Below are 51,261 nucleotides of genomic sequence, written 5' to 3' on the forward strand. Positions count from 1 at the left end.
GGCCTACATCCTGACGAAGGAAGAGGGTGGCCGTCATACGCCGTTCTTCACGAACTACCGTCCGCAGTTCTACTTCCGCACGACGGACGTGACGGGCATCGTGACGCTTCCGGAAGGCACGGAAATGGTCATGCCGGGCGACAACGTGACGGTTGACGTCGAGCTGATCGTTCCGATCGCGATGGAAGAGAAGCTGCGCTTCGCCATCCGCGAAGGCGGCCGCACCGTCGGCGCCGGCATCGTTGCTTCGATCGTCGAGTAAGACTTAAGGCCTCAGGCCGCTGAAATAGGAAGGGCAGGGGTCAACCCTGCCCCTCCGGTCTTTGATAATTTAGCGGACTGGCCTTTCGGCATTGTGTTTTCGTGTGCGTTCCGTTATGGAACCGCCAGAATCAAAAAACGCGCTTTCCCAAGAGAATCGCGCGGATAACGAACTAAGGAAAAGTCGTATGAACGGCCAGAACATCCGCATCCGCCTCAAGGCGTTTGACCACCGGATCCTTGATGCCTCCACGCGTGAAATCGTGTCGACGGCAAAGCGTACCGGCGCAAGCGTCCGCGGCCCCGTTCCTCTCCCGACCCGTATTGAAAAGTTCACGGTCAACCGTTCGCCCCACGTTGACAAGAAGAGCCGTGAACAGTTCGAGATGCGCACCCACAAGCGCCTGCTCGACATCGTAGATCCGACGCCGCAGACCGTCGACGCTCTCATGAAGCTCGACCTTGCGGCCGGTGTAGACGTAGAGATCAAACTCTAAGTCCGGCGCAAGCCGAAATAACAAGGAAGGTACGTGGCATTAAGCCGACGTCTTCTGAAAACGGGAAACCCGACGGCCTTCGAGCCCGAGTGGAATCCTTAAACCAAGAGGCATGACGGGACGTCACGATCCCGCCAGGACTTCTAAGAGGATTGAACCATGCGTTCAGGTGTGATTGCACAGAAAGTAGGGATGACTCGCGTCTATAACGACGCAGGTGAGCACATCCCGGTAACAGTATTGCGACTGGACAACGTCCAGGTCGTTGCCCAGCGTACGCAGGAAAAGAACGGCTACACGGCTGTTCAGCTCGGCGCCGGCTCTTCCAAGGTGAAGAACACGGCAAAGGCGCTGCGCGGCCAGTTTTCCGCCGCAAGCGTCGAGCCGAAGGCCAAGCTCGTCGAGTTCCGCGTTTCGGAAGACAACCTCATCGAGATCGGCGCGGAACTGACCGCCAGCCACTTCGTCGCCGGCCAGCTCGTCGACGTTACCGGCACCACGATCGGTAAGGGCTTTGCCGGTGCCATGAAGCGCCACAACTTCGGCGGTCTTCGTGCAACGCACGGCGTTTCCGTTTCGCACCGTTCGCACGGTTCGACGGGTAACAACCAGGATCCGGGCAAGGTCTGGAAGGGCAAGCGCATGGCCGGCCACATGGGCCAGACGCGCGTCACCACCCAGAACCTCGAAGTCGTCTCCACCGACGAAGAGCGCGGTCTCATCCTCGTCAAGGGCGCAGTCCCGGGCTCCAAGGGCGCCTGGATCGTCGTTCGTGACGCCGTCAAGTCCGGCACCCCGGCAGACGCTCCGCGTCCGGCCGCCGTGCGCGCCGCAGCCAAGTAAGGGAGCCTGATCATGGATCTCAAAGTCACGACCCTCGAAGGGAAGGACGCCGGCAAGGTCTCCCTCTCCGACGCGATCTTCGGCCTCGAGCCGCGCGAAGACATCATTGCCCGCGTCGTCCGCTGGCAGCTCGCCAAGAAGCAGCAGGGCACGCACCAGTCGCTGACCCGCGGCGAAGTCGCTCGCACCGGCTCCAAGATGTACAAGCAGAAGGGTACGGGCCGCGCTCGTCACCATTCGGCTCGCGCTCCGCAGTTCCGCGGCGGTGCCAAGGCTCACGGCCCGGTATCCCGCAGCCACGCCCACGACCTGCCCAAGCAGGTTCGCGCGCTCGGCCTGCGTCACGCCCTCTCGGCCAAGATCAAGGCCGACGACGTCATCATCATCGACGATCTCGTCGCCTCGGAAGCAAAGACGAAGGCTCTGGCCGGCGCATTCGCTTCGCTCGGCCTCACCAACGCCCTCTTCATCGGCGGTGCGGAACTTGACGGCAACTTCAAGCTCGCAGCACGCAACATCCCGAACGTGGATGTCCTGCCGATCCAGGGTATCAATGTTTACGACATCCTGCGCCGCGGCAAGCTCGTGCTCTCCAAGGCTGCTGTAGAAGCCCTCGAGGAGCGGTTCAAATGACGGATCTTCGCCACTACGATGTGATCGTCTCGCCGGCGATCACCGAAAAGTCGACGCTGGTATCCGAAAACAACCAGATCGTCTTCAACGTTGCCAAGCGCGCTTCCAAGCCTGAGATCAAGGCTGCGGTCGAAGCACTCTTCGGCGTCAAGGTCACGGCTGTGAACACGCTCGTCCGCAAGGGCAAGGTAAAGCGTTTCCGCGGCTTCGCCGGCCGGCAGGGAGATGTCAAGAAGGCTATCGTCACGCTCGCTGACGGTCAGTCCATCGACGTCTCCACCGGGCTCTGATCGGGCAGTCGGCTAAAAGGGAAACAAGAAAATGGCATTGAAACACTTCAATCCGACCACTCCGAGCCAGCGCCAGCTGGTCATCGTCGACCGGTCGGGCCTTTACAAGGGCAAGCCCGTCAAGGCTCTGACCGAAGGTCTTTCCAAGAGCGGCGGCCGTAACAACCTCGGCCGCATCACCGCCCGCTTCATCGGCGGCGGTCACAAGCGCACCTACCGTCTCATCGACTTCAAGCGTCGCAAGTTCGACGTCGAGGGCACGGTCGAGCGCCTGGAATACGACCCGAACCGCACGGCGTTCATCGCTCTGGTGAGCTATCCCGACGGCGAGCAGGCCTATATCCTGGCCCCGCAGCGCCTGGCAGCCGGCGACAAGGTCATCGCGTCCGACAAGGCCGTTGACGTCAAGCCCGGCAACACCATGCCGCTGCAGTACATCCCGGTCGGCTCGATCGTTCACAACGTCGAGATGAAGCCGGGCAAGGGCGGCCAGATCGCCCGCTCCGCCGGCACGTTCGTCCAGCTCGTCGGCCGCGACCAGGGCATGGCGATCCTTCGCCTGAACTCGGGCGAACAGCGCCTGGTTCACTCGTCCTGCCTCGCAACGATCGGCGCCGTATCCAACCCGGACCACGGCAACATCAACGACGGCAAGGCCGGTCGTACCCGCTGGCGCGGCAAGACCCCGCATAACCGCGGCGTCGTCATGAACCCGGTCGACCACCCGCACGGCGGTGGTGAAGGCCGCACCTCCGGTGGCCGCCATCCGGTATCCCCGTGGGGCAAGCCGACCAAGGGCAAGCGTACCCGTTCGAACAAGTCCACGGACAAGTTCATCATGCGCTCGCGCCACTTGAAGAAGAAGTAAGAGAGGTAGTCAGGAATGGCTCGTTCAGTATGGAAAGGCCCGTTTGTTGACGGCTATCTTCTCAAGAAGGCTGAGAAGGTTCGTGAAGGCGGTCGCAGCGAAGTAATCAAGATCTGGAGCCGTCGCTCCACGATCCTGCCGCAGTTCGTAGGTCTCACCTTCGGCGTCTACAACGGCAGCAAGCACATCCCGGTGGCCGTCAACGAAGACATGGTCGGCCACAAGTTTGGTGAATTCGCTCCGACCCGGACCTACTACGGTCACGGCGCGGACAAGAAGGCGAAGAGGAAGTAACGATGGGTAAGGCTAAAGCCGAACGTCGGCTGAAGGATAACGAGGCGCAGGCTATCGCGCGCACGATCCGCGTCAGCCCCCAGAAGCTCAACCTGCTTGCTGCGCTCATCCGCGGCAAGAAGGTGGACCGCGCTCTCGCCGAGCTCGAGTTCTCGCGCAAGCGCAGCGCCGAGACGGTCAAGAAGACTCTCGAGTCCGCGATCGCCAACGCAGAAAACAACCACGACCTCGACGTCGACAGTCTGATCGTCGCTGAGGCCTATGTCGGCAAGTCGATCGTCATGAAGCGCTTCGCCGCTCGTGGCCGCGGCCGTGCATCGCGGATCGAGAAGCCTTTCTCGCATCTGACGATCGTCGTCCGTGAAGTCGAAGCCAAAGGGGAGGCCGCATAATGGGCCAGAAGATTAATCCGATCGGTTTCCGCCTCGGCATCAACCGTACCTGGGACAGCCGTTGGTTCGCCGACAACGCCGAATACGGCCAGCTGCTCCACGAAGACCTGAAGATCCGCAAGTTCGTACAGGACGAGCTGAAGCAGGCCGGTATCGCCAAGGTCGTCATCGAGCGCCCGCACAAGAAGTGCCGCGTCACGATCCACTCGGCTCGCCCGGGTCTGATCATCGGCAAGAAGGGCGCTGACATCGAGAAGCTCCGCAAGAAGCTTTCCGAAATGACGAATTCCGAAACGCACCTCAACATCGTTGAAGTGCGCAAGCCGGAAGTCGACGCCACGCTGGTCGCTCAGTCGATCGCCCAGCAGCTCGAGCGCCGCGTGGCCTTCCGCCGTGCGATGAAGCGCGCCGTCCAGTCGGCCATGCGTCTTGGCGCCGAAGGCATCAAGATCACCTGCGCCGGCCGTCTCGGCGGTGCGGAAATCGCCCGTACGGAATGGTACCGCGAAGGTCGCGTTCCGCTTCACACGCTGCGTGCAGACATCGACTACGGTACGGCTGAAGCCGAAACCGCATTCGGCATCTGCGGCATCAAGGTCTGGATCTTCAAGGGTGAAATCCTTGAGCACGATCCGATGGCCTCTGAGCGTCGCGCCAGCGAAAGTGACAGCCAGGGTCCCGCAAGCCGTGAACGCGGCGACCGCGGCGACCGTCGTCGTGAAAACGCGTAACAGTCGCGTTTGGCAGCCAATATCGGAGAAGTAAAAAAATGTTGCAGCCAAAGCGTACCAAGTACCGCAAGCAGTTCAAGGGCCGCATCAAGGGTGTCGCCAAGGGCGGCTCCGAGCTCGCCTTCGGCGAGTTCGGCTTGAAGGCTCAGGAACCGAACCGCGTGAACGCTCGCGAGATCGAAGCGGCCCGCCGCGCGATCACACGTTACATGAAGCGTGCCGGCCGTGTGTGGATCCGCGTGTTCCCCGACACCCCGGTCACCGCGAAGCCCACGGAAGTCCGCATGGGTAAGGGTAAGGGTTCGGTCGAATACTGGGCAGCCAAGGTCAAGCCCGGCCGTATGATGTTCGAGATCGACGGCGTTTCCGAGGAAATCGCGCGTGAAGCGCTTCGCCTCGGCTCGGCCAAGCTCTCGGTCAAGACGCGCTTCGTACAGCGCATTGCAGAGTAAGGAGCGAGAGCGATGAAAGCCGCAGACGTCCGGGCGCTCAGCGCCGACCAGCTCAACGATGAGCTTGCCAAGCTGAAGAAGGAGCAGTTCAACCTGCGCTTCCAGAAGGCCACCGGCCAGCTTGAAAAGACCTCGCGTATCAACGAAGTCCGCAAGGACATCGCGCGCGTCAAGACCATTGCCCGCCAGAAGGCGGCAGAAGCCAAGGCCTAAGGACCAGAAAAATATGCCGAAACGCATTCTGCAGGGCACCGTAGTCAGCGACAAGAACGACAAGACCGTTGTCGTTCGCGTCGAGCGCCGCTTTGCCCACCCGCTGCTTCAGAAGACCGTTCGCCGGTCGAAGAAGTACAAGGCGCATGACGAGAACAACCAGTACAAGATCGGCGATGTCGTATCCATCCAGGAATGCGCGCCGATTTCCAAGGACAAGCGCTGGACCGTCGTCTCGGTCCACGCTTAAAACATCGGATTTCGCGCCAGGCACTTGCTTCTGGCGCGAAAATCTGTATGAAGCAGCGCAAGGACGCTCGGAATCGCGAGCGTTCTTTTGCTTTGAGCGCAGGGAAGGTCCGTCGGCTCGCCGAAGGGGAAACCACCTTGGCAACACACCATCCCGCGCGAAAACATGAATTTTCATAAGCTGGAACAGGGGGCTAACACCCAACCGGTCCGGTAAAACAAGAAGGCGACCTGACATGATTCAGATGCAGACTAACCTCGACGTCGCGGATAATTCCGGCGCACGTCGTGTCATGTGCATCAAGGTGCTGGGCGGCTCCAAGCGCAAGTACGCTTCGGTCGGCGACATTATCGTCGTCTCGATCAAGGAAGCGATCCCGCGCGGCCGCGTGAAGAAGGGTGACGTGATGAAGGCGGTTGTCGTGCGCACCGCCAAGGACATCCGCCGTCCCGATGGCAGCGTGATTCGTTTCGACAACAACGCAGCCGTCCTGATCGACAACAAGAAAGAGCCCATCGGCACCCGTATCTTCGGACCGGTTCCGCGCGAGCTGCGCGCCAAGAACCACATGAAGATCATCTCGCTGGCTCCGGAAGTACTCTAAGGAGCGATGGCTATGCAGAAGATTCGTAAGGGCGACAAGGTCGTCGTGCTCACCGGCAAGGACAAGGGTCGTACCGGTGAAGTCGTTCAGGTCATGCCGAAGGAAGACCGTGCGGTCGTCAAGGGTATCAACCTGGTGAAGCGTCACCAGCGCCAGACCCAGACCCAGGAAGCCGGCATCATCACCAAGGAAGCTCCGATCCACCTGTCGAACATCGCGATCGCCGATCCCAAGGACGGCAAGCCGACCCGCGTCGGTTTCAAGGTCGAAGGCGACAAGAAGGTTCGTGTAGCAAAGCGTTCGGGAGTGTCGATCGATGGCTGACACCAAGTATGAGCCGCGGCTCAAGAAGGAATATGTCGAGCGCATCCGCAAGGCGATGAGGGAGCAGTTCTCCTACGCCAACGAGATGCAGATTCCGAAGGTCGACAAGATCGTCATCAACATGGGCGTAGGCGAAGCCACGGCGGACTCCAAGAAGCCCACCGTTGCCGCAGCCGACCTCGCAGCGATCGCCGGCCAGAAGCCGGTCATCACGCGCGCCCGCAACTCCATCGCGGGCTTCAAGGTCCGTGAAGGCATGCCGATCGGCGCCAAGGTCACCCTTCGCGGCGCCCGCATGTATGAATTTCTGGATCGCCTCGTGAACATCGCGCTGCCCCGCGTACGCGACTTCCGTGGTCTGAACCCGAAGTCCTTCGATGGCCGTGGCAACTTCGCCATGGGTATCAAGGAGCACATTGTGTTCCCTGAGATCAACTACGACAAGGTTGATCAGATGTGGGGCATGGACATCATCGTTTGCACGACGGCACCGACGGACGACGAAGCACGGGCTCTTCTGAAAGAGTTCAACTTCCCGTTCCGCGCCTGACCGTAACGACAAGCGTAAAGAAGGATAACTGTTATGGCTAAAACCAGCGCAGTAGAAAAGAATAACCGTCGCCGCAAGCTTGTCGCCAGCCAGGCTTCCAAGCGCGCCGCTCTCAAGGCGGTCATCATGAACCAGTCTCTTCCGATCGAAGAGCGCTTCAAGGCAACCCTGAAGCTTGCCGAAATGCCGCGCAATGGCTCCAAGACCCGCATTCGCAACCGTTGCGAAGTCACGGGCCGTCCGCGCGCTTTCTATCGCAAACTCAAGATGTCGCGTATTGCGCTTCGCGAACTGGGCAATCTCGGCAAGGTGCCGGGCATCGTCAAGTCGAGCTGGTAAGGAGACGGGTACATGGCAATGACTGATCCCCTGGGCGATATGCTCACCCGTATCCGCAACGGCGCCGCACGCCGCAAGTCGAGCGTTTCCACGCCGGCTTCCAAGCTGCGCGCTCGCGTTCTGGATGTTCTTCAGGCTGAAGGCTACATCCGCGGATACTCCGAAGTCGACTTCGGCAACGGCAAGGCCGAGCTGAACATCGAACTCAAGTACTACGAAGGCGCATCGGTGATCCGCAAGATCGATCGCGTCTCCAAGCCGGGCCGCCGGGTCTATGTCTCGGTAAAGTCCATTCCGCAGGTCGCGAACGGCCTCGGCATCACCATCCTTTCGACCCCGAAGGGCGTGATGGCCGATCACCAGGCACGCGAACAGAACGTTGGTGGCGAGATTCTTTGCTCCGTCTTCTAAGACAGGGCAGGGATCTCCATAACGAACAGACAGGATAAAACAATGTCTCGTATCGGTAAGAAGCCCGTTCCGGTTCCCGCTGGTGTCACCGCGACCGTCGACGGTCAGAAGGTTACCGCCAAGGGCCCGAAGGGCGAACTGTTCTTCGTCGCCAATGACGAAGTTTCGGTCAAGCTCGAAGACAACGCCGTTGTCGTCCAGCCGGTCAACGATAGCAAGGATGCGCGTTCGAAGTGGGGCATGTCCCGCACGATGATCGAAGGCATCTTCAAGGGCGTCAAGGACGGTTACGAGCGCAAGCTCGAAATCAACGGCGTCGGCTACCGCGCCTCCATGCAGGGCAAGAACCTGCAGCTGGCCCTCGGTTTCAGCCACGACGTCGTCTACCAGACGCCGGAAGGCATCACGATCGCTGTTCCGAAGCCGACCGAAATCATCGTCACCGGCATCAGCAAGCAGCAGGTCGGCCAGGTCGCTGCGGAAATCCGCGAATACCGTGGCCCCGAACCCTACAAGGGCAAGGGCGTCAAGTATGCGGAAGAACGCATCGTCCGCAAGGAAGGCAAGAAGAAGTAAGGATCACGCGAAATGGCTAGCACTAAAGAAGCTCTCGTGCGCCGCGCCAACCGCGTGCGCCGTTCCATCAAGGCGGTCGCCAACGGCCGTCCGCGCCTGTCGGTTCATCGCTCGTCGAAGAACATCTACGTACAGGTCATCGACGACGTGGCCGGCAAGACCCTTGCCGCCGCTTCGACGCTCGACACCGATCTGCGCTCGTCGCTGAAGACGGGCGCCGACACGGCAGCAGCCGCTGCCGTCGGCAAGCTCATTGCCGAGCGCGCAGTCAAGGCCGGCGTCAAGGACGTCGTCTTCGACCGTGGCGCCTTCCTCTATCACGGCCGCGTCAAGGCTCTTGCCGACGCAGCCCGTGAAGGTGGTCTGAACTTCTGATCCTCGGTCGGGCGCTCCGGCGCCCGCCGACCAGCTCAGGGTATCTGTCGCTTCCATTCCTGAAATGGAGGCGACTTTCGTCAATCTGCCGATTGCACCCGGAAAAGAAAAAGGAAAAGGACAATGGCACAGGAAAAGCGCGGTCGCGATGACCGCCAGAACCGCGAAGAGCGCGACAGCGAGTTTGTCGACAAGCTCGTCGCGATCAACCGCGTCGCGAAGGTCGTCAAGGGCGGCCGTCGTTTCGGTTTCGCAGCTCTCGTCGTCGTCGGCGACCAGAAGGGCCGCGTCGGCTTCGGCCACGGCAAGGCTCGTGAAGTTCCCGAAGCGATCCGCAAGGCCACCGAAGCCGCCAAGCGCGACCTCATCTTCGTCCCGCTGCGCTCCGGCCGCACGCTGCACCACGACGTGCACGGCCGCCACGGCGCCGGCAAGGTTCTGCTTCGTTCGGCCAAGGCCGGTACCGGTATCATCGCCGGTGGCCCGATGCGCGCCGTCTTCGAAACGCTCGGCGTTCATGACGTCGTCGCCAAGTCGACCGGTTCCTCGAACCCGTACAACATGATCCGTGCGACGTTCGACGCTCTCAAGAGCCAGATGCACCCGAAGGACATCGCAGCTCAGCGCGGCATGAAGTACGCCACGCTGCAGGCTCGTCGTCAGTCCGCCGGCGTTGCTGCCGAAGAATAAGGAGCACTGATCCATGGCTAAGAAAGAAACCGCCAAGAAGACGGTGACTGTCGAGCAGATCGGCAGCCCCATCCGCCGTCCGGCCGTACAGCGCGCAACGCTCGTCGGCCTGGGCCTCAACAAGATGCACCGGGTCCGCACGCTGGAAGACACCCCGTCTGTCCGCGGCATGATCCGTGCCGTCCAGCACCTCGTTCGCGTCGTCGACGAGAAGTGAGGGAGTAGAGATCATGAAGCTTAACGAAATCAAGGACAACGAAGGTTCCTCGAAGGGCCGCAAGCGCCTCGGTCGCGGTATCGGCTCCGGCAAGGGCAAGACCGGTGGTCGCGGTGTCAAGGGTCAGAAGGCTCGTTCGGGCGTCGCCATCAACGGCTTCGAAGGCGGTCAGATGCCCATCTACCGTCGCCTGCCGAAGCGCGGCTTCAACAACATCTTCGCATCCGACTTCGTCATCGTTTCCCTGGACCGCGTCCAGAAGGCGATCGATGCCGGCAAGCTCGATGCCAAGGCGACCGTTGACGCAGCCGCTCTCAAGGCTGCCGGCGTCATCCGCCGCGAAAAGGACGGCGTGCGCATCCTCGCCGACGGCGAACTGAAGGCCAAGGTCGCCTTCGAGGTCGCCGGCGCCTCCAAGCCTGCGGTCGAGAAGATCGAAAAGGCCGGAGGCTCGGTGAAGCTGCTGGCCGCAGCAGCGGAAGCCGCGGAATAATTCGACAAAATAGTCGCCCGGTGTGCTTCACACCGGGCGATTTTGCTCCCATATGTGAGCCTCACAACGACCGTCGGGATTCTCGTCCCCATCGTTATCCGGAATAAAAGCCAGGGTGAGGCCGGGATTGCTTGACAATCCGCGTTTCAACCGGTTTAGGCTCCATCCGCCCGCTTCGCTGCAACGGCGCAGGCAGGCACGACGAATTTCAGCATTGGCGATCGGTCCGGGGAGGGCCGGGCGCGAATGCCAACGGATCAGCCAATCCGGACCTGGCCGGGCGTTACCGCCGCCGGATCGGCTTCGCGGAGAAATGCATGGCTTCGGCAGCGGAACAACTTGCCTCTAACCTCAACTTCTCGACTTTCGCCAAGGCGGAAGACCTGAAGAAGCGCCTCTGGTTCACGCTGGGCGCGCTGATCGTCTATCGGCTCGGCACGCATATTCCCCTGCCGGGCCTCAACGCCGAAGCCTTCGCGCAGGCCTTCCGCGGCCAGTCGGGCGGCATTCTCGGCCTCTTCAACATGTTTTCCGGCGGCGCCGTCGAGCGCATGGCGATCTTCGCGCTCGGCATCATGCCGTACATTTCCGCGTCGATCATCGTGCAGCTCATGACCTCGGTCGTTCCCTCGCTGGAGCAGCTGAAGAAGGAAGGCGAGCAGGGCCGCAAGATCATCAACCAGTACACCCGCTACGGCACAGTGCTGCTCGGCACGCTGCAGGCCTACGGCATCGCGGTGGGCCTTGAGAGCGGGGCAGGGCTGGTCAACGATCCAGGCTGGTTCTTCCGCATATCCACCGTCATCTCGCTGCTCGGCGGCACCATGTTCCTGATGTGGCTCGGTGAGCAGATCACCTCGCGCGGCATCGGCAACGGCATCTCGCTGATTATCTTCGCCGGCATCGTGGCGGCCCTGCCGCGCGCCCTCGGCAACACGCTGGAACTCGGCCGCACCGGCCAGCTTTCCATCGGCGTCGTGCTTGCGGTCGTCGTCATGGCGGTCTGCGTCATCGCGCTCATCGTCTTCGTCGAACGCGCCCAGCGCCGCCTGCTGATCCAGTATCCGAAACGCCAGGTCGGCAACCGCATGTTCCAGGGCGATACCTCGCACCTGCCGCTGAAGCTGAACACCTCGGGCGTCATCCCGGCGATCTTCGCCTCCTCGCTGCTGCTGCTGCCGGCAACGGTCGCGGGCTTCTCGAATACGGCTGCGATGCCGAACTGGGCGACGACGATCATCGCCTCGCTCGGCCACGGCAAGCCGCTCTACATGGTGCTCTACGCCGCCATGATCGCCTTTTTCGCCTTCTTCTACACGGCCATTGTCTTCAATCCGAAGGACACGGCCGACAATCTGAAGAAGCACGGCGGCTTCATTCCGGGCATCCGTCCGGGCGAGCGCACCGCCGAATATATCGACTACGTGCTGACCCGCATCACGGTCGTCGGCGCCATTTACCTGATGTTCGTTTGTATCCTTCCCGAAATCCTGATCGCGCAGACCGGGGTGCCATTCTACCTTGGTGGTACGTCGCTTTTGATTGTTGTCAGCGTGACCCTGGATACTGTAGCACAGATACAGGGCCACCTGATCGCCCAGCAGTATGAGGGGCTGATCAAGAAGTCGAAGCTGCGTGGAGGAAAGAGGGGACGATGAGACTGATTTTTCTGGGACCGCCCGGCGCTGGCAAGGGGACTCAAGCCAAGCTCCTGACGGAAAGGCACGGCATTCCGCAGCTTTCCACGGGTGACATGCTGCGCGCGGCCGTTGCCGCCGGAACGGATGTCGGCAAGCGTGCCAAGGCCGTCATGGATGCCGGCCAGCTCGTTTCCGACGCGATCGTCAACGAGATCGTTTCCGACCGCATCGATTCGCCGGACTGTGCCAGGGGCTTCATCCTCGACGGCTATCCGCGTACGGTTCCCCAGGCGGAAGCCCTCGACGGGATTCTTGCCGGCAAGGGCATCGCGCTCGATGCCGTCATCGAACTGAAGGTGGACGAGGATGCGCTGGTCAAGCGCATGGAGAATCGCGTGGCCGAAACCATTGCCGCCGGCGGCACGGTTCGCTCCGACGACAATCCGGAAGCCTTCAAGCGCCGCCTCACGGAATACCGCGAGAAGACCGCGCCGCTGTCGAACTACTACGCGTCGACGGGCAAGCTTCAGACGGTCGACGGCATGGCCGATGTCGACAAGGTGACCGCGCAGATCGCGGGAATCCTCGAGAACGCCTGATATCAGGTTAAAAAGGACAGCCGGGGAGTTGACTTTTTCGGCCGATTCCCCTTAAGACAGCGCCAACTCGCGACATATCATTGCGATCGGCGCGGATTTCGAAGAACGAAGTCCGGGTGCGGTCGTTTTCGACATGTCCCGGACCTTAGATTGAGCAGCGGCTTTTGGGCCGTATCGAATGAAGAAGACCACTTGCCGGATGGCAACTGGAAGCAAGGAGAATAGGCGTGGCACGTATCGCTGGCGTCAACATCCCGACCGCGAAGCGCGTCGTAATCGCGCTCCGTTACATTCACGGGATCGGCCCGAAGTTTGCACAGGAAATCATCGAGAAGGTCGGTATCCCGGCTGATCGTCGCGTGCATCAGCTCACGGACGCAGAAATCCTGCAGATCCGCGAAGCCATCGACCGCGACTACCAGGTCGAAGGCGACCTGCGTCGCGAGACCTCGATGAACATCAAGCGTCTCATGGACCTCGGTTGCTACCGTGGCCTGCGTCACCGCCGTAGCCTCCCGGTTCGCGGCCAGCGCACGCACACCAACGCCCGTACCCGCAAGGGTCCGGCCAAGGCCATCGCAGGCAAGAAGAAGTAATTTCCCGGAAACGGGGAACGGGAGGCTGGCGCTTCGCGCCGGCCTCTTTTGAGTTTCGAGCGGGGCCTCGCATTCGTCAAGAAGCCCCGGTCGGTGGAGCTGCTGGCATTACGGCAGTGACGATATCGCCGCAGACGGAAGCCTTCGGGCCTGTCTGCAATTACTGTTCAGGGCAGGGGTTTCGTCCCGGCCCGGTGGAGCCGCTGGCATTACGGCGGTGTAGAGATCAACGAAAGGACTATCCATGGCCAAGGAAGCCGCACGCGTTCGCCGTCGCGAACGCAAGAACATCACCTCGGGTGTTGCTCACGTCAATTCTTCGTTCAACAACACGATGATCACCATCACCGACGCACAGGGCAACGCGATTGCCTGGTCGTCGGCCGGTGCGAAGGGCTTCAAGGGTTCGCGCAAGTCGACCCCGTTCGCTGCCCAGATCGCTGCCGAAGACTGCGCCAAGAAGGCCCAGGAACACGGCATGAAGTCGCTGGAAGTCGAAGTCTGCGGTCCGGGTTCCGGCCGTGAATCGGCTCTGCGCGCCCTCCAGGCTGCCGGCTTCATGATCACGTCCATCCGCGACGTGACGCCGATTCCGCACAACGGTTGCCGTCCGCGCAAGAAGCGCCGCGTCTGATCATCGACTTCAAACAACCGTGGAGGCCATCCGGCTTCCGCGGTACTTCAGGGCTCGGCCGTCACGATTGGATGGTGGCGGCGAACGGAAGGCAAAACACATGATCCAGAAAAACTGGCAGGAACTGATCAAGCCGAACAAGGTGGAATTCGCCTCCTCCGGCCGCACCAAGGCAAGCCTTGTTGCAGAGCCGCTGGAGCGTGGCTTCGGCCTGACGCTCGGCAACGCGCTGCGGCGCGTGCTCCTGTCGTCGCTGCGCGGTGCGGCTGTGACCGCCGTGCAGATCGACGGCGTCCTGCACGAGTTCTCCTCCATCCCGGGCGTCCGGGAAGATGTGACGGACATCGTGCTCAACATCAAGGAAATCGCCATCAAGATGGATGGCGACGATGCCAAGCGCATGGTCGTGCGCAAGCAGGGTCCGGGCGTCGTGACGGCTGGTGACATCCAGACGGTCGGCGACATCGAGATCCTGAACCCCGACCACGTCATCTGCACCCTCGACGAGGGCGCGGAAATCCGCATGGAGTTCACGGTCAACAACGGCAAGGGCTACGTCCCGGCCGACCGCAACCGCTCCGAAGACGCGCCGATCGGCCTCATCCCGGTCGACAGCCTCTACTCGCCGGTCAAGAAAGTGTCCTACAAGGTGGAAAACACCCGTGAAGGCCAGGTTCTCGACTACGACAAGCTGACGATGACCATCGAGACCGACGGTTCCGTCACGGGCGAAGATGCGATCGCGTTCGCGGCCCGCATTCTCCAGGACCAGCTCTCGGTCTTCGTCAACTTCGACGAACCGCAGAAGGAAGCCGAGGAAGAATCGGTCACGGAACTGGCGTTCAACCCGGCGCTCCTCAAGAAGGTCGACGAACTGGAACTTTCCGTCCGTTCGGCGAACTGCCTGAAGAACGACAACATCGTCTATATCGGCGATCTCATTCAGAAGACCGAAGCCGAAATGCTTCGCACTCCGAATTTTGGTCGCAAGTCGCTCAACGAGATCAAGGAAGTTCTCGCTTCCATGGGCCTGCACCTCGGCATGGAAGTGCCCGCATGGCCGCCGGAGAACATCGAAGATCTCGCCAAGCGCTACGAAGACCAGTACTAAGGCCGAACGCGCCCCTCGGGGCGCGTAAAGCTGGCCTTAGCATCTATGAACTGCGCATGTCCCTTTGTCCCGCAAGGCGGGACGGACATGCGCCACCATCAAACGGCAGGCGACTGCCTGCATGTGAAGGAGAATCGAGATGCGCCACCAGAATTCGGGTCGCAAACTCAACCGTACCGCCAGCCACCGCAAGGCGATGTTCGCCAACATGGCTGCCTCGCTCATCCAGCATGAGCAGATCGTAACGACGCTGCCGAAGGCGAAGGAAATCCGCCCGATCGTCGAGAAGCTCGTCACCCTCGGCAAGCGCGGCGACCTGCACGCTCGCCGCCAGGCGATCTCGCAGATCCGCGACGTTGCCGTCGTTTCGAAGCTCTTCGACGCGATCGCAAGCCGCTATGCCAACCGTAACGGTGGCTACCTGCGCATCATGAAGGCCGGCTTCCGCCATGGCGACAACGCCCCGCTCGCCGTCATCGAGTTCGTCGACCGCGACGTCGATGCCAAGGGCGCTGCCGACAAGGCCCGCGTAGCCGCTGAAGAAGCTGCTGCCGAAGCTGCCTGATACGACAAGCGTTCGTCCTGAACGCCATGAAGCCGGACGCACCAGCGTCCGGCTTTTTTGTTGCCCGGAAGGCAGGGCAAGATTTCGGAAACCATGTCCCTAGGCATTGTTTTCAGCCCTCGGCCGTAGAGTTCGTTCGAGGTTTAATCGAGTTCGAGTGATGGGCGAGAATTTCGCATTCCTGCTGCCGGTGGTTCTCATCCTGTTCGCGCTGGTCTTCCTGGCCGTGGGGCGCTTCGGCAATCGCGCAGCCCTGTTCTGGGGTGCGGGATATCTTTGCGCGGCCTTCGGCTTTCTCGTTCCGCTTCTGGAGATCGTCCTGCCCGTTCCCGTCGTGGCGCTGGCGGCGGACGCGGCATTTCTCTCCGCCTTCTTCCTCTACAGCCACGCGCTCGCCACGCATTTCGAGGCGCCGCGCCGCACGCCCCTTCGTGTGGGCGTGGTGGCCGTCGCCTATGCCGGCGCCGGCGTTGCCGTTCTCGTCGGCCAGAGCCTGCGCGTCGAGCTCTTCGTCAACGACATCGCCTGCAGCCTCCTTCTTTTTATCGCCATCGCCTCGGTGCGCCGCCGCGCCGGTTCATGGATAGACCGGATGCTCCTTGGTGCGGCGATGTTCGTCGTGCTGGAGACGAGCATCCGCACCATGGTCTTCTTCGTTGCGACGGGCGGCGTCGCCATGGGCGAATTCATCGGCTCGACCTATGCCTATGTCATGCAGATCACGGCCACGATCGGCGCGCTGGTCATGGCGCTGGCGGCGCTCGCTTCCGTTGCGCTGCGGATCGTCGACCGGCACCGCAAGGCGGCCGAGGAGGATCCGCTCACCGGCCTTCTCAACCGCCGCGGCTTCGAGCAGGTCGTCGGCGCGCGGGCGGCAGGCGGGGAGGCGGCGATCATCGTCGGCGATATCGATAGTTTCAAGTCGATCAACGATCGTTTCGGCCATGCCGCGGGGGACGAGGCGATCCGTGAGGTCGCGGCGGTGCTCGCCGCGCTTTCCTGGCCGGGGCTGGCCGTCGCGCGGTTCGGCGGCGAGGAATTCATCGCCTACCTGCCGAACTGCCGTCTTCAGGGCGCCCACACGCTGGCCAATACGGTCCGCATCGCCATTTCGGAGCGCGATCTCGGCCGGATCGGCATCGATCGCCCGATAACCGCCAGCTTCGGTGTCGCCGTCACCGCGGCCGGGGATCACACGATCCACGACGCGATCAGCCGCGCCGATCGGTTGCTCTACCTCGCCAAGAGCAACGGCCGGAACCGGGTCGTCAGCAGCACCGCCGATATTCCCGCGCAAGCGGGCCCGAAACTCTTCGTGGTGTGAGGCGGTGGTCTTCGCTAGACCGAGCGGGCTTCGCCGTGGACGCTGGCTCCATTCGCCCGGGCTCGTTTCCTCCCGCGCATCATCGGCCGGATCAGCCGGTAGGCGAGGAGCAGCGTTACCGGTGCGATATAGGTCCAGGGCTCCAGCCCCACGACCTTGACGGACATGGCGAAGTGCAGCGCGCCCGCGGCGGCGATGGCATAGACGAGTCGGTGCAGCTTCACCCAGCGCGGCCCCAGCCGGCGGATCGACCAATTGTTGGAAGTCAGCGCAAGCGGGATCAGGAATAGGAAGGCGGCCATGCCGATGGTGATGAAGGGCCGCTTGGCGATATCGACCAGGATCGCCTGGAAATTCAAGTACTGGTCGAGCACCATATAGGTCAGGAAGTGCATCAGCACGTACCAAAAGGCGAGCAGCCCGAGGGCGCGCCGGTAGCGGATCCAGTTGATGCCGGCAAGGTCGCGCAGCGGCGTGACCGCGAGCGTGGCGACGAGGAAGCGCAGCGCCCAAAGCCCCAGCAGGTGCTCGAACTCCTTCACCGGATTACCGGGAAGCCTGCCCGTCGCCCCGAGCCAGAAGCCGTAGGCCGCGGGCGCAAGCCCTACGGCATAGAGCAGCCAGACCGACGCGGCATGATACTTGCGGGGCAGGGTAGGTAGAAGAGCCATCAGTAATTGGCCCTGAGGTCCATGCCGGCATAGAGGCTCGCCACCTCGTCCGCATAGCCGTTGAAGGGCAGGGTCGGCCGTCTGTTGGCGCCGAAGAAGCCGCCTTCGCCGATGCGATTCTCGCTCGCCTGGCTCCAGCGCGGGTGATCGACCTCCGGATTGACGTTGGCATAGAAGCCGTATTCCTCGGGCGCGGAAATGTTCCAGGTCGAGGGCGGCTGCTTGTCGGTAAGGGTGATCTTCACGATCGACTTGATGCCCTTGAAGCCGTATTTCCACGGCACGACGAGCCGGACCGGCGCGCCGTTCTGGTTCGGCAGCGTCTTGCCGTAGACGCCGACGGAAAGGATCGCCAGCGGATGGCGCGCCTCGTCGAGCCTCAGGCCCTCGACATAGGGCCAGGGCAGGGACTGGAAGAAGCCGGACTGGCCGGGCATCTCCTCCGGCCGGACGACCGTCTCGAAGGCGACATATTTCGCATCGCCGAGCGGCTCGACCTTGTCGAGGAGTGCGGCGAGCGGAAAACCGACCCAGGGAATCACCATCGACCAGGCTTCCACGCAGCGCATCCGGTAGACCCGGTCCTCCAGCGGCATGGCGAGCAGCTCCTCCAGCCCGAACTCCTTCGGCTTGCCGACGAGGCCGCCGACCTCGATCGTCCAGGGCGCCGGCTTGAATTTCTCCGAATTCGCCTGCGGGTCGCCCTTGCCCATGCCGAATTCGTAGAAATTGTTGTAGCTGGTCACGTCCTTTTCCGGCGTCACCTTCTCGTCGACGGTATAGGCGCTCTTCGACGCGTTCAGCGCTTCCGCGAAGGCCGGCGTTCCGGCGGCCGCGATCATGCCGCCGGCGGCAGCGGCGAGAAAGGAGCGCCGGTTGAAGAAACAGCTTTCCGGCGTGATTTCCGAGGCATTGATGCGGGGCGGGCGATAGGGGGACATGGCGGGCTCGATCCATTCGGTTGCTTGCCTGATACCTACGTAAAGAACTCCCATCTTGTTTCAACGGCGAGAGAAGATTTGCGGCAACCACTTTTTCGTGCACGCGGCGTGAGCGCCGGCGCATGAAAAGACCTGCGCGGTTTGCCTTTTTTCCTGCGAAATCCTATCTGATCGTGACGCGGAAACGAAGGAGACTCGTCCATGCTGAAAGCCCGCATCCTGCTTGCCGCCCCCGTTGTCATGGCGCTGGCGCTGGTGACACCCGCAACGGCTCAGGAGCGAACCGTTCCCCAGTCGCGCACGGAGATGCAGCTCTCCTTCGCGCCGCTCGTCAAGCAGGTCGAGAATGCCGTCGTCAACGTCTATGCCGAGCGCGTCGTCGAGCGCCGTTCGATCTTCGAGGGCGATCCCTTCTTCGAGGAGTTCTTCGGCCAGCGCATGCCGAACCGCAGCGAGAAGCAGTCCTCGCTCGGCTCGGGTGTCATCGTCGGGGCCAAGGGCTTCGTGGTGACCAACAACCACGTCATCGAGGGCGCGAGCGACATCAAGGTCGCGCTGGCCGACGGTCGCGAATTCGAGAGCACCGTCGTGCTCAAGGACGAGCGCGTCGACCTTGCCGTGCTGAAGATCAAGTCGGATGCCGATTTCGCCACCCTGCCGCTCGGCGACAGCGATGCCGTCCAGGTCGGCGATCTGGTGCTCGCCATCGGCAACCCCTTCGGCGTCGGCCAGACGGTGACGAGCGGCATCGTCTCGGCGCTTGCCCGCAACCAGGTGCGCTCGGGCGACTTCGGCTTCTTCATCCAGACGGACGCATCGATCAATCCCGGCAATTCCGGCGGCGGCCTCATCAACATGAACGGCGAGCTGATCGGTATCAACACTGCCATCTTCTCGCGCGGCGGCGGTTCGAACGGCGTTGGCTTCGCCATTCCCGCCAATCTGGTGAAAACCTTCGTCGCCAGCGCCGAGAACGGCAACGCCACCTTCGACCGCCCCTTCGTCGGCGCGACCTTCGATGCCGTGACCTCGGAAGTTGCCGACGCCCTGGGGCTCGACCGCGCCCGCGGCGCACTTATCTCGCAGGTCCAGCCCGGCAGCCCGGCGGAAAAGGCCGGCATGAAGGCCGGACAGGTCGTCACCGCCGTCAACGGCATCCCCGTCGAGCATCCCGATGCGCTCGGCTATCGCCTCACCACCGTCGGCATCGGCGGCACGGCGCGCATCACCGTCATCGCCGACGGCAAGGAGCAGGAGCTGACGCTTTCCCTCGACCGTGCGCCCGAGACGACGCCGCGCGACGAGCGGCTGATCGAGGGCCGCAATCCCTTCTCCGGCGCGGTCGTCGCGAACCTTTCGCCGCGCGTCGCCGAGGAACTGCGCATGCCGACCAACAAGACGACCACCGGCGTGGTGATCACCGAGATCAACCGCGGCTCGCCCGCCGCGCGCATCGGCCTCCAGCCGCGCGACATCGTCATCGAGCTGAACGGCACGCCCGTCAGCACCACCGAGAAGCTCGCCGCGCTCGTCGGCGAGGACCCGTCCATCTGGCGCGTCGAGATCGAGCGCGACGGCCAGCGCATCCGGCAGTTCTTCCGATGAGCGACCTCTTCGCCCCGCGTGAACCGGAGGAGATGGCGGCAAAGCGGCCCCTGGCCGATCGCCTGCGCCCCCGCACGCTGGGCGAGGTTTCCGGCCAGGAGCACCTGACCGGCCCGGACGGCGTGCTCTCGCGCATGATCGAGGCGGGCTCGCTCGGCTCGATGATCTTCTGGGGCCCGCCGGGCACCGGCAAGACGACGGTGGCGCGGCTGCTTTCCGGCGAGACCGGCCTTGCCTTCGAGCAGATCTCGGCGATCTTCTCCGGCGTCGCCGATCTCAAGAAGGTCTTCGAGGCCGCGCGTCTGCGCCGCATGGGCGGCCGCCAGACTCTGCTTTTCGTCGACGAGATCCATCGCTTCAACCGCGCCCAGCAGGACAGCTTCCTGCCGGTCATGGAGGACGGCACCATCGTGCTCGTCGGCGCGACGACGGAAAACCCGTCCTTCGAGCTCAACGCCGCTCTTCTCTCGCGCGCCCGCGTGCTGACCTTCAAGCCGCATGACGAGCAGAGCCTGGAGGAGCTTTTAAAGCGCGCCGAGGCCATCGAGGAAAAGCCGCTGCCGCTCGACGAGGAGGCGCGCGCCTCGCTGCTGCGCATGGCCGACGGCGACGGGCGGGCTGTGCTGACGCTGGCCGAGGAGGTGTGGCGCGCGGCGCGCTCCGGCGAGACCTTCGGCCAGGACGATCTCTTCCGCATCGTCCAGCGCCGCGCGCCGGTCTACGACAAGTCGCAGGACGGCCACTACAACCTCATCTCCGCCCTGCACAAGGCCGTGCGCGGCTCGGATCCCGATGCGGCGCTCTACTATCTCACCCGCATGCTGGATGCCGGCGAGGACCCGCTGTTCCTCTGCCGTCGCATGGTGCGCATGGCGGTGGAGGATATCGGCCTTGCCGATCCGCAGGCGCTCGTCGTCTGCAATGCGGCGAAAGATGCCTATGACTTCCTCGGCTCGCCGGAAGGCGAGCTGGCGCTGGCGCAGGCCTGCGTCTATCTCGCCACCGCCCCGAAATCCAACGCCGTCTATACCGCCTACAAGTCCGCCATGCGCGCGGCGAAGGAAAACGGCTCGCTGCTGCCGCCCAAGCACATCCTCAACGCCCCGACCAAGCTGATGAAGGGCGAGGGCTATGGCGAGGGCTACCGCTACGACCATGACGAGCCGGAGGCCTTTTCCGGCCAGGACTATTTCCCGGAGAAGATGGGCCGCCGCACCTTCTACGATCCGCCGGAACGCGGCTTCGAGCGGGAGCTGCGCAAGCGGCTGGAATGGTGGGCGAAGCTGCGCCGGGAGAAGGGTGGGAACGGCTAGGCCGCGCCGAAGCGCGGCGCCGGCTTCTGCGGTGCCTGCGGCACAAGCCTGATCGAGGATTCCGCCTTGCCGGGATGTCCCTCCATGTCCACCACGACATGCCAGTGGCCGCTTTGCGGTATCTTCAGCCGGATCGGCGATTGCCTGGCGACGCCGCCGAGGAACTTGTGCTGGCGGGCATTCCTGAAGAGATCGAAATTGGCATGGCTCATCAGGCGCACATTGGCGACGGCCGAGAGCGTGATCTCGATCACCGTGCCGCTGCGCTGCATGTCGAGGTCGTAATGCGTATAGGAAAAGCTGTGCGCCATGGAATGCCCGGATCGTCTTTTGTGCCGGCATGATCACACGGGCCGGTTAACGTTCCCTTCCTGCAGGCGATACCGCTCCCTGGCAATAGCGACGCATATTCAATTGGTTGTCTTGGAAAACGGATTCAATTCTGCAGCGACTTGATTCAAAGTCGCAGGCGCGTTGGATGAGGATGTGGATGTCAAGGAGCCATCATTGCGAAAGCGACTCTACCGCGGTGGCAGCGACCGGGGAGATTGGCGGGCGAAATCTCCGCAAGGGCCGAAGCCCGGATGCGGAGAGGTGCATCCGGGCTTCGCCGCGCCCGTGAGGCCGTCTGCCGGCCAGGCCTGGCCGATCGACCCGTATCGGGGGCTCGCTTGTTGGCAGACGCGGACGCATTTCGGGCGAAGGGCCAGAGCCATCCGATAGGGAAATGTCGCATGGGCTGGATTGGCGCGCTGTTTCCCGCGGAACAGCTCAGAGCGTTTCCGTCCAGGCCTTCACCGCCTTCGCCATGGTGGCGAGATGGTCGGCGGCGGAGAAGCCGGAAATGCTCTTGCGGGGCTTGAGGTCATGGTCGCCGTGCTCGAGCCACAGGAAGCGGATGCGCTCCGGCAGGCCATAGGCCGGCACTTCGGCGCTTGTGCCGAAGGGATCGCGCGTTCCCTGGCAGATCAGCGTCGGCACGCGAAGCGTCGTCAGATGCGCGGTGCGAAGCTGCGCCGGCTTTTCCGGCGGGTGGAAGGGATAGCCGAGGCAGAGGAGGCCGGCGATGCGCCCTTCGGCGTAAAGCCCGTCCGCCACCATGCTGGCGACCCGCCCGCCCATCGACTTGCCGCCGATGACGAGCTTGCCCTTGGCGCCGAGCTCGGCGACGGCGGCGCAAAATTCCGGGTTCAGGGTCTCGGCCTTCGGCGGTGGCCTGCGGCTACCCTCCGTGCGCCGGGCCGCCATGTAGGAAAACTCGAAGCGGGCGACGCGCAGACCCTCGGCCGCCAGCGCCGTCGCCGCCGCGTTCATCGCGGGCGAATCCATCGGCGCGCCGCTGCCATGGGCAAGCAGCAGGGTGGCGGACGCATCCTGCGGGCCGGTGAAGAGGAAGGGCAGGCTCATGCGGCCGTCTTACTTCGCATGGTCCTTGACGTCGCCGGGCGCGATCGGGTCGCTGGCCGGAAAGGTCTCCTCCAGCGCTTCCTCCAGATAGTCGTCCTGCTCGGCCTTTAGGCTCTTTTCCTTCTGGCGGGCCTGTTCCTTTTCCAGCGAAGCCTTGGGGCTGTCCTTTTCCGTCGCCATGGTCGTCTCCTTGGGTCGTGTTTCTCAGGATAGCGTGTTTTGCGGCGGGGGCGAAGGCTTGGAGCAATCCGGCAAAAGTGCGCAGCGGTTTTGCGTCCGGAATTGCGTGGAAATAAAAGGATGGAGCGTTTTCACAATTCGAGGAAAAGCGGAAATGCTCTAGCTCTCCGGCAGCGAAAGCTCGGCGATGACCGGCAGGTGGTTCGAGCCGAAGGCCGGGCCGATGCGATGCGCCCGCACGGAAATATCCGGTGACACGACGACATGGTCGATCGAGGCGCCGATATAGGCGAGAGCATCGAGCTTCATGCTGAATCGCGTCACCGGCTGCAGCCATCCGCCTGCGGTGGAGGCAAGGCCGGCCTGCCGCAGGAAGCCGCGGAAGAACGGCGACCAGGTGGGCGTATTCCAGTCGCCGGCGACGATGACCGGCCCCTTTTCCAGATCGCCCTTCACGGCATCGGCGGCGGCGGAAAGATAGGCGTTGCGGTCGCGCCACTGCCAGGGCCGGCGCGGCGTTTCGGGATGGAAAGCGTAGAGGAAGAGCGGCTTTCCACCAAGTTCGAGCTCGAGACGCAGCGGCTGCTTGTAGGCGCGCTCCTCGGTGAAGGCGCGCTTCAGCTCGGTCTCGGCGCGGATCGGCAGGCTGGAAAAGACCTTCAGGCTGTCGCGCGCGCGGCTTTCCGTGCTGCTTTGGTAAGGATAGAGCCCGGCGGCGGAAAGCGCCTCGTCCCAGGCGCGGGTCGTTTCCTCCAGAACCACGATGTCGGGCTTTTCCCGGCGCAGGATCTCGATGAAGCCGGCAGGCCCCTCGATATTTCCGACGAAGAGATTGGCCGTGAGGACCTTGAGCCCCCCGCCGCCGTCGCGGGTGGGGCGGGCGGTCGGCACGTCGAAGGCGGGAATGAGCGCGACGCCGATACCGAGCAACGCCATCGCGATCGCCTTCAGCCGCCGCGTCACCACGGCACCGACGAGGAAGAGGGCGCCGACGGTCACCACATAGGGCCAGGCGAAGGTGAGAAGGTCGACGAGCCAGAACCGGTCGGCGGCAAGCACCACGACGCTGACAGCGAAGAGATAGGCGATGACGCCCGGCAGGATGAGGACGCGGTAGGCAAGGGCGACCAGCCCCCGGCGCGGCGTTGTCTGCATCGACTGTTCCTTCTGCATCACGGGATTCGGTTCAGGTCGATTCCCGTAACGGGAGGTTTGCATGTACCGTGTGCATGCCGAGGCTGCAATGCATTGCGGGCTTGGAAAGAAGGGCGGTACAGGGCAGGAAGATTACGCAGGTCTTTTTCAAACAAGCGAGAGCATGCCGTAGGGCATGAAATAGAATTCCCCTCTTGCCCTTCGCAGCGTCTCGATTTGGCATGACTTTCCAACCGTCAGCTTGCCTGCAAATGATTGTAATCATAGGTCTGCTCTCGCAAAGGAGCAGGCCATGAACATCATCGAGACGCCGGACATGTGGGTGCTGCGGATGACGCGCCGCCTCACAATTCCCGAGGTGAAACACGCGGCGGCCGAATACGCGCCGGTCATCGACAGGGTGATCGAGGCGGCCGGGCTCCTTGTTGCCGGGCCATGGACCTTCATCGCGGAGGGCCTGCCGAAGGATGGCAAGACACCGTTCGACTGGCAGATGTGCCGGCCGGTGGTTGAGCCGGAAGGCTATGACGGACCGCTGGAGCTATGCCATGTCCCGCCGACCATCGTCGCCTCGCGACTGCATCAGGGCTCGCTGCGCACGCTCTTCACGCAAGGCTATGCACCGCTGGTCGCGGAGATCGAAATGTCGCGCCACGTCTTTTCCGGGCGGAGCAGGGAGGTCTATCACGGCTGGCACGGGCCGGGGTCTTCGTATCAGAAGATCGAAATCCAGTTCGAGCTGGCACGTTGAAACGGAAAACCCGGGGATCGCTCCCCGGGTTTTCGTTCGTCAGGTCGTTCCTTGCCGCTTAGCTGCAACCGCTCGTCGCGCCGCAGGTGTCGCACTTCTCGCAGGTGCCGTTGCGCACCATGGTGAAGTTCTGGCACTCGGAGCACATGTTGCCGGTGTAGCCCTGCGCGATGGAGCGCATGCGGCGTTCGGCTTCCAGCTTCTTGGCTTCGGCCTTGGCGCTGGCGGCTTCGGCGGCGGCCTTGTCGGAGAAGAGCGCGGTCACGCTTTCGGGCGCGTCGTCCGCCACCTCTTCGGCGATCTCCTCGGCAAGCTCGGCGGCGCGTTCCTCGTAGTCGCGCTTGAAGGCGACGATTTCGGAGGTGGCGATGGCGGTTGCCGGCTCCAGCTTGCGGGCGGCGTTGCCGGCGAAGGACGTGACGTTGCCGGTCGAGGCTGCCTTCGCGGGCGCGGCGGTGGCGGCGCCCTTCGGCTCGGAAAGCGGGCGCTCGCTCTGGCCGCCCTGGACGAGGGTCGGCTTGTGGCCGCGCGTCCAGCCGGTCGAGATCAGGTTCGTCTTGCCTTCCTGGATGCCCTTGCCGAGCGCCGTGTTGCCGAAGTCGGAGGTATCGACATGGGCAAGGTCGTGGCGGCCGAGATAGGAGACGGCAAGCTCGCGGAACACATAGTCGAGGATCGACGTGGCGTTCTTGATCGCATCGTTGCCGATGACCATGCCGGCCGGCTCGAACTTGGTGAAGGTGAAGGCCTCCACATATTCCTCCAGCGGCACGCCGTATTGCAGGCCGAGCGAGATGGCGATGGCGAAGTTGTTCATCATCGCACGGAAGGCGGCGCCTTCCTTGTGCATGTCGATGAAGATCTCGCCGAGGCGGCCGTCGCCGAATTCGCCTGTGCGCAGATACACCTTGTGCCCGCCGATGACGGCCTTCTGGGTGTAGCCCTGGCGGCGGTTCGGCAGCTTCTCGCGGTCACGCACCAGGCGCTCGACGATCCGCTCGACGATCTTTTCCGTGACCTGCACGGCCTGGGCGGCGGCGGGCGCGGCGACCAGCGCCTCGACGGCATCGTCCTCGTCCTCCTCGTCCTCGATCAGCGAGGCGTTGAGCGGCTGCGAGAGCTTGGAGCCGTCGCGGTAGAGGGCGTTGGCCTTCAGCGCGAGCTTCCAGGAGAGCATGTAGGCGTTCTTGCAGTCCTCGACGGTCGCCTCGTTCGGCATGTTGATCGTCTTGGAGATGGCGCCCGAGATGAACGGCTGGGCGGCCGCCATCATGCGGATATGGCTTTCGACCGAGAGGTAGCGCTTGCCGATCTTGCCGCAGGGATTGGCGCAGTCGAAGACCGGCAGGTGCTCGGCCTTGAGGAAGGGCGCGCCTTCCAGCGTCATCGCACCGCAGACGTGGATGTTGGCCGCCTCAATCTCCTTCTTCGTGAAGCCGACATGCTCCAGCAGGTTGAAGGACATGTCCGAGAGCTGCTCGTCCGTGACCTTCAGCACCTCCTTCAGGAAGTCGGCGCCGAGCGTCCACTGGTTGAAGGCGAACTTGATGTCGAAGGCCGACTTGAGGCCCGAATTGACGGCTTCGATCTTCTCATCGGTGAAGCCCTTGGCCTTGAGCGAACCGGGATTGACGCCCGGCGCCTGGTTCATGTTGCCATGGCCGACGGCATAGGCCTCGATCTCGGCGATCTGGCTTTCCGAATAGCCGAGCGTGCGCAGCGCTTCCGGCACGGCGCGGTTGATGATCTTGAAGTAGCCGCCGCCGGCGAGCTTCTTGAACTTCACCAGTGCGAAGTCGGGCTCGATGCCGGTCGTGTCGCAGTCCATGACGAGGCCGATCGTGCCGGTCGGCGCGATGACGGTCGTCTGGGCGTTGCGGTAGCCGTGCTTCTCGCCGAGCGCCACGGCCTTGTCCCAGGCCGCGGTGGCGTGGGCGATCAGGGCCGGATCGGAGCATTCGGCATGGACGAGGGCGACCGGATTGACCGACAGCGCCTCATAGCCCGCCGTCTCGCCATAGGCGGCGCGGCGGTGATTGCGCATGACGCGCAGCATGTTGTCGCGGTTCGGCGCAAAGCCCGGGAACGGGCCGAGCTCGCCGGCCATCTCGGCCGAGGTCGCATAGGCGACACCCGTCATGATGGCGGTCAGCGCACCGGCGATGGCGCGGCCTTCGGCCGAGTCATACGGGATGCCGGAGGACATCAGCAGGCCGCCGATATTCGCATAGCCGAGGCCGAGCGTGCGGTACTCGTAGGAGAGCTCGGCGATCTGGCGCGAGGGGAACTGCGCCATCATGACCGAGACTTCGAGCACGATGGTCCACAGGCGTACGGCATGTTCGTAGTCGGCGATGTCGATCTTCTTCGTCGCCGCGTCCTTGAACTGGAGAAGGTTCAGCGAGGCGAGGTTGCAGGCCGTGTCGTCGAGGAACATGTATTCCGAGCACGGGTTCGACGCGCGGATGGGGCCGGCCGCCGGGCAGGTGTGCCAGTCGTTCATCGTCGTGTTGAAATGCAGGCCCGGATCGGCAGAGGCCCAGGCGGCGTAGGAGATCTGCTCCCAGAGGTCCCGCGCCTTCAGCGTCTTCATGACCTTGCCGTCCTTGCGGGCGGTGAGGTTCCAGGTGCCGTCATTCTCCACGGCCCGCAGGAAGTCGTCCTTCAGCGAGACGGAATTGTTGGAGTTCTGGCCGGAGACGGTGAGATAGGCTTCCGAATCCCAGTCCGTGTCATAGGTCTTGAACTCGATGTCCTTGTAGCCCTGCCGGGCGAACTGGACGACGCGCTTGATGTAGTTTTCCGGGACCTGGCTCTTCTTGGCGGCGCGGATCTCGCGCTTGAGGGCCGGGTTCTCGGCGGGGTCGTAGCAGCGCTCGCCCTCGGCCGAGCAATTGACGCAGGCCTTCATGATGGCCTTGAGGTGGCCGGCGACGATCTTCGAGCCGGTGACGAGCGCCGCCACCTTCTGCTCTTCCTTGACCTTCCAGTTGATGTAGTCCTCGATATCCGGATGGTCGATGTCGACCACGACCATCTTGGCCGCGCGGCGCGTCGTGCCGCCCGACTTGATGGCGCCGGCCGCGCGGTCGCCGATCTTCAGGAAGCTCATCAGGCCGGAGGAGCGGCCGCCGCCCGAAAGCTTCTCGCCTTCGCCGCGCAGGTGCGAGAAGTTGGAGCCGGTGCCGGAGCCGTACTTGAAGAGGCGCGCTTCACGCACCCACAGGTCCATGATGCCGTTCTCGTTGACGAGGTCGTCCTCGACGGACTGGATGAAGCAGGCATGCGGCTGGGGATGCTCGTAGGCCGACCTGGACTTGGTCAGCTTGCCGGTGAAGGGGTCGACATAGAAATGGCCCTGGCCGGGGCCGTCGATGCCGTAGGCCCAGTGCAGGCCCGTGTTGAACCACTGCGGCGAGTTCGGCGCGACGCGCTGCGTGGCGAGCATGTAGGCGAGTTCGTCCTTGAAGGCGGCAGCGTCTTCCTCGGAAGCGAAATACTTGCCCTTCCAGCCCCAGTAGGTCCAGGTGCCGGCAAGGCGGTCGAAGACCTGGCGGGCGTCGGTTTCCGAGCCGAAGCGCTCACCCTCGGGGAGCGCCTTCAAGGCTTCGGTATCCGGCACGGAGCGCCACAGGAAGGAGGGAACGTCGTTCTCCTCGACCTTCTTCAGCCGCGCCGGCACGCCGGCCTTGCGGAAATATTTCTGCGCGAGGATGTCGGCGGCGACCTGGGAGAACTGGGCCGGCACGTCGATATCCGCCAGACGAAAGACGATGGAGCCGTCCGGGTTCTTGATCTCGCTGGTGGCCTTGCGGAATTCGATCTCCGCATAGGCCGACTGGCCAGGTTTGGTGAAGCGACGTTCTATGCGCATTTTCCGTTGTCCTCTGCTGCCGCATCCTGTCATGAAAACAGGGCGCAATTAACCCCGTCCGGCCGCAATGCCCTTGCAGCCAGCCCCCGATCTTCCAATCCTTGCGGGAAACCCGATCGATCTCGGATGTCCTGTATCTTGTGCTGAGTTTGGCTGCAAACACTAAATATAGTATTAACAGATAGTTTATTCCAGACCCTGCGGGCGCGAAGGCGCATCAAAAAACCGGGCGCAAAAGCACCCTTGCAGCGAGCGGATCATCCGCCCGGCCACATGCGCAGGAAACGCGATTTCGTGATGGGAACCGACCTCGTAACTTTACGGTCCAGTCGCCGCCGCAACTTGGAATTCATTAACCTCATCAGCCCGATTCTCGTCAAGGGCTGGTTTGTGAATGAAGTTTGAACTCTATATCTTGTGCCTCAGGGCTGTGGAAAATGGGGACACCGCGCAAGGCCTGAAAAATCAGCGGGTTCCGGCCGAAAGGTGAGGCGGCGTGACACGCCTCTGTGGAAAAGCAAAAAAAATCATGGGTGAAAAGAAGGGATTTTTCGACACCCCGACATCAGGGAATAGCCATCCCCGAAGAGTTGTGATCCGTGGATAAAGTGATTCTCCCTGCCGTCAACCCGACTCGCTTGCGGTCCCTTCGAGCGGCCGCAAGGCAGCGGCTTCCGGGCGGAAATGCCCGGAAAACGGCAGGAAAAAGCGAGGATTTGGGTGCGAAGGAAACGCCGCCGCAGGGCAGGCGAGGCGCCGTCGCTATCAGCCGCGGCTGCCCTTGGCGATAGGCTCCTGGTAGGTGAAGCCCATGTCCCAGGGGAAATAGATCCAGGTGTCCTGGCTGACCTCGGTGACGAAGGTGTCGACCAGCGGACGGCCCTTGGGCTTGGCGTAGACGGCGGCGAAATGCGCCTTCGGCAGCATGGCGCGGACCTGCGCGGCGGTCTTGCCGGTATCCGTCAGGTCGTCGACGATGAGGATGCCTTCGCCGCCCTGCTCGGTGAGCTCCGGCGAGATGCCCTTGAGAACGTGCATGTCGCCCTGCGAGACATAGTCGTGGTAGGAGGCGACGCAGACCGTCTCGATCAGGCGGATGTTCAGCTCGCGCGAGATGACCGCCGCCGGCACGAGGCCGCCGCGGGTGATGCAGACGATCGCCCTCCATTCGCGGTCGCCGTCCGCCAGCCGCCAGGCGAGCGCGCGCGCGTCGCGGTGGAACTGATCCCAGGAAACGGGGAAGGCTTTGTCGGGCAGCGACATGACGGGCTCCTGATAGGCGGAAAAAGAAGATTCCTTCTCTCTAATGCAAGTCGCCCCTTAAGGAAATCGCCGCCCGGCCATGCAGGCCGGGCGATCCACAGCCAAGTCCGCCTCAGCGGGACATCAGCACCGGCACGCGGGCATGGCGCATCATGGTGCTGGTGACGCCGCCGAAGAGGCGCTGGCGCAGCCGCGAATGGCTGTAGGCGCCCATGACGATGAGGCCCGCGCCGATCTCCGTCGCGCGATGGTTGACGATTTCGGCGACGGAGTGCCCCTCCGATCCGCGCGAGGCGACGGTGGTCTTGATGCCGTGCCGGGAAAGCGTCGCCGCAAGCTCGGCGCCGCAGAACTCGCGCGACTGCATGGAGTTCTCCGGCGGATCGACGGTGAAGATCTCGACCTCCTTCGCCGCCGTCAGGAAGGGCAGGGCGTCGAAGGCGGCGCGCGCCGATTCCTTCGAGCCGTTCCAGGCGAGCAGCACCCGGTCGATCGGTTCGGGACCGGCCGGCGCATTGGAGACGAGATAGACCGGGCGGCCGCTCTCGTAGAGCAGGTCCTCGATGTCCTCCTGCGCCGGGCCGTCGGCGTCGGGATCGAACTGGCCGGCGATGACGATGTCGGCGCCGCGTGCGCTGTCGATGACGCCCGCCGAGGCATAGCCCGCTGTGCCGGTGAAGAGGCGCCATTCATAGGAGATGTCGTCGCGCTCGCAGCGCGACCGGAAGGCCTGCTCGACCTCGCGCGACTGCTGGCGCGCGCGCTCCTGCAGGTCGAGGACGGCGCTTGGGTCGGGATATTCCATGGGCGCGATCAACGTGACCACGACCGGCGATTCCGCATGAATGCCGACGACATGCCCGCCGGTGCGCCGCGCCAGCGCAAGCGCGTGGTCCGTCACCTTGCCGGCATCCTCCGCGGCGCTCAGCACCGCCACGATGGTCTTGTAGCTCATTTCGGCCTCCTGTCTGGTTCACACGAACCCTGCGCCTGCCGAAACGCCGGAACCTTGATCGGGATCAAACGCCCGCTTTGGTCGCGGCGATTTCTGCAATCATCGCAAGTATATCACGTTCGGCCGCAAGCGCCGGAGATTCCTCGCGGCTGCGGATGACGATTTCCGTCGAGAAGCGGTTTTCTGAAAAGCGCGGATAGGAGCCGATGCTGGTCTCCGGGTGGTTCTTCTGGATCTCGGCGAGCGCGCTGCCGATATCGCCCTCGCCGAAGGGCGAGGCGACGGAGCGCTGGAGCATGGGCCGCCCGCCCTTGAGCTTCGGCACGACCGTTCCCAGCATCGCGGTGAAGACCTGCGGCACGCCCGCCATCACATAGACATTGCCGATGTTGAATCCCGGCGCCGTGGAAACGGCATTCTCGATATGGACGGAGCCCTCGGGCATCCGCGCCATGCGCTTGCGGGCCTCGTTGAACTCGACGCCGCGCCGCGCATACATCGCGCCGAGCAGCTCCATCGCGAGCGGATCGTGGAGGCACGGCACGCCGAACGCCTTCGAGACGGCATCCGCGGTGATGTCGTCATGGGTCGGGCCGATGCCGCCGGAGGTGAAGACATAGGTATGGCGCGCGCGCAGCGCATTCAGCGCCTCGACGATCGCCTCCTCCTCGTCGCCGACGATGCGCACCTCCCTGAGGTCGATGCCGGCGAGGAACAGCACGTCGGCGAGCTGGCCGATATTCTTGTCCTTGGTGCGCCCGGAAAGGAGTTCGTCGCCGATGGCGAGCATGGCGGCGGTGGCGGCGGGGCTGGAACTCATGGGCGCTCTCTGGACTTCGGACAGGAATGCCGACCGATGCGGCGGCATTGTCAATGGCGGGTGAACAGTCTGTCGACCGGGCAGCTTCTGGGTGGCTGCCACCTTGAAGTGCTACATCCAAGGCGGCGCCGCGATCAAGCGGAAAGGCATCGCAAGACAGGAGACGACAATGGCGAAAGTTCTGGTTCTTTACTATTCGGCCTACGGCCACATCGAGGCCATGGCCTATGCCGTGGCGGAAGGCGCGAAGTCGGCCGGTGCCGAGGTGACCGTCAAGCGCGTTCCGGAACTGGTGCCGGAAGACGTCGCCAGGGCTTCCTACTACAAGGTCGACCAGAAGGCCGAGATCGCCACGGTCGACGACCTCCAGAACTACGACGCCATCATCGTCGGCGCCGGCACGCGCTTCGGCACGGTCGCCTCGCAGATGCGCAATTTCTGGGACCAGACGGGCGGCCTGTGGGCGCAGGGCAAGCTGGTCGGCAAGGTCGGCTCGGTCTTCACCTCCTCGGCGACCCAGCATGGCGGCCAGGAATCCACCATCCTCGGCTTCATCCCCACGCTGCTGCACCACGGCCTTGCCGTCGTCGGCCTGCCCTATGCCTTCCAGGGCCAGATGGGTGTCGAAGCCGTCAAGGGCGGCTCGCCCTACGGCGCCTCGACGATCACCGACGGCGACGGCTCGCGCCAGCCTTCGGAAGTCGAACTCGAAGCCGCCCGCTTCCAGGGCGCGCATGTCGCGAAGATCGCGGCAAAGCTTTCGGCCTGACGTTCTCCTGAAACGTCGCTGAAAAAGAGGGTGCGGCCAGCGTCAGGGGCCGCGCCCTTTTTGTTTGCCGTGATTCCAAAGAATATTGGTGCGGGCGGCGGGGATCGAACCCGCACAGCCAAGGCCGAGGGATTTTAAGTCCCTTGCGTCTACCAGTTTCGCCACGCCCGCTTCCCGCGCGTTTTCGATTGCCGGGGCGAAGCAGTCAAGAGGCGTTCACAAAATACCGCTTGGCGGGCAGGGGCAGCTGTTCTCAAGCCGCTGCCGGAGTGTCCCGGCTTTCGATCTCGGGAATGGAAGCCAGTTCGTCCCTGAGGGCCGGCAGGGTGATCTTGATGTCGTAACTGGTCTGCAGGTTCAGCCAGAACTCGGGCGTGGTCTTGAAGAATTTGGCAAGGCGGAGGGCCGTGTCCGTCGTGACCGGCGACTGCTCCGTTGCCAGCCGTTCGATGCGCGTGCGCGGAACCCCGAGCTTTCGGGCGAGGGCGCCGGCGCTCATGCCGAGGGGCAGCAGATAGTCCTCCCGAAGGATTTCGCCGGGATGGACCGGAGGCAGGATGCTGGTCATCTTCGATCTCCTTTGTGCGGCCTCAGTGATAGTCGACGATCTCGACGGCCTCGGCGCCACCGTCGGACCAGACGAAGCAGATGCGCCATTGGTCGTTGATGCGAATCGAATGCTGGCCTTTGCGGTTGCCCTTCAGGACCTCCAGGCGGTTGCCGGGAGGGCTTCGAAGGTCGTCCAGCGTCGCCGCGTTCTCGATCATCGTCAGCTTACGGATCGCGGATCTGGAAAGATCCGCCGGAAATCCCTTCGGGATCTTGCCGATCGCCACGGCTTCCGTTCTCGAATCTTTGTAGGAACGGATCATCAGCCGGCCTCGAGCAGATGCGTATCATATGATGATACATGCCGGTGGTCAAGGCATGAGAGCGGCGGAGGCGGCCGTGAGATCGCTCCGCCGCTGGCAGTCAGCCCGAAACCGCGTTCACCGCGAAGTAGAACAGCGCCGAGATCGCGGCCGCCGAGGGCAGGGTGACGATCCAGGCGATGACGATGTTGCCGGCGATGCCCCAGCGCACGGCCGAGACGCGGCGGGCGGCACCGACGCCGATGATGGCGCCGGTGATCGTATGGGTCGTGGAGACAGGGATGCCGAGCCATGTCGCGGCGAAGAGGGTGATCGCGCCGCCGGTTTCAGCGCAGAAGCCCTGCATCGGGTTGAGGCGGGTGATCTTCGAGCCCATCGTGTGCACGATGCGCCAGCCGCCCATCAGTGTGCCGAGCGCCATGGCGGACTGGCAGGTGATCACCACCCAGAAGGGCACGTAGAAGTCGCCGCCGAGATAGCCCTGCGAATAGAGCAGCACGGCGATGATGCCCATGGTCTTCTGCGCGTCGTTGCCGCCGTGACCGAGCGAATAGAGCGAGGCGGACAGGAACTGCATGACGCGGAAGGTGCGGTCGACGGCAAAGGGCGTCTGGCGCACGAAGATCCACGAGACGATCAGGATGAGGATCAGTGCCAGGAAGAAGCCGATGGCCGGCGACAGGAAGATGGCGCTCGCCGTCTTGATGAGCCCGCTCCACACGACGGCGTCGAAGCCGGTCTTGGCGAGGCCCGCGCCGACGAGGCCGCCGATCAGCGCATGCGAGGAGCTCGACGGGATGCCGAAGACCCAGGTGACGACGTTCCAAATGATCGCCCCCATCAGCGCCGAGAAGATGACCAGCGGGCTGACGATGGAGGGATCGATGATGCCCTTGCCCAGCGTCTCGGCGACGTGCAGGCCGAAGAACAGGAAGGCGATGAAGTTGAAGAAGGCCGCCCACACGACGGCGTATTGCGGGCGCAGCACGCGCGTGGAGACGATCGTGGCGATGGAATTCGCCGCGTCGTGCAGGCCGTTCAGGAAGTCGAAGACGAGCGCGATGCCGACGAGGCCGACCAGCAGCGGAAGGGCGAGCGTGGCGTCCATCAGACGTTCTCGATCACGATACCGCTGATTTCATTGGCGACGTCCTCGAAGCGGTCGACGACCTTCTCGAGTTCCCCGTAGATCTCGCTGCCGATGATATAGGCCATCGGATCGGTCTTGCCGAATTCCCTGAAGAGGTCCTTCAGGCCGCGGTCGTGCAGTTCGTCGGAGCGGCCCTCGACGCGGGTGATCTCTTCCGCGATGGTGCTGAGGCGGCCGGCATGCACGCCGATCTTGTCGAGCAGCGGGATCGCCTCGGCGATGAGATGGGCGGCCTTGACGACGGCCTCGCCCATTTCCTGCATGCCGGGCTGGAAGCTCGTCTGCTCGTAGAGGCGGATGGTCTTGACCGTCTTGTGCATCATGTCGATGGCATCGTCCATCGACTGGATCAGGTCCTTGATGTCGCCGCGGTCGAAGGGCGTGATGAAGCTGCGGCGTACCGCCTGCAGGACTTCATGGGTGATCTCGTCGGCCTGGTGTTCCAGTTCGACGATCCGGTCGCAGTGCTTTTCCATGTCCGGGCCGCCGGCAAGCAGCGTGCGGAGCGATTCGGCAGCGCCGACGACAGTGCGGGAATGCTGCTCGAAGAGATCGAAGAAACGGTCTTCGCGCGGCATGAGTTTGCGAAACAGCGAAAGCATGGATGCCCCTTATGTGGCTGGGGTTGTCATGCGGCTGTCATAATTGACCGTCAACGCGCTGGAAAGCGTTGATTCGGCCTTGTCACAATTTCTCTTGCACTGCGGTAAACGGGACGCGCACCCGCTCAGGGCACGATCTTGAAGGGTTGCTCGCTGATGGCGACCGCACCGCTGGCGCTGTCGCGGAAGCGGTAGCGCAGCACGTAGTCGCCGGCCGGCGGGCTCGTGAGATTGAGCGTCAGCTTGGCGAAGACCTCCTGGTTACGCACGCTGCCCTTGAAGTCGAAGGAGCCGAAGGCCTTCTGCTCGGCAAGCCTGGTGCCTTTGGGATCGAGTAGTTCGAGGTCGACGGTGAAATGCGATTCCAGGAGGCCGCCGTCGACGGCGCGCCAGGTGAGGCCGACCGGTTCGACATAGGAGATCAGCGCCTCGCCCGCCTTGAAGCTGGAATCGGGCCGGGTGGCATACATGCCGTAGCCCTGCGGCGGCGCGGCGACGAAGATCGCCTTGCCGATGGAGAAGGGGAGCGTCGCGGCGAAGGCGCCGTAGGCGTCGCGGATCGTGTTGTGCGCGCCGACCGTGTCGCCGGCGGCGGCCTGTTCCTCCGCCTTCTTCGCGGCGTCCGCGAGGGGGCCGGCAAGCGCGAGCGTCGGCGCGAGCGCGGCGACAAAGGTCAAACGCATCAGGGACTTCCACACGGACATTCAGTCTTCCTCCAGCCGGATTGCGGGCAGGATGCGAAGAAGCGTGGCAACAGTCAAGGACGGCCGGAGCTTTGTCCGGGGCTCTCGTCAGCTCTTCCAGAAGAGCGGCGTCAGGATGACCAGCACGGTGAGGATTTCGAGGCGCCCGAGCAGCATGAGGAAGGAGAGCACGTAGAGCGCCGCGTCGTGGAACACGGTGAAGGTGCCGGCGGGGCCGATCTCCGGCGTGACGCCCGGACCCACGTTGGAAAGCGAGGTCGCCGCAGCCGAGACGGCGGTCAGCACGTCGTAGCCCATCAGGCCGAGCAGGATCGCCCCGATGGCGGAGATCGAGACATAGGTGATGAAGAACAGGAAGACGTTGCGCTGCAGGTCGGCATCGACCGTCATCGAGCCGTAGCGCACGGCATGGATGCCGTCGGGATAGATGAGGCGGTAGAGGCCGGTGCGGATGGAGTTGAAGAGGATGATCAGGCGATAGGCCTTGAGGCCGCCCGCCGTCGAGCCCGAACAGCCGCCGAGGAAGGTGGCGACGAAGGCGAGCGCCACGATGAAGTGGCCCCATCTCGTATAGTCGTCGCTGGCAAAGCCCGTCGTCGAGATGATCGAGGAGACGGTGAAGAAGGAATGGGCCAGCGCCTCGTGGAAATCGACGCCGTTGTGCAGGCGCAGATAGATGCTGGCCGCGACGGAGAAGAGCACGAGATAGCCGAGGAAGACGCGGATCTGCGGGTCGCGCCAGGCATCGAGCCGCTGGCGCACGACGAAGAGGATCAGCACCGAGAAGGGCAGGCTGCTCAGCGTCATGAAGAAGGTGCCGGCCCACAGCAGCGGCAGGCTCTTGTAATAGCCGAAGGAGGCGTCGTGCGTCGAAAGCCCGCCGGTCGCCACCGTCGACATGGCGTGGTTCACCGCATCGAAGCGGCTCATGCCGAGCGCCGCATAGGTGACGGCGCAGATGACGGTGATTGCCACATAGATGGTGAGGAAGGCGCGGGTGTAGCTCGCGATGCGGGCGAAGGGCTTGTCGGCGGTGTCGGACGATTCGAGCTTGAAGAAGGACATGCCGCCGACGCGCAGATACGGCATGATGAAGAGGCCGAGCGCCAGGATCCCGACGCCGCCGAGCCAATGCAGCAGCGAGCGCCACATGAGGATGCCGGGCGGGGCGTTGTCGAGGCCGACGATGACGGTCGAGCCGGTCGTGCTGATCGCCGAGACCGATTCGAAGAGGGCCTGCGCGAAGGTCAGCTTCATCGAGGAAAGCCACAGCGGGATCGCGCCGATGAAGCAGCCCGATATCCACAGCATGTTGACGACGAGGAAGCCCATGCGCTTGTTGAAGGGCGGCGGGCCTGCGCGGGTCGCCGCCGCCGTCGCCAGCGACAGGCCGCCCGTCATGAAGGCCGAAAGCAGGAAGATCTTCCAGTCCGGATGGCCGTAATAGATGTCGATGAAGGCCGGAATCAGCATCGCCACGGAAAGGTACATGCCGCTGATGGCTGCGATATGGATGGCGGACCGGAAAATCGTGGCGTTCAACGGTGGTCGTCCTGCATGCCGGCTGGGCTCAAGGTCTGGTCTCGAAAGGCCGCGCGGCCGGGGCGGGCCGTGCCCGTCGCTGCGATAGGCAACTTTTTGTTTTCCGCGTCGTTTTTTGCTGAAAACCGCTGTCCACTCTTCTGCACGATGCTATAGCCTTTGCATTGTCCAAACTCAAGGATGGCATCGAACGGCATGAAACCGGACGTCGACGCAGCCTGCGAAGCTTTGCGCGGGCTTTTTCCCGAAACACCGCTCCAGCTCAACGAGCATCTTTCCGCCCGCTACGGCGCGGAGATCTACCTGAAACGCGAGGACCTCTCGCCGGTGCGCTCCTACAAGATCCGGGGCGCCTTCAACTTCTTCCGCAAGGTCCTGGCGAAGCCGGACGGCGCGCGCAGCTTCGTCTGCGCCTCGGCCGGCAACCACGCGCAGGGCTTCGCCTTCGTCTGCAAGCATTTCGGCGTGCCGGGCGTAGTCTTCATGCCGGTGACGACGCCGCAGCAGAAGATCGACAAGACGCGCATCTTCGGCGGCGAGTTCGTGACGATCAGGCTGGTCGGCGACTTCTTCGACCAGTGCTACAAGGCCGCCCGTGACCATGCGGAAGCGACCGGCGCGCAGATGGTGCCGCCCTTCGACCATGCGGACATCATCGAGGGGCAGGCGACCGTCGCGGCGGAAATCCTCGCCCAGCTCGGCGAGGGCAAGCTGCCGGATATCGTCGCCCTTCCGGTCGGCGGCGGCGGCCTCGCCTCGGGCGTCACCGGCTATCTCGAAGGCACCGTCGGCCCGTCGAGCTTCGTCTTCTGCGAGCCGGCCGGCGCGCCGAGCCTCAAACGGAGCCTCGAAAGCGGCACGGTGGTGACGCTCGAACAAGTGGACAATTTCGTCGACGGCGCCGCGGTCGGGCAGATCGGCGCGCTCAATTTCGCCGCGCTCAGCCGCTTCTCCGCCGACCAGGTCATGCTGCTTTCGGAAAACGCGATCTGCGTGACGATGATCGACATGCTGAATGTCGAGGGCGTGGTGCTGGAGCCGGCCGGCGCGCTGTCGCTGACGGCGCTGGAGGCGCTCGGCCGCGAGGCGCTGGCGGGCAAGACGGTCGTCGCCGTCGTCTCGGGCGGCAATTTCGACTTCGAGCGCCTGCCGGACGTCAAGGAGCGCGCCATGCGCCATGCGGGGCTGAAGAAATACTTCATCCTGCGCCTTGCCCAGCGTCCGGGCGCGCTGCGCGACTTCCTCAACCTGCTCGGCCCGGACGACGACATCGCCCGCTTCGAATACCTCAAGAAATCCGCCCGCAACTTCGGCTCGATCCTCATCGGCATCGAGACCAGGGCGCCGGAGAACTTCGTCGCGCTGCGCAAGGCCTTCGACGCGGCGGGCATGCGCTACCAGGACATCACCGAGAACGAGATTCTCGCAAACCTCATCATCTAAGGGACACGGGAGCCGGCGGCGCGTTCCCCTTGGAGCGCGCTTCCGCCTGTGCTAGCAATCGGTCATGGCATCGTTCTTTTCAAAACTCTTCGGTCGCGGCGGCGGCTCGGCTACTCCGGCGAAGGTCGCCGAGGAAACCGAGGCCTATAACGACCTTCTCCTCGTCGCGGCCCCCATCGCGGAAGGCGGCCAGTTCCGTCTTGCCGGCCGCATAGAAAAGCGGGACGGCGAGCGCGTGCTGGTGCGTACCTTCATCCGCGCCGACCTGTTTTCCTCGCGGGACGACACGGTCGCCTCGACCTTCCGCAAGGCAAGGCAGATCGCCGACCAGCACGGTTCCTCGCTTTTCAGCGACGGCGAGGAGAGCCGACCGGTCTGAACCGGACCGGTCCTGCCACAAATAAATCATATGAAACGGCGCGAAGACGCTGGAGAACCGGCGCGATTGCCTGTATCCGCAGGAAATGACTTGTTGTGACTCTCCCGTTATATTGGCCGGGAAAGTCGGAAATCTGCGGATTGCCCCATGGGAACTGAAAACCTGATCCTGCTTCTCATCGAGGCCGGGTTCTATTTCGTTTTCATGGTGGGCCTCCTGCACCTGCGCCACCAGATCGGCATCGGCGTCTTCGTCGCCGCCCTCGGCGTGATGCATTTCCTCGAGACCTATCTTGCGGCGGTCTTCTATATCGAGCTGCCCTTCGGCGTGATCTCGCCCGGCTCCTCGGTCCTCTTCTCCGGCAAGCTGATGATGATCCTCCTTCTTTACGTGAAGGAGGATGCGGCGGTCGTGCGCGCGCCGATCTACGGCCTGCTCGCCGGCAATTTCCTGACGGTCGGCCTCGGCCTTTTCCTGCGCCATCACCAGACGGTGGGGGCGGTGCCGGGCCGCATCGCCGACCTCGCCTTCATCGACGAGATGGGCTGGCTGATGCTCTGGGGCACGACGCTGCTCTATCTCGATTCGCTCGGCATCATCCTGCTCTACGAGCGGCTGGGGCGGGTGTTCAAGAAGAGCACGGCCATGCGCTTCTTCCTGTCCGGCGTCATCGTGCTGACATTCGACCAGGTGGGCTTCTACGCGGCGCTGCATTTCCTCAATAACGCGCCGATCGCGGTGTTCTGGGGCGGCTGGATCGCCAAGATGATGGCGGCCTGCGCCTATGCTGTCATGATGACGGTCTATCTGCATTATTCGCGCATCTCCGCCATTCCGGTCTCGCCGCGGCCGATCTCCGATATCTTCGCCGACCTGACCTTCCGCGAGCGCTACGAGGATCTGCTCGATCGCTCGGGCCGCGATGCGCTGACCGGCGTCTACGACCGCAGCCGGCTGGAATTCGAGGCGCCGCGCCTGCTTTCCGCCATGCTGGCGGCCGGCAAGCCGATGGCGCTGATGATCATCGATGCCGATCACTTCAAGGATGTCAACGACCGGTTCGGCCATCTTGCCGGAGACGAGGTGCTGAAGACCGTCGCCACCTGCCTGCAGCGGGCGATGCGCGGCAACGACAAGGTCTTCCGCTTCGGCGGCGAGGAATTCGTCGTCCTGTCGGAGGATATCACGCCGGATGTCGGGACGGACCGCGCCGAGGCCCTGCGCCGCATGGTGGAAGACGAAGTCCGCCGGCCGGACGGCGTGTCCGTGACGGTCAGCATCGGCGTCGCCAACAGCTACAGCGACGGCACCACGCTGAATGCCCTTCTCTCGGCGGCCGATGCGCGGCTCTATGCCGCCAAGAATGCCGGCCGGAACCGGGTGATCTCCACTGCCGCGCCCGCACCTCTGTCCGGCCTCGAGGCCTGAGGTTTCCGGCCCGCCTTTCCGTCACAAAAGGTTCATGAAGGCTTCCTATAGGAGCAGGCGGCGCCATGGCTTGATCGCGCATGGCGCCTCCCGACGGCAACGGCCTTTCACCTTCCTCATCGACGGATATTGCTCATGTTCGACGACCATCACCTGAACCGCATCAAGGCGGAGATCGCCGACAGCTTCGACGAGGAGCTGGAAATGCAGATCGAGGAGGAGCGGCTGGACGACCTCATCGCCGAGGGTATGTCCGAGGTGCCCGTCCAGACGCTGGAGCGCCGCATCTATTTCCGCGAGCTGTTCCGCCTCCAGCACGAGCTGGTGAAACTGCAGGACTGGGTGCACCACAAGAAGCTGAAGGTCGTGGTCCTGTTCGAGGGCCGCGATTCGGCCGGCAAGGGCGGCGCCATCAAGCGCGTCACCCAGCGCCTCAATCCGCGCGTCTGCCGCGTCGTCGCCCTGCCGGCGCCGACCGAGCGCGAGCGCCATCAATGGTATTTCCAGCGCTACGTGCCGCACCTGCCGTCAGCCGGTGAAATGGTGCTCTTCGACCGCTCCTGGTACAACCGCGCCGGCGTCGAGCGCGTCATGGGCTTCTGCACGGCGGACGAGCTGGAGGAATTCTTCCGCTCGGTGCCGGAATTCGAGCGCATGCTGGTGCGCTCCGGCATCGTGCTCGTCAAATACTGGTTCTCGATCACCGACGAGGAGCAGGAATTCCGCTTCCGCATGCGCATCCACGACCCGCTGAAGCAGTGGAAGCTCTCCCCAATGGACCTCGAAAGCCGCGTCCACTGGGAGGACTACACCAAGGCGAAGGAAGAGATGCTGGAACGCACCCATATCCCTGAAGCGCCCTGGTGGATCGTCGAGGCCGTCGACAAGAAGAAGGCGCGCCTCAACTGCATCGCCCATCTCCTGACGCAGATCCCCTACGAGGACGTGCCGAAGGCGGCCATCGAACTGCCGGAGCGCGTGCGTCACGACGACTATATCCGGCATGAGCCGCCGGACGAGATGTACGTGCCGGACGTCTACTGAAGCCGGATATTCCCTTGAACCTGCTGGACCAGAGGGAAAGAGGATTGACGCCGGGGCTCGTCGGCGCCTACCGGGCCGGCCCCGGCGGCCCGGTCGTGCCGATCGCGCCGTCGGAGCTCGATGCGGCGCTCGCCGCCGAGGACGGCTGGGTGTGGCTGCATGTCGATCTCGTCGACCAGCGCATGCAGGGCTGGCTTGCGGCCAGATGCCGGCTTCCCGCGGCGGCGCGCGCCATCCTCGAAGGCAATGACGAAAGCCTCGTCCTCGGCTGCGAGGCGGGAACGACCCACGGCGTCGTCGCCGATCTCCAGCAGGACATGGAGCGCACCTCGACCACCATCGGCCGGCTGCATTTCGCCCTGTCCGAGCGCCTGCTCGTCACCGGCCGCCGCCATCCCGTCGAGGCGGTGAACCGCGTGCGCCGCGCCTTCGCCGACGGGTTCTGCCCGGCGACGGCCTACGAGGTCTTCGAAGCCATCGTCACCGCCTTCTGCAAGAACACGGCTGTCCGCCTCAAGGAGGCGGCGGCGCTTCTCGACGCCGTGGAAGACCGGCTGGTGACGGAACGCCTCAGCGACGAGCGCCGCAGCCTCAAGGAAGTGCGCCGCCTCGCGGTATCGCTGCACCGGCCCGTCGCCGGCATGGTGGCGCTGTTCGAGGAGGAGGACCGGGAGGACTGGACGCTTTCCCAGCACGCCCATGCGGTGCTCGATCGCCTCTCCATGCGGCTGGAACGGCTCGACCGCGAAATCGTGATGGTCAACGACCGCGCGCGACTTCTTCAGGAGGAGATGGCGGCGGAACTCGCGGACGAATCCAACCGGAGCCTGAGGGCCATGGCCATCATGAGCGCGCTGCTTCTGCCCGGCACGCTGGTCGTCGGCGTCTTCGGCATGAACACCGGCGGCCTTCCGCTGAGCGAAGGCAGCTCCGGCTTCTTCTGGGCGATGATGCTCGGCATCGCCGCGACCGCGCTGTTCTACTGGCTCTTGCGCCGCGCGGGCATCAGCCTGCGGTTCTAAACCCCGACATTCGGCCGATTGATGATCTCTCGCAGCGCGAAGCTGGAATTGATCTTCACCACATGGGGCAGGGCCGAGAGCCAGTCGCGGTGGATGCGCTCGTAATCCTCGAGATCCTTGGCGGCAACGCGCAGGATATAGTCGTATTCGCCGGACATCAGGTAGCAGACCAGCACGTTCGGACAGAGTTTCACCGCCGCCTCGAATTCCGCCAGTGTCTTGGCGAACTGGCCGGAGAGCGAGATATGCACGATGGCGATCATCTTGTAGTCGAGCGCCTTGGGCGAGACGCGGGCATGGTATCCGTTGATGATGCCGGACTTTTCGAGGATATCGAGACGGCGCGAACACGCCGACGGAGAGAGCCCCACGCGCTCCGCAAGCTCCGCATTGGAGATCCGCCCGTTCTGCTGAACCGCCTTCAGGATCGCAGCATCGATAGCATCCCGTTGTGCCATTCGAATTTTCTCCGAAAATTCCGCTGATATTCGAAGAATATTCGAAAGGAGGCCGTTTCGCCAAGGGGCTTTGCAAGGACATTGCACGCATCCTCTGCTTCCATGGTGTTCCCGCCGAACGCGGCGGTAACAACGGGAACATCACTGGGAAAGGAACGCGCATGCGTGTCGGTTGTCCGAAGGAAATCAAGAATCATGAATATCGGGTCGGTCTGACGCCCGGTGCCGTGCGGGAATACGTCGCCCACGGTCACGAGGTGATCGTCGAGACCAGGGCCGGCGCCGGCATCGGCGCGGACGATGACGCCTATCGCGCCGCCGGCGCGAAGATCGTGCCCACCGCCGCGGATATCTTCCAGAAGTCGGACATGGTGGTGAAGGTCAAGGAACCGCAGCCCGGCGAATGGGCGCAGCTCCGCGACGGACAGATTCTCTATACCTATCTCCATCTCGCCCCCGATCCCGAGCAAACCAAGGGGCTCCTCGCCTCCGGCGTCACCGCCATCGCCTACGAGACGGTGACGGACGACCGCGGCGGCCTGCCGCTGCTCGCGCCGATGTCGGAAGTCGCCGGGCGCCTCTCCATCCAGGCCGGCGCGACGGCGTTGCAAAAGGCAAACGGCGGGCGCGGCATCCTGCTCGGCGGCGTGCCGGGCGTGCCTCCGGCCAAGGTCGCCATCGTCGGCGGCGGCGTTGTCGGCCTGCATGCGGCGAAGATGGCGGCCGGCCTCGGCGCGGATGTCGCGATCCTCGACCGCTCGATCCCGCGCCTTCGCCAGCTCGACGATCTCTTCGGCGGCCGCGTCCACACGCGCTACTCGACCATCGACGCGCTGGAGGAGGAGGTCTTCTCGGCCGATCTCGTCATCGGCGCCGTGCTCATCCCCGGTGCCGCCGCGCCGAAGCTCGTCACCCGCGAAATGCTCTCGGGCATGAAGAAGGGCGCGGTCATCGTCGACGTCGCCATCGACCAGGGCGGCTGCTTCGAGACGTCCCACGCGACGACCCATTCCGACCCGACCTTCGAGGTCGATGGCGTGGTGCACTATTGCGTCGCCAACATGCCGGGCGCCGTGCCGGTCACCTCCGCCCACGCCCTCAACAACGCGACCCTCCATTACGGCCTCCAGCTCGCCGACAAGGGCCTCAAGGCCATTGCCGAGGACCGGCACCTGCGCGCCGGCCTCAACGTGCACAAGGGCCGCGTGACGAACCGCGCTGTCGCCGAGGCGCTCGGCTACGAGTCCTTCGCGCCGGAGGCGGTGTTGAACGTGGCTTGAGGGTATCGGCAGACAGGGCCCGGAAAGGTCCGGGCCCTGTCTGCCGGAACACCCGCCCCACCCACTATGTCATCCTCAGGCTTGACCCGAGGATCCATGCGTCGCCCGGAGCATGGACGGTCGGGTCGAGCCCGGCCATGACGAAGGAGGGGTGAGAGGCTTTGTCAGCCGCCTGCGAGGCCCGGAGCGATCCGGGCCTTTCTCATGCGCGCTCTACGCGGCACTGGTAGCAATTGTTGCGGGCCGAGCGAATGTGCAGGTAGGCGACGTCCTCGCGCGCAAGCAAAGTTTCCGCATAGGCCGGAATATCGGCATTCGGCACCACGGCGCCGGTGCCGTAGAGGATGCGGTTATCCGCCGAATAGCCGCGCACGATATAATCGCGGCTCGTCAGCATCGGCGGCATCGCTTCCGACGGCTTATGGGCCTCGCACGGTTCGGTGTGGATGAAGACCGGTCCGGTTTCGGCATAGGGCTGCAGGGCCGGGAAGGGGCGGTGGGCGAGGATAAGATAGGGCTCTCCGGCGCCGACGAGCCGCAGGCAGTGCCGGCAGGGCACGCCGTCGCCATCGGAGACATGGCGCTCGGGCGCCATGTCATAGGCATCCGGGCCGCCGTTCCAGTAGGTGTTTGCAGTCTCGGTGGGCATGGGCAGGAAGCGAATGGTCATGGCGATGCTCCGTTTGATGCGGAGAGCATCCATGCAATCCTGCCGGCCCGACACCCGTTTCCTGCCCGGAATCGAAACCGCCGGCGCGAGGCCGGCGGTGAAGATGGGCGGTCGGGCGATCAGCGCACGAATTCGTCGATGCGGCGGAGCGTGACGCGGCGGTTGCGCCATTCCTCGCGCTCGGTCGGGACCAGCAGGTATTCCTCGCCGTAGCCGACGGTTTCCAGCGCGCGGGAGGGCAGGCCGAATTCGCGCACCAGCACCCATTTCAGCGAATCGGCGCGGCGCTCGGAGAGGATCTGGTTGGACGAGGCCGAGCCGACGGCATCCGTATGACCCTCGATGAGGAAGACGGCGCGGCGGCGGCGGCGCAGGATCTGCTCCATGGCGCGGGCGATCTGGCGAACCTTGCGGTATTCCGAGCGCGGGATTTCGGCCGAGGCGAACTCGAAATTGATCGACTGGATATCGATGGACGGCGCGGCGCGGCGCAGGTCCGCGCGGCGCTTGAACTCGCGCACGGTCACGCGTTCGTCCTCGCGCATGCGGCGGGCGGGCGCGGCGTCGAGGCGGCGCAGGATCATCTCCTCGGACGGCGTTTCCTGTGCCAGGGCAAGGCCCGAGAAGGCCGGCGCGGCGAGGGTTGCGGCAAACGCGGTCAGAAAGGCGCGGCGTTGCATGGACGGTGTCTCCTTCGGTTTCGTCTTTCGGGCGGAAAGTGCCACGGATGACCTGAAGGAAAGATGAACCGGCCGTTAGGCACCGTTCAGGGTGATTAACGCCGCTCGGCCGGCATCAGACAGTCGCGCTTGGCGAGCGCCAGAAGCTCGGCATCGGAAAGCGGCGTGACCTCCGCCTCCATCGTGCCGACCGGCGAGAAGCCGAACATCTGGTAGAGCTGCAGCGCGCGCGGATGGTCGAGGCTGTTCGTGGTGACGACGACCCGCTTCGGCCCGAGCGCCCAGGCGGCGTAAAGCGTCTGGAGCAGGAACCATTTGCCGATGCCATGCCCCAGCGCCCGTTCGAAGAGGCCGAAATGGGAGAGCTCGACGGTGTCGTCGTCGATCCGCAGCAGCTCGAAGAAACCGGCCGGCGCGCCGTCGACATAGAGCACGCTCACGCTGTTGCGCTTGTCATGCAGCGTTGCGGCCAGCGTCTCGTCGTCCATGCGCAGCCGGTCGACCCAGTGCCAGCGGCTGCCCACCTGCCGGTAGAGGAAGCGGTAGAAGGCGAGCGGGATTTCCGGCGCGCCGAGGATCGCCGTCTGAACGTTGACCGGCACCGGAAGGCTCTGCTTCGGCGGCGCGGTCATTTCGAGCGCGGTGATGGTGACGGATATCGGCGCGGACTGGACCTTCTTCGCCATGGTCAGTCCTTGCCGGTCGCGGGGCCGGTGACGACGGGCGTATCCTCGCGCCCGCCCCATTCCGTCCACGAGCCGTCATAGAGCGTATTGTCCTCGTGACCGAGCGAATGGAGCGCCAGCGTTATGATCGCCGCGGTGATGCCGGAGCCGCAGCTCGTGACGACCGGTTTCGAAAGGTCGATGCCCGACGCCTCGAAATGTTGGCGAAGACTTTCGAGGTCCTTGAACCTGCCGCCCTCGGAGAAGGTGCCGGAGGGCATGCTCCTTGCGCCCGGCATATGGCCGGAGCGCATGCCGGCGCGGGGCTCCGCCTCCTCGCCGGTGAAGCGGCCGGCGCCGCGCGCATCGGCGATCTGCCTGGAGCCGGTCGAGACGATGCCGCGCATCTCCTCGAAGGAGGTCACGGCATAGGGATTGAAATTGGTGTGGAAGGTGGCGGGCGCGGGCTCCGGCAGGTCGGTCTCCAGCGGCCGTCCTTCCTTCTTCCAGCCGTCGATGCCGCCGTCCATGACGAAGACGTTCTTCGCGCCCATCGTGCGGAACAGCCACCAGACGCGCGGTGCGGTGAAGATGCCGGGGCCGTCGTAGACGACGATCGTGTCCGTATCGGAAATGCCGAGCTTGCCGACTTCGGCGGCGAAGACGTCCGGCGCGGGAGCCGTATGCGGCAGGCTGCTGGAATGATCGGCGATGACGTCCTGGTCGAAGAAGACCGCGCCGGGAATGTGCCCGCCGGCATATTCGGCCGCACCGTTGCGGTTCTGCGCGGGAAGATACCAGGAGGCGTCGACGATGCGGAATTCCGGCGCGCCGAGCTGCTTTTCCACCCAATCCGCCGAGACGACGAACCTGCTCTTTTCGTTGGACATGTTTCTCTCCCTTCAGGCTTCGCAGGCCGGCGCGCCGAAGCGGATGCGGAACCGGCGGTTCTCCTTGCCCTTCTTCTCGATCTTGGCGATGTGGATCGCGCCCACTTCCTGCGTCTCGGAAACATGGGTGCCGCCGCAGGGCTGGCTGTCGACGGCGGAATTCTCGCCGATGCAGACGAGGCTGACGCGGCCGAGGCCCATGGGCGGGCGCACGTTCTTGGATTTCACGATGCCGGGATTGGCCGCCAGCTCCGCATCGGTGATCCACTGGACGAAGATGGGGTGGTTCTCCGTAACGAGCCTCATCAGCTTCGCCGTCACCTCGTCCTTGTCGATGGTCTCCGTCATGTCGAAGTCGACGCGGCTGTCCTCCTCGCCGACGGCGGCGCCCGTGATGGGGTAGGGGCAAACGACGGAAAGGAGATGGCAGGCGGTGTGCATGCGCATCAGCCGGTAGCGGCGCGCCCAGTCGATATGGGCGACGACCGTCTCGCCGACGATGGGCGGGGCCTCGCCTTCGAGCGGCCGGTGGATGATGATCTCCTTGGTCGCGCCCGTCACCGCCGGGCCGAGCGCGATGCGGCTGCCGTCGGCGCGCTCCAGGAAGCCCGTATCGCCGGGCTGGCCGCCCGACGTCGCGTAGAAACAGGTCTGGTCCAGCTCGATGCCGCCGTCCTCATGCACCGCCGTCACCACCGCCTCGTTCGTCGAAAGATAGAAATCGTCGCGGAAGAGGGCAGTGGTGGGAAGGGACATGATACCTATTCGACCGGCTGGTAGGGGACCTTGATCCCCGATTTCGCCTTCAGCCAGCCTGGAACCGGCAGGCCCTTCGAATCGAGGAAGTCCGGGTTGAAGAGTTTGGACTGATAGCGGTTAGCATAGTCGCAGAGGATCGTCACGATCGTGTGGCCGGGGCCGAGGTCCTTCGCGAGGCGGATCGCACCCGCGATGTTGATGCCCGAGGAGCCGCCGACGGCGATGCCCTCGTTCTCGATGAGGTCGAAGACCAGCGGAACGGCCTCCGAATCCGGGATGTTGTAGGAATAGTCCGGCGTAAAGCCTTCGAGATTGGCCGTGATGCGGCCCTGGCCGATGCCCTCGGTGATCGAGCTGCCGGAGGCCTTCAATTCACCGTGCTCATAAAAATTATGGAGCGCCGCGCCATCCGGATCGGCAAGGGCAATCTTGATGTCCGGGTTTTTCGCGCGAAGGCCGGCCGCGACGCCGGCAAGCGTGCCGCCCGAGCCGACAGCGGAAACGAAGCCGTCCACCTTGCCGTTCGTGTCGCGCCAGATTTCCGGCGCGGTCGTTTCGATATGGGCGTCGCGGTTGGCGACATTGTCGAACTGGTTTGCCCAGATCGCGCCGTTCGGCTCGGTCTTCGCAAGCTGCTCGGCGAGGCGACCGGAAAGCTTCACATAGTTGTTCGGGTTCTTGTAGGGAACGGCGGGAACCTCGACGAGCTCGGCGCCGAGCAGGCGCAGCGCGTCCTTCTTCTCCTGGCTCTGCGTCTCGGGAATGACGATGACGGTGCGATAGCCGAGCGCCTGCGCCACCAGCGCAAGGCCGATGCCGGTATTGCCCGCCGTGCCCTCGACGATGACGCCGCCGGGCCGCAACTCGCCCGAACGCTCGGCCGCGCGGATGATGGAGAGGGCGGCGCGGTCCTTCACCGACTGGCCGGGATTGAGGAATTCCGCCTTGCCGAGGATCTCGCAGCCCGTCGCTTCCGAGGCGCCCTTGAGGCGGATCAGCGGCGTGTTGCCGATTGCATCAAGAACGGACGGAAGAATGGACATGGAAATCGAGCCTCGCGCGTTGCAATCTGGATTGGTGACGTCTTTTCGGCCGCTGTGGCCGGCTTTGCAAGGAATGGTGTTCCTGTCAGGCGGAGATTGCTAGGGATTTTTTCTTCCCGTAGGGGCTTCCTGCCGCAGGCCGGCCGAAAGCGCGCGGGCTTTAACGTTCTGTTAGCAAACATGGTTAATTTTGCGTCTATCGGCGAGCGGCGGAACGGAAAGGCGTGCTGCCCGTTTGAGACGGACACTGGAGATACCACGATGCTTTTCGGACTTTTTCAGGCCACCCCTAACGACGACGATGATATCGCCACCGGCACCTATGCGGACGGGGTGATGGGAACGCCGCTGAGCGATCCTTCCGCGCGCCCGCGCGAGCGCAGCCAGGCCTTCCGCCGCACCGCCCACGAGCGCGACTACGGCACCGCGCGCACCGCCGGCCAGACCGGCGCCGGCCTCGTGCCCTGATCGCATCGCACGCCGGGAACAAAGCGCGGCCCGGCGTGTTTCTCTTCCGATTTGCACGGAGGAGCCCGCCATGACCCATCACATCGACAATCGCCAGTTCAGCCCGCGGCAGACCCGCCACGTCCTCGATGTGCTCGAGCATTGCCGCAAGAACGGGCTCGACAAGGCGCAGGAACGCAAGCTCCTCCTCCTATTCGGCCGCTTCGCCACCCGCCACGAATTGCAGATGAACACGAAGCGCCCGCCGGCAAACCGGCACTAGCGATTTCCAGATCGATAAAGATGGAAGAGGGGTTGCCGCGCGGCGGCCCTTTTGCGTGCGTGGCGCTGAAAAGCAGAAGGGCCGCGCTATTCAGCGCAGCCCTTCAAGAAACTGGCTCCCCGGGCCGGATTCGAACCGGCGACCTGTCGATTAACAGTCGAATGCTCTACCGCTGAGCTACCAGGGATCATCCGCTCGCTGCGGAGTGAGCGCGTAATACAAATGCCTGATCGATTTGCCAAGCGCTTTTTGACAAAAAAATGCATCGGGCTTGATTGATTGTGGAGAAGTCTCCAACTGGAAAGAGAAAGAGCCTTGGAAAACCGGGCTTTGCAGCGAAACGGGCAGGGAATGGCGGCAAAGAAAACCAAGATGCATTTCGGGATAGACCCGCGCACCCGGGAGATCGTGGTCGGCGCCTTCCGCATGAAGCTGCCGGAATCGCGCTGGCTGCGCACCACGATCGGCGTCCTTCTCGTCTGCGGCGGCCTGCTCGGCTTCCTGCCGGTGCTCGGATTCTGGATGATTCCGCTCGGCCTGCTCGTGCTTTCCCACGATTCCCATTTCGTGCGCCGCCAGCGCCGCCGCCTTGCCGTCTGGTGGGCGAGCCGCAAGGCCCGGCGCAATACGCGCTGAACGCCGTTGCCTCCGGCCGGCGGACCTGCTCTAACCCGTTGAACGACTGCGGGTGAGGGGATTTGCATGGAATTGCTTTTGAAGGGTGTCGCGATCGGGATCGGCGCGACGGTGCTGATGGACGTCTGGGCTGTCGTCCTGTGGAAGGTCTTCCGCCAGGGGCGGCCGAACTGGGCGCCGGTCGGCCGATGGTTCTGGCATCTGAAGGACGGCACCGTCTTTCATGACGATATCGGCAAGGCCGAGCCCTATTCCGGCGAACTGGCGCTCGGCTGGATCGGCCACTATGCCGTTGGCATTCTCTACGGGGTGATTTTGGCTTTGGTCATGGGCGCGGGCTGGTTCGCGGCGCCCACCTTCCTGCCGGCGTGGATTCTCGGCATCGTGACCGTCGGTGCCGGCTGGTTCCTGCTGCAGCCCGGCCTCGGCATCGGCGTCGCCGCCTCGAAACTGCCGAACGCCAATACGGTGCGGGCGCTCAATCTCGTCGCGCACACGATCTTCGCCCTCGGGCTTTACGGCACGGCGCTGCTTCTTCGCTGATCACTCGGCAAGGAAAAACGCCACCGCGGCGAAGGCTGCGGTGGCGTCGTTGTTCTTAACGGGCGGCGGCGACGCCGAGGATGAGGCCGGTGGCGACGCTCATCAGGAGGTAGGTGTTGTCCACCTTCACCCACTGCTGGCCGCGGGCGGGCTTGCGCAGGCCGTAGCGGTGGTAGTCACGGACCGGCGGACGGCGCTTCCAGTCGGAATAGCGTTCGCCCTTGCGCCAGTTGTGGCGCTTCTTA

The 51,261-nt window shown here is 63.9% G+C and carries 67 protein-coding genes and 2 tRNA genes (1 of these 69 only partly in view); 43 read left to right on the forward strand and 26 right to left on the reverse strand.

Going from position 1 to position 51,261, the window contains the following annotated elements:
* The 29 genes from ACZ1A1_RS04410 to ACZ1A1_RS04550 form a co-directional block, all read left to right on the forward strand.
* Positions 1 to 262 (forward strand): EF-Tu C-terminal domain-related protein (locus ACZ1A1_RS04410; protein WP_037430126.1); only part of this gene is annotated, 262 nt, incomplete at its 5' end.
* Between the two features lie 187 nt (positions 263 to 449).
* Positions 450 to 758: a 30S ribosomal protein S10 gene (gene rpsJ / locus ACZ1A1_RS04415; RefSeq protein ID WP_003507767.1), complete on the forward strand. Its 309-nt coding sequence runs from the start codon at positions 450 to 452 to the stop codon at positions 756 to 758.
* A gap of 159 nt (positions 759 to 917) precedes the next feature.
* Positions 918 to 1,601: a 50S ribosomal protein L3 gene (gene rplC, locus ACZ1A1_RS04420; RefSeq protein ID WP_415214651.1), complete on the forward strand. Its 684-nt coding sequence runs from the start codon at positions 918 to 920 to the stop codon at positions 1,599 to 1,601.
* Positions 1,602 to 1,613: 12 nt separating this feature from the next.
* Positions 1,614 to 2,234, forward strand: a complete 621-nt coding sequence (gene rplD / locus ACZ1A1_RS04425; RefSeq protein WP_203318703.1) for a 50S ribosomal protein L4 — start codon at positions 1,614 to 1,616, stop codon at positions 2,232 to 2,234.
* On the forward strand, positions 2,231 to 2,524 hold the full coding sequence (locus ACZ1A1_RS04430; protein ID WP_313196248.1) for a 50S ribosomal protein L23: 294 nt from the start codon (positions 2,231 to 2,233) through the stop codon (positions 2,522 to 2,524). The genes rplD and ACZ1A1_RS04430 overlap by 4 nt, the downstream gene beginning before the upstream one ends.
* A gap of 31 nt (positions 2,525 to 2,555) precedes the next feature.
* Complete coding sequence (gene rplB, locus ACZ1A1_RS04435) at positions 2,556 to 3,392, forward strand: 50S ribosomal protein L2 (protein WP_313196247.1); 837 nt, start codon at positions 2,556 to 2,558, stop codon at positions 3,390 to 3,392.
* Positions 3,393 to 3,407: 15 nt separating this feature from the next.
* The gene (gene rpsS / locus ACZ1A1_RS04440) at positions 3,408 to 3,686 is read left to right on the forward strand and encodes a 30S ribosomal protein S19 (protein WP_023517272.1); all 279 of its coding nucleotides are present in this window, start codon (positions 3,408 to 3,410) and stop codon (positions 3,684 to 3,686) included.
* A gap of 2 nt (positions 3,687 to 3,688) precedes the next feature.
* Positions 3,689 to 4,078 (forward strand): 50S ribosomal protein L22, encoded by a 390-nt coding sequence (gene rplV, locus ACZ1A1_RS04445; RefSeq protein ID WP_023514179.1) that lies wholly within the window; start codon positions 3,689 to 3,691, stop codon positions 4,076 to 4,078.
* Positions 4,078 to 4,809: a 30S ribosomal protein S3 gene (gene rpsC / locus ACZ1A1_RS04450; protein ID WP_064329856.1), complete on the forward strand. Its 732-nt coding sequence runs from the start codon at positions 4,078 to 4,080 to the stop codon at positions 4,807 to 4,809. Before rplV ends, rpsC begins: the two co-directional genes overlap by 1 nt.
* A gap of 38 nt (positions 4,810 to 4,847) precedes the next feature.
* On the forward strand, positions 4,848 to 5,261 hold the full coding sequence (rplP, locus tag ACZ1A1_RS04455; RefSeq protein WP_119258428.1) for a 50S ribosomal protein L16: 414 nt from the start codon (positions 4,848 to 4,850) through the stop codon (positions 5,259 to 5,261).
* A 12-nt stretch (positions 5,262 to 5,273) separates the two neighbouring features.
* The gene (gene rpmC, locus ACZ1A1_RS04460; protein ID WP_119258427.1) at positions 5,274 to 5,474 is read left to right on the forward strand and encodes a 50S ribosomal protein L29; all 201 of its coding nucleotides are present in this window, start codon (positions 5,274 to 5,276) and stop codon (positions 5,472 to 5,474) included.
* Between the two features lie 13 nt (positions 5,475 to 5,487).
* Positions 5,488 to 5,724: a 30S ribosomal protein S17 gene (gene rpsQ, locus ACZ1A1_RS04465; RefSeq protein WP_313196246.1), complete on the forward strand. Its 237-nt coding sequence runs from the start codon at positions 5,488 to 5,490 to the stop codon at positions 5,722 to 5,724.
* A gap of 235 nt (positions 5,725 to 5,959) precedes the next feature.
* Entirely contained in the window at positions 5,960 to 6,328 is a 369-nt protein-coding gene (gene rplN, locus ACZ1A1_RS04470) for a 50S ribosomal protein L14 (RefSeq protein WP_018328276.1), read from the forward strand.
* Positions 6,329 to 6,340: 12 nt separating this feature from the next.
* On the forward strand, positions 6,341 to 6,652 hold the full coding sequence (gene rplX, locus ACZ1A1_RS04475) for a 50S ribosomal protein L24 (RefSeq protein WP_184142187.1): 312 nt from the start codon (positions 6,341 to 6,343) through the stop codon (positions 6,650 to 6,652).
* Complete coding sequence (gene rplE / locus ACZ1A1_RS04480; RefSeq protein WP_313196245.1) at positions 6,645 to 7,202, forward strand: 50S ribosomal protein L5; 558 nt, start codon at positions 6,645 to 6,647, stop codon at positions 7,200 to 7,202. The genes rplX and rplE overlap by 8 nt, the downstream gene beginning before the upstream one ends.
* A 33-nt stretch (positions 7,203 to 7,235) precedes the next feature.
* On the forward strand, positions 7,236 to 7,541 hold the full coding sequence (rpsN, locus tag ACZ1A1_RS04485; protein ID WP_119258423.1) for a 30S ribosomal protein S14: 306 nt from the start codon (positions 7,236 to 7,238) through the stop codon (positions 7,539 to 7,541).
* Positions 7,542 to 7,553: 12 nt separating this feature from the next.
* A complete protein-coding gene (gene rpsH / locus ACZ1A1_RS04490; protein ID WP_463618956.1) occupies positions 7,554 to 7,952 on the forward strand; it encodes a 30S ribosomal protein S8 in 399 nt (132 codons plus the stop codon).
* 42 nt (positions 7,953 to 7,994) lie between these two features.
* A complete protein-coding gene (gene rplF, locus ACZ1A1_RS04495; protein ID WP_313196243.1) occupies positions 7,995 to 8,528 on the forward strand; it encodes a 50S ribosomal protein L6 in 534 nt (177 codons plus the stop codon).
* Positions 8,529 to 8,540: 12 nt separating this feature from the next.
* Positions 8,541 to 8,903, forward strand: coding sequence for a 50S ribosomal protein L18 (gene rplR, locus ACZ1A1_RS04500; protein ID WP_119258421.1), 363 nt, complete (start codon positions 8,541 to 8,543; stop codon positions 8,901 to 8,903).
* Positions 8,904 to 9,026: 123 nt separating this feature from the next.
* The gene (gene rpsE, locus ACZ1A1_RS04505; RefSeq protein ID WP_119258420.1) at positions 9,027 to 9,593 is read left to right on the forward strand and encodes a 30S ribosomal protein S5; all 567 of its coding nucleotides are present in this window, start codon (positions 9,027 to 9,029) and stop codon (positions 9,591 to 9,593) included.
* Positions 9,594 to 9,606: 13 nt separating this feature from the next.
* A complete protein-coding gene (rpmD, locus tag ACZ1A1_RS04510) occupies positions 9,607 to 9,810 on the forward strand; it encodes a 50S ribosomal protein L30 (protein ID WP_119258419.1) in 204 nt (67 codons plus the stop codon).
* Between the two features lie 13 nt (positions 9,811 to 9,823).
* Positions 9,824 to 10,303, forward strand: coding sequence for a 50S ribosomal protein L15 (rplO, locus tag ACZ1A1_RS04515; RefSeq protein ID WP_119258418.1), 480 nt, complete (start codon positions 9,824 to 9,826; stop codon positions 10,301 to 10,303).
* Positions 10,304 to 10,620: 317 nt separating this feature from the next.
* Complete coding sequence (gene secY, locus ACZ1A1_RS04520; RefSeq protein ID WP_119258417.1) at positions 10,621 to 11,961, forward strand: preprotein translocase subunit SecY; 1,341 nt, start codon at positions 10,621 to 10,623, stop codon at positions 11,959 to 11,961.
* Entirely contained in the window at positions 11,958 to 12,542 is a 585-nt protein-coding gene (locus ACZ1A1_RS04525) for an adenylate kinase (protein ID WP_463618957.1), read from the forward strand. The genes secY and ACZ1A1_RS04525 overlap by 4 nt, the downstream gene beginning before the upstream one ends.
* A 227-nt stretch (positions 12,543 to 12,769) precedes the next feature.
* The gene (gene rpsM, locus ACZ1A1_RS04530) at positions 12,770 to 13,138 is read left to right on the forward strand and encodes a 30S ribosomal protein S13 (protein ID WP_119258415.1); all 369 of its coding nucleotides are present in this window, start codon (positions 12,770 to 12,772) and stop codon (positions 13,136 to 13,138) included.
* 244 nt (positions 13,139 to 13,382) lie between these two features.
* Positions 13,383 to 13,772, forward strand: a complete 390-nt coding sequence (rpsK, locus tag ACZ1A1_RS04535; RefSeq protein ID WP_023513823.1) for a 30S ribosomal protein S11 — start codon at positions 13,383 to 13,385, stop codon at positions 13,770 to 13,772.
* A 100-nt stretch (positions 13,773 to 13,872) separates the two neighbouring features.
* Complete coding sequence (locus ACZ1A1_RS04540; RefSeq protein ID WP_313196241.1) at positions 13,873 to 14,883, forward strand: DNA-directed RNA polymerase subunit alpha; 1,011 nt, start codon at positions 13,873 to 13,875, stop codon at positions 14,881 to 14,883.
* A 139-nt stretch (positions 14,884 to 15,022) separates the two neighbouring features.
* Entirely contained in the window at positions 15,023 to 15,448 is a 426-nt protein-coding gene (gene rplQ, locus ACZ1A1_RS04545) for a 50S ribosomal protein L17 (RefSeq protein WP_119258413.1), read from the forward strand.
* Between the two features lie 160 nt (positions 15,449 to 15,608).
* Entirely contained in the window at positions 15,609 to 16,772 is a 1,164-nt protein-coding gene (locus tag ACZ1A1_RS04550; protein WP_463618958.1) for a GGDEF domain-containing protein, read from the forward strand.
* 14 nt (positions 16,773 to 16,786) lie between these two features.
* Here ACZ1A1_RS04550 and msrQ read toward each other — a convergent pair whose 3' ends face one another.
* Positions 16,787 to 17,443, reverse strand: a complete 657-nt coding sequence (msrQ, locus tag ACZ1A1_RS04555; RefSeq protein ID WP_463618959.1) for a protein-methionine-sulfoxide reductase heme-binding subunit MsrQ — start codon at positions 17,441 to 17,443, stop codon at positions 16,787 to 16,789.
* Positions 17,443 to 18,384, reverse strand: coding sequence for a protein-methionine-sulfoxide reductase catalytic subunit MsrP (gene msrP / locus ACZ1A1_RS04560; protein WP_463618960.1), 942 nt, complete (start codon positions 18,382 to 18,384; stop codon positions 17,443 to 17,445). The genes msrQ and msrP overlap by 1 nt, the downstream gene beginning before the upstream one ends.
* Positions 18,385 to 18,585: 201 nt before the next feature.
* On the opposite strand from msrP, the gene ACZ1A1_RS04565 reads away from it, so the two are divergent.
* Together ACZ1A1_RS04565 and ACZ1A1_RS04570 are read left to right on the forward strand one after the other, a co-directional pair.
* Positions 18,586 to 19,989, forward strand: coding sequence for a DegQ family serine endoprotease (locus ACZ1A1_RS04565; RefSeq protein WP_463618961.1), 1,404 nt, complete (start codon positions 18,586 to 18,588; stop codon positions 19,987 to 19,989).
* Positions 19,986 to 21,302 carry a replication-associated recombination protein A gene (locus tag ACZ1A1_RS04570; RefSeq protein ID WP_463618962.1) on the forward strand — a complete coding sequence of 439 codons (1,317 nt, stop codon included), beginning with the start codon at positions 19,986 to 19,988 and terminating at the stop codon, positions 21,300 to 21,302. Before ACZ1A1_RS04565 ends, ACZ1A1_RS04570 begins: the two co-directional genes overlap by 4 nt.
* On the opposite strand, the gene ACZ1A1_RS04575 is transcribed toward ACZ1A1_RS04570, so the two are convergent.
* The 4 genes from ACZ1A1_RS04575 to ACZ1A1_RS04590 all read right to left on the reverse strand — a co-directional run bounded on the left by ACZ1A1_RS04575 (position 21,299) and on the right by ACZ1A1_RS04590 (position 24,044).
* Positions 21,299 to 21,613: a DUF1883 domain-containing protein gene (locus ACZ1A1_RS04575; RefSeq protein ID WP_463618963.1), complete on the reverse strand. Its 315-nt coding sequence runs from the start codon at positions 21,611 to 21,613 to the stop codon at positions 21,299 to 21,301. The genes ACZ1A1_RS04570 and ACZ1A1_RS04575 overlap by 4 nt on opposite strands.
* A gap of 460 nt (positions 21,614 to 22,073) precedes the next feature.
* Positions 22,074 to 22,709 (reverse strand): alpha/beta hydrolase family protein, encoded by a 636-nt coding sequence (locus ACZ1A1_RS04580; protein WP_463618964.1) that lies wholly within the window; start codon positions 22,707 to 22,709, stop codon positions 22,074 to 22,076.
* 9 nt (positions 22,710 to 22,718) lie between these two features.
* On the reverse strand, positions 22,719 to 22,889 hold the full coding sequence (locus ACZ1A1_RS04585; protein WP_313196233.1) for a hypothetical protein: 171 nt from the start codon (positions 22,887 to 22,889) through the stop codon (positions 22,719 to 22,721).
* A gap of 159 nt (positions 22,890 to 23,048) precedes the next feature.
* Positions 23,049 to 24,044, reverse strand: coding sequence for an endonuclease/exonuclease/phosphatase family protein (locus ACZ1A1_RS04590; protein ID WP_463618965.1), 996 nt, complete (start codon positions 24,042 to 24,044; stop codon positions 23,049 to 23,051).
* Positions 24,045 to 24,336: 292 nt separating this feature from the next.
* On the opposite strand from ACZ1A1_RS04590, the gene ACZ1A1_RS04595 reads away from it, so the two are divergent.
* Positions 24,337 to 24,795, forward strand: coding sequence for a hypothetical protein (locus ACZ1A1_RS04595; RefSeq protein WP_463618966.1), 459 nt, complete (start codon positions 24,337 to 24,339; stop codon positions 24,793 to 24,795).
* 58 nt (positions 24,796 to 24,853) lie between these two features.
* Here the strand turns inward: ACZ1A1_RS04595 and ACZ1A1_RS04600 are convergent, their stop codons facing one another.
* The 4 genes from ACZ1A1_RS04600 to ACZ1A1_RS04615 form a co-directional block, all read right to left on the reverse strand.
* Positions 24,854 to 28,669, reverse strand: coding sequence for a vitamin B12-dependent ribonucleotide reductase (locus ACZ1A1_RS04600; protein WP_463618967.1), 3,816 nt, complete (start codon positions 28,667 to 28,669; stop codon positions 24,854 to 24,856).
* A gap of 765 nt (positions 28,670 to 29,434) precedes the next feature.
* Positions 29,435 to 29,932 (reverse strand): xanthine phosphoribosyltransferase, encoded by a 498-nt coding sequence (gene gpt / locus ACZ1A1_RS04605; RefSeq protein ID WP_415214637.1) that lies wholly within the window; start codon positions 29,930 to 29,932, stop codon positions 29,435 to 29,437.
* A gap of 112 nt (positions 29,933 to 30,044) precedes the next feature.
* Positions 30,045 to 30,887, reverse strand: a complete 843-nt coding sequence (locus tag ACZ1A1_RS04610) for a universal stress protein (RefSeq protein ID WP_463618968.1) — start codon at positions 30,885 to 30,887, stop codon at positions 30,045 to 30,047.
* Positions 30,888 to 30,951: 64 nt separating this feature from the next.
* The gene (locus tag ACZ1A1_RS04615; RefSeq protein ID WP_463618969.1) at positions 30,952 to 31,707 is read right to left on the reverse strand and encodes a competence/damage-inducible protein A; all 756 of its coding nucleotides are present in this window, start codon (positions 31,705 to 31,707) and stop codon (positions 30,952 to 30,954) included.
* A gap of 169 nt (positions 31,708 to 31,876) precedes the next feature.
* Here ACZ1A1_RS04615 and wrbA point away from each other — a divergent pair, with 169 nt between their 5' ends.
* Positions 31,877 to 32,476 (forward strand): NAD(P)H:quinone oxidoreductase type IV, encoded by a 600-nt coding sequence (wrbA, locus tag ACZ1A1_RS04620; protein ID WP_313196226.1) that lies wholly within the window; start codon positions 31,877 to 31,879, stop codon positions 32,474 to 32,476.
* A gap of 86 nt (positions 32,477 to 32,562) precedes the next feature.
* Here the strand turns inward: wrbA and ACZ1A1_RS04625 are convergent.
* The 7 genes from ACZ1A1_RS04625 to ACZ1A1_RS04655 form a co-directional block, all read right to left on the reverse strand.
* Positions 32,563 to 32,647 (reverse strand) — tRNA-Leu (locus tag ACZ1A1_RS04625).
* A gap of 82 nt (positions 32,648 to 32,729) precedes the next feature.
* Positions 32,730 to 33,044 carry a HigA family addiction module antitoxin gene (locus ACZ1A1_RS04630; protein ID WP_463618970.1) on the reverse strand — a complete coding sequence of 105 codons (315 nt, stop codon included), beginning with the start codon at positions 33,042 to 33,044 and terminating at the stop codon, positions 32,730 to 32,732.
* 22 nt (positions 33,045 to 33,066) lie between these two features.
* Positions 33,067 to 33,348: a type II toxin-antitoxin system RelE/ParE family toxin gene (locus ACZ1A1_RS04635; protein WP_463618971.1), complete on the reverse strand. Its 282-nt coding sequence runs from the start codon at positions 33,346 to 33,348 to the stop codon at positions 33,067 to 33,069.
* Between the two features lie 100 nt (positions 33,349 to 33,448).
* Positions 33,449 to 34,456: an anion permease gene (locus tag ACZ1A1_RS04640; RefSeq protein ID WP_463618972.1), complete on the reverse strand. Its 1,008-nt coding sequence runs from the start codon at positions 34,454 to 34,456 to the stop codon at positions 33,449 to 33,451.
* Complete coding sequence (locus tag ACZ1A1_RS04645; RefSeq protein WP_313196178.1) at positions 34,456 to 35,100, reverse strand: DUF47 domain-containing protein; 645 nt, start codon at positions 35,098 to 35,100, stop codon at positions 34,456 to 34,458. Before ACZ1A1_RS04645 ends, ACZ1A1_RS04640 begins: the two co-directional genes overlap by 1 nt.
* 125 nt (positions 35,101 to 35,225) lie before the next feature.
* On the reverse strand, positions 35,226 to 35,783 hold the full coding sequence (locus tag ACZ1A1_RS04650; protein ID WP_463618973.1) for a hypothetical protein: 558 nt from the start codon (positions 35,781 to 35,783) through the stop codon (positions 35,226 to 35,228).
* Positions 35,784 to 35,891: 108 nt separating this feature from the next.
* Positions 35,892 to 37,346, reverse strand: coding sequence for a TrkH family potassium uptake protein (locus ACZ1A1_RS04655; protein ID WP_313196176.1), 1,455 nt, complete (start codon positions 37,344 to 37,346; stop codon positions 35,892 to 35,894).
* A 195-nt stretch (positions 37,347 to 37,541) separates the two neighbouring features.
* Between ACZ1A1_RS04655 and ilvA the strand changes: the two genes are divergently transcribed.
* The 5 genes from ilvA (at position 37,542) to ACZ1A1_RS04680 (ending at position 42,662) form a co-directional block, all read left to right on the forward strand.
* Entirely contained in the window at positions 37,542 to 38,789 is a 1,248-nt protein-coding gene (gene ilvA, locus ACZ1A1_RS04660) for a threonine ammonia-lyase (RefSeq protein WP_463618974.1), read from the forward strand.
* A 64-nt stretch (positions 38,790 to 38,853) separates the two neighbouring features.
* A complete protein-coding gene (locus ACZ1A1_RS04665; RefSeq protein ID WP_313196174.1) occupies positions 38,854 to 39,168 on the forward strand; it encodes an HlyU family transcriptional regulator in 315 nt (104 codons plus the stop codon).
* Positions 39,169 to 39,315: 147 nt separating this feature from the next.
* Entirely contained in the window at positions 39,316 to 40,596 is a 1,281-nt protein-coding gene (locus ACZ1A1_RS04670; protein WP_463618975.1) for a GGDEF domain-containing protein, read from the forward strand.
* A gap of 135 nt (positions 40,597 to 40,731) precedes the next feature.
* A complete protein-coding gene (gene ppk2, locus ACZ1A1_RS04675) occupies positions 40,732 to 41,640 on the forward strand; it encodes a polyphosphate kinase 2 (protein ID WP_463618976.1) in 909 nt (302 codons plus the stop codon).
* A gap of 14 nt (positions 41,641 to 41,654) precedes the next feature.
* Positions 41,655 to 42,662, forward strand: a complete 1,008-nt coding sequence (locus tag ACZ1A1_RS04680; RefSeq protein ID WP_463618977.1) for a CorA family divalent cation transporter — start codon at positions 41,655 to 41,657, stop codon at positions 42,660 to 42,662.
* On the opposite strand, the gene ACZ1A1_RS04685 is transcribed toward ACZ1A1_RS04680, so the two are convergent.
* A complete protein-coding gene (locus tag ACZ1A1_RS04685) occupies positions 42,659 to 43,120 on the reverse strand; it encodes an Lrp/AsnC family transcriptional regulator (protein ID WP_463618978.1) in 462 nt (153 codons plus the stop codon). The two genes, ACZ1A1_RS04680 and ACZ1A1_RS04685, sit on opposite strands and share 4 nt — an antisense overlap.
* 161 nt (positions 43,121 to 43,281) lie before the next feature.
* On the opposite strand from ACZ1A1_RS04685, the gene ald reads away from it, so the two are divergent.
* A complete protein-coding gene (gene ald, locus ACZ1A1_RS04690) occupies positions 43,282 to 44,400 on the forward strand; it encodes an alanine dehydrogenase (protein WP_463618979.1) in 1,119 nt (372 codons plus the stop codon).
* Positions 44,401 to 44,602: 202 nt separating this feature from the next.
* On the opposite strand, the gene ACZ1A1_RS04695 is transcribed toward ald, so the two are convergent.
* The 6 genes from ACZ1A1_RS04695 to ACZ1A1_RS04720 all read right to left on the reverse strand — a co-directional run bounded on the left by ACZ1A1_RS04695 (position 44,603) and on the right by ACZ1A1_RS04720 (position 49,107).
* On the reverse strand, positions 44,603 to 45,070 hold the full coding sequence (locus ACZ1A1_RS04695) for a DUF1203 domain-containing protein (protein WP_463618980.1): 468 nt from the start codon (positions 45,068 to 45,070) through the stop codon (positions 44,603 to 44,605).
* A 119-nt stretch (positions 45,071 to 45,189) separates the two neighbouring features.
* Positions 45,190 to 45,750: an OmpA family protein gene (locus tag ACZ1A1_RS04700; protein WP_313196167.1), complete on the reverse strand. Its 561-nt coding sequence runs from the start codon at positions 45,748 to 45,750 to the stop codon at positions 45,190 to 45,192.
* A gap of 95 nt (positions 45,751 to 45,845) precedes the next feature.
* On the reverse strand, positions 45,846 to 46,436 hold the full coding sequence (locus ACZ1A1_RS04705; RefSeq protein WP_313196166.1) for a GNAT family N-acetyltransferase: 591 nt from the start codon (positions 46,434 to 46,436) through the stop codon (positions 45,846 to 45,848).
* Between the two features lie 2 nt (positions 46,437 to 46,438).
* Positions 46,439 to 47,305 (reverse strand): 3-mercaptopyruvate sulfurtransferase, encoded by an 867-nt coding sequence (gene sseA / locus ACZ1A1_RS04710; protein ID WP_463618981.1) that lies wholly within the window; start codon positions 47,303 to 47,305, stop codon positions 46,439 to 46,441.
* A gap of 12 nt (positions 47,306 to 47,317) precedes the next feature.
* A complete protein-coding gene (locus tag ACZ1A1_RS04715) occupies positions 47,318 to 48,061 on the reverse strand; it encodes an alanyl-tRNA editing protein (protein ID WP_463618982.1) in 744 nt (247 codons plus the stop codon).
* Positions 48,062 to 48,066: 5 nt separating this feature from the next.
* Positions 48,067 to 49,107, reverse strand: a complete 1,041-nt coding sequence (locus ACZ1A1_RS04720) for a cysteine synthase A (RefSeq protein WP_463618983.1) — start codon at positions 49,105 to 49,107, stop codon at positions 48,067 to 48,069.
* A 261-nt stretch (positions 49,108 to 49,368) separates the two neighbouring features.
* Between ACZ1A1_RS04720 and ACZ1A1_RS04725 the strand changes: the two genes are divergently transcribed.
* A complete protein-coding gene (locus tag ACZ1A1_RS04725; RefSeq protein ID WP_463618984.1) occupies positions 49,369 to 49,575 on the forward strand; it encodes a hypothetical protein in 207 nt (68 codons plus the stop codon).
* 70 nt (positions 49,576 to 49,645) lie between these two features.
* Positions 49,646 to 49,837, forward strand: a complete 192-nt coding sequence (locus ACZ1A1_RS04730) for a hypothetical protein (protein ID WP_313196161.1) — start codon at positions 49,646 to 49,648, stop codon at positions 49,835 to 49,837.
* A gap of 112 nt (positions 49,838 to 49,949) precedes the next feature.
* On the opposite strand, the gene ACZ1A1_RS04735 is transcribed toward ACZ1A1_RS04730, so the two are convergent.
* Positions 49,950 to 50,024 (reverse strand) — tRNA-Asn (locus ACZ1A1_RS04735).
* Positions 50,025 to 50,188: 164 nt separating this feature from the next.
* Here ACZ1A1_RS04735 and ACZ1A1_RS04740 point away from each other — a divergent pair.
* Together ACZ1A1_RS04740 and ACZ1A1_RS04745 are read left to right on the forward strand one after the other, a co-directional pair.
* The gene (locus ACZ1A1_RS04740; protein WP_463618985.1) at positions 50,189 to 50,473 is read left to right on the forward strand and encodes a hypothetical protein; all 285 of its coding nucleotides are present in this window, start codon (positions 50,189 to 50,191) and stop codon (positions 50,471 to 50,473) included.
* Positions 50,474 to 50,539: 66 nt separating this feature from the next.
* Positions 50,540 to 51,016 (forward strand): DUF2938 domain-containing protein, encoded by a 477-nt coding sequence (locus ACZ1A1_RS04745; RefSeq protein ID WP_463618986.1) that lies wholly within the window; start codon positions 50,540 to 50,542, stop codon positions 51,014 to 51,016.
* Between the two features lie 55 nt (positions 51,017 to 51,071).
* Here the strand turns inward: ACZ1A1_RS04745 and ACZ1A1_RS04750 are convergent, their stop codons facing one another.
* Positions 51,072 to 51,261, reverse strand: partial view of an RcnB family protein gene (locus ACZ1A1_RS04750; protein ID WP_313195139.1) — the 3' portion only. It continues 128 nt past the right edge of the window; 190 of the gene's 318 nt are visible here — the last part of the coding sequence; its start codon lies beyond the right edge, outside the window; the stop codon is at positions 51,072 to 51,074.

Source organism: Shinella sp. R2-11 (assembly GCF_055330205.1).

Excerpts from the sequence above, each read along its gene's own strand:
- rplQ (WP_119258413.1), top strand. The coding sequence starts at position 15,023 with ATGCGCCACCAGAATTCGGGTCGCAAACTCAACCGTACCGCCAGCCAC.
- ACZ1A1_RS04540 (WP_313196241.1), top strand. The coding sequence starts at position 13,873 with ATGATCCAGAAAAACTGGCAGGAACTGATCAAGCCGAACAAGGTGGAA.
- ACZ1A1_RS04695 (WP_463618980.1), bottom strand. The coding sequence starts at position 45,070 with ATGACCATTCGCTTCCTGCCCATGCCCACCGAGACTGCAAACACCTAC.
- ACZ1A1_RS04745 (WP_463618986.1), top strand. The coding sequence starts at position 50,540 with ATGGAATTGCTTTTGAAGGGTGTCGCGATCGGGATCGGCGCGACGGTG.
- ACZ1A1_RS04570 (WP_463618962.1), top strand. The coding sequence starts at position 19,986 with ATGAGCGACCTCTTCGCCCCGCGTGAACCGGAGGAGATGGCGGCAAAG.
- rplX (WP_184142187.1), top strand. The coding sequence starts at position 6,341 with ATGCAGAAGATTCGTAAGGGCGACAAGGTCGTCGTGCTCACCGGCAAG.
- ACZ1A1_RS04705 (WP_313196166.1), bottom strand. The coding sequence starts at position 46,436 with ATGGCGAAGAAGGTCCAGTCCGCGCCGATATCCGTCACCATCACCGCG.
- rpmC (WP_119258427.1), top strand. The coding sequence starts at position 5,274 with ATGAAAGCCGCAGACGTCCGGGCGCTCAGCGCCGACCAGCTCAACGAT.
- ACZ1A1_RS04665 (WP_313196174.1), top strand. The coding sequence starts at position 38,854 with ATGGCATCGTTCTTTTCAAAACTCTTCGGTCGCGGCGGCGGCTCGGCT.
- ACZ1A1_RS04670 (WP_463618975.1), top strand. The coding sequence starts at position 39,316 with ATGGGAACTGAAAACCTGATCCTGCTTCTCATCGAGGCCGGGTTCTAT.
- ACZ1A1_RS04645 (WP_313196178.1), bottom strand. The coding sequence starts at position 35,100 with ATGCTTTCGCTGTTTCGCAAACTCATGCCGCGCGAAGACCGTTTCTTC.
- msrQ (WP_463618959.1), bottom strand. The coding sequence starts at position 17,443 with ATGGCTCTTCTACCTACCCTGCCCCGCAAGTATCATGCCGCGTCGGTC.
- ACZ1A1_RS04565 (WP_463618961.1), top strand. The coding sequence starts at position 18,586 with ATGCTGAAAGCCCGCATCCTGCTTGCCGCCCCCGTTGTCATGGCGCTG.
- ACZ1A1_RS04630 (WP_463618970.1), bottom strand. The coding sequence starts at position 33,044 with ATGACCAGCATCCTGCCTCCGGTCCATCCCGGCGAAATCCTTCGGGAG.
- wrbA (WP_313196226.1), top strand. The coding sequence starts at position 31,877 with ATGGCGAAAGTTCTGGTTCTTTACTATTCGGCCTACGGCCACATCGAG.
- rpsQ (WP_313196246.1), top strand. The coding sequence starts at position 5,488 with ATGCCGAAACGCATTCTGCAGGGCACCGTAGTCAGCGACAAGAACGAC.
- ACZ1A1_RS04650 (WP_463618973.1), bottom strand. The coding sequence starts at position 35,783 with ATGCGTTTGACCTTTGTCGCCGCGCTCGCGCCGACGCTCGCGCTTGCC.
- ACZ1A1_RS04430 (WP_313196248.1), top strand. The coding sequence starts at position 2,231 with ATGACGGATCTTCGCCACTACGATGTGATCGTCTCGCCGGCGATCACC.
- rplV (WP_023514179.1), top strand. The coding sequence starts at position 3,689 with ATGGGTAAGGCTAAAGCCGAACGTCGGCTGAAGGATAACGAGGCGCAG.
- ACZ1A1_RS04715 (WP_463618982.1), bottom strand. The coding sequence starts at position 48,061 with ATGTCCCTTCCCACCACTGCCCTCTTCCGCGACGATTTCTATCTTTCG.
- ald (WP_463618979.1), top strand. The coding sequence starts at position 43,282 with ATGCGTGTCGGTTGTCCGAAGGAAATCAAGAATCATGAATATCGGGTC.
- ACZ1A1_RS04550 (WP_463618958.1), top strand. The coding sequence starts at position 15,609 with ATGGGCGAGAATTTCGCATTCCTGCTGCCGGTGGTTCTCATCCTGTTC.
- ppk2 (WP_463618976.1), top strand. The coding sequence starts at position 40,732 with ATGTTCGACGACCATCACCTGAACCGCATCAAGGCGGAGATCGCCGAC.
- rpsN (WP_119258423.1), top strand. The coding sequence starts at position 7,236 with ATGGCTAAAACCAGCGCAGTAGAAAAGAATAACCGTCGCCGCAAGCTT.
- rplR (WP_119258421.1), top strand. The coding sequence starts at position 8,541 with ATGGCTAGCACTAAAGAAGCTCTCGTGCGCCGCGCCAACCGCGTGCGC.
- rpmD (WP_119258419.1), top strand. The coding sequence starts at position 9,607 with ATGGCTAAGAAAGAAACCGCCAAGAAGACGGTGACTGTCGAGCAGATC.
- rpsS (WP_023517272.1), top strand. The coding sequence starts at position 3,408 with ATGGCTCGTTCAGTATGGAAAGGCCCGTTTGTTGACGGCTATCTTCTC.
- ilvA (WP_463618974.1), top strand. The coding sequence starts at position 37,542 with ATGAAACCGGACGTCGACGCAGCCTGCGAAGCTTTGCGCGGGCTTTTT.
- ACZ1A1_RS04730 (WP_313196161.1), top strand. The coding sequence starts at position 49,646 with ATGACCCATCACATCGACAATCGCCAGTTCAGCCCGCGGCAGACCCGC.
- ACZ1A1_RS04640 (WP_463618972.1), bottom strand. The coding sequence starts at position 34,456 with ATGGACGCCACGCTCGCCCTTCCGCTGCTGGTCGGCCTCGTCGGCATC.
- rplF (WP_313196243.1), top strand. The coding sequence starts at position 7,995 with ATGTCTCGTATCGGTAAGAAGCCCGTTCCGGTTCCCGCTGGTGTCACC.
- rplD (WP_203318703.1), top strand. The coding sequence starts at position 1,614 with ATGGATCTCAAAGTCACGACCCTCGAAGGGAAGGACGCCGGCAAGGTC.
- ACZ1A1_RS04575 (WP_463618963.1), bottom strand. The coding sequence starts at position 21,613 with ATGGCGCACAGCTTTTCCTATACGCATTACGACCTCGACATGCAGCGC.
- ACZ1A1_RS04525 (WP_463618957.1), top strand. The coding sequence starts at position 11,958 with ATGAGACTGATTTTTCTGGGACCGCCCGGCGCTGGCAAGGGGACTCAA.
- ACZ1A1_RS04685 (WP_463618978.1), bottom strand. The coding sequence starts at position 43,120 with ATGGCACAACGGGATGCTATCGATGCTGCGATCCTGAAGGCGGTTCAG.
- ACZ1A1_RS04740 (WP_463618985.1), top strand. The coding sequence starts at position 50,189 with ATGGCGGCAAAGAAAACCAAGATGCATTTCGGGATAGACCCGCGCACC.
- rplO (WP_119258418.1), top strand. The coding sequence starts at position 9,824 with ATGAAGCTTAACGAAATCAAGGACAACGAAGGTTCCTCGAAGGGCCGC.
- rpsK (WP_023513823.1), top strand. The coding sequence starts at position 13,383 with ATGGCCAAGGAAGCCGCACGCGTTCGCCGTCGCGAACGCAAGAACATC.
- rpsC (WP_064329856.1), top strand. The coding sequence starts at position 4,078 with ATGGGCCAGAAGATTAATCCGATCGGTTTCCGCCTCGGCATCAACCGT.
- msrP (WP_463618960.1), bottom strand. The coding sequence starts at position 18,384 with ATGTCCCCCTATCGCCCGCCCCGCATCAATGCCTCGGAAATCACGCCG.
- gpt (WP_415214637.1), bottom strand. The coding sequence starts at position 29,932 with ATGTCGCTGCCCGACAAAGCCTTCCCCGTTTCCTGGGATCAGTTCCAC.
- ACZ1A1_RS04615 (WP_463618969.1), bottom strand. The coding sequence starts at position 31,707 with ATGAGTTCCAGCCCCGCCGCCACCGCCGCCATGCTCGCCATCGGCGAC.
- ACZ1A1_RS04610 (WP_463618968.1), bottom strand. The coding sequence starts at position 30,887 with ATGAGCTACAAGACCATCGTGGCGGTGCTGAGCGCCGCGGAGGATGCC.
- ACZ1A1_RS04580 (WP_463618964.1), bottom strand. The coding sequence starts at position 22,709 with ATGAGCCTGCCCTTCCTCTTCACCGGCCCGCAGGATGCGTCCGCCACC.
- rplC (WP_415214651.1), top strand. The coding sequence starts at position 918 with ATGCGTTCAGGTGTGATTGCACAGAAAGTAGGGATGACTCGCGTCTAT.
- ACZ1A1_RS04590 (WP_463618965.1), bottom strand. The coding sequence starts at position 24,044 with ATGCAGACAACGCCGCGCCGGGGGCTGGTCGCCCTTGCCTACCGCGTC.
- rpsE (WP_119258420.1), top strand. The coding sequence starts at position 9,027 with ATGGCACAGGAAAAGCGCGGTCGCGATGACCGCCAGAACCGCGAAGAG.
- rplN (WP_018328276.1), top strand. The coding sequence starts at position 5,960 with ATGATTCAGATGCAGACTAACCTCGACGTCGCGGATAATTCCGGCGCA.
- ACZ1A1_RS04600 (WP_463618967.1), bottom strand. The coding sequence starts at position 28,669 with ATGCGCATAGAACGTCGCTTCACCAAACCTGGCCAGTCGGCCTATGCG.
- ACZ1A1_RS04595 (WP_463618966.1), top strand. The coding sequence starts at position 24,337 with ATGAACATCATCGAGACGCCGGACATGTGGGTGCTGCGGATGACGCGC.
- sseA (WP_463618981.1), bottom strand. The coding sequence starts at position 47,305 with ATGTCCAACGAAAAGAGCAGGTTCGTCGTCTCGGCGGATTGGGTGGAA.
- ACZ1A1_RS04725 (WP_463618984.1), top strand. The coding sequence starts at position 49,369 with ATGCTTTTCGGACTTTTTCAGGCCACCCCTAACGACGACGATGATATC.
- rplB (WP_313196247.1), top strand. The coding sequence starts at position 2,556 with ATGGCATTGAAACACTTCAATCCGACCACTCCGAGCCAGCGCCAGCTG.
- ACZ1A1_RS04635 (WP_463618971.1), bottom strand. The coding sequence starts at position 33,348 with ATGATCCGTTCCTACAAAGATTCGAGAACGGAAGCCGTGGCGATCGGC.
- rpsJ (WP_003507767.1), top strand. The coding sequence starts at position 450 with ATGAACGGCCAGAACATCCGCATCCGCCTCAAGGCGTTTGACCACCGG.
- ACZ1A1_RS04720 (WP_463618983.1), bottom strand. The coding sequence starts at position 49,107 with ATGTCCATTCTTCCGTCCGTTCTTGATGCAATCGGCAACACGCCGCTG.
- ACZ1A1_RS04585 (WP_313196233.1), bottom strand. The coding sequence starts at position 22,889 with ATGGCGACGGAAAAGGACAGCCCCAAGGCTTCGCTGGAAAAGGAACAG.
- ACZ1A1_RS04700 (WP_313196167.1), bottom strand. The coding sequence starts at position 45,750 with ATGCAACGCCGCGCCTTTCTGACCGCGTTTGCCGCAACCCTCGCCGCG.
- rplP (WP_119258428.1), top strand. The coding sequence starts at position 4,848 with ATGTTGCAGCCAAAGCGTACCAAGTACCGCAAGCAGTTCAAGGGCCGC.
- rpsH (WP_463618956.1), top strand. The coding sequence starts at position 7,554 with ATGGCAATGACTGATCCCCTGGGCGATATGCTCACCCGTATCCGCAAC.
- secY (WP_119258417.1), top strand. The coding sequence starts at position 10,621 with ATGGCTTCGGCAGCGGAACAACTTGCCTCTAACCTCAACTTCTCGACT.
- rplE (WP_313196245.1), top strand. The coding sequence starts at position 6,645 with ATGGCTGACACCAAGTATGAGCCGCGGCTCAAGAAGGAATATGTCGAG.